Source organism: Bradyrhizobium neotropicale (assembly GCF_001641695.1).
Classification (GTDB): domain Bacteria; phylum Pseudomonadota; class Alphaproteobacteria; order Rhizobiales; family Xanthobacteraceae; genus Bradyrhizobium; species Bradyrhizobium neotropicale.
This window is the reverse complement of sequence record NZ_LSEF01000033.1, coordinates 168706-225510: the sequence shown is the minus strand read 5'-3', so window position 1 is coordinate 225510 and position 56805 is coordinate 168706. Positions and strand designations below refer to the sequence as shown.

Sequence of the window (56805 nt, the reverse complement as noted above, 5' to 3'; positions counted from 1 at the left end):
CCGGATCTGCAAGCACGTTCCAGCCTGGCCCGGACAGATCTCCGGTCTCCCAGACGCCTGCGCTCCCATTGTGGCGCCAGCCGACGTGCCAATGCGGGGCATAGCAGCAGAGACGATAGATCTCCTTGGCGATCGATACGGCGAGGCCACGTACAACGTATTCGCCGGGCCGCCGGCGCATGCCGTCTCCGGCAGGACGCGCGATCTGCGGCAGAATTCGCGGCCTTCCCGACAGGATGGCCGTCACCATGGTCAGGGTCCGCGCCATGACGGTTTCGAGCGCACCACTCAAGCCAGCCGCAATCTCTCCGGAGGGATGGCCGCGATCGAGCACCGAACCGTCGAGCTCGTTGACGATTTCGATGACCGGCAGGTCGCCCGCGAGGATGGCGGTCAGTGCGGCGTTCTCGCCTGCAGCTCCATTGAAGAACGGACGGAGATACAGCCGGGCAGAACAGTCCGGATGCCGCGGGTTGCGTGTAAAATCGACAATCACGTCGGCCGCTCCGGTGCGAGCCTGCGTCGGTTCCGGAATGATCTTCAGTCGATCGGCGCCGCCCTGCTTGCCCCTGCGCAAAACCATGCGTTCGAGTTCGAACAGCGCATCGAGACCTGCAGGCCGCTGCTCTGCCGTTGCGGTCCACACGATCTGAACCGGAACGTCCCGGCCGTCGATCGATAATGTCGCGCGGCACATCCACCGCCGGGCATGTTCACGTTCGCAGCGAAACTCGATGATCATGTCGAGCCACTCTACTCCAACGCGCCGGCTCAAATGGCCCGGCTGAGAATTTGAATGTATTCCTCCACCATGGCATCGACCGAATAGCGCGACTTCAGGCCTTTGGCGTTTTGCCGCAGTTCGTCGCTCAGGGCCTGGTCTGTTAGAATTGTGGAGACGGCCGCCGACAGTTTCGCAGGATCGGAGGCATCGACGAAGAGTGCCGTGGGCCTTCCCTCGAAAGACAGCACCTCGCGCAAGACGGGAAGATCACTGACGACGGAGGGAACACCGGCGTTCGCGGCTTCGACCGCAGCCAGACCGAAGGTTTCGGCTTGCGTCGGAAATACGAACACGTCCAGACAAGCGAGAAAGTCCGCCATTCGCCACGGGGGAATTTCGCCGACCAGATGTAATCGGTCTGATACTTTCAGCTCATCCGCCAACTGCCTTAGCCGCGCTTCGTCGGCCCCCTGGCCGGCCAGCGCAAGGTGCCAGGACGGTTCACCCGGCAAAAGACGTATCGCCGCGTCAAGCCGCTTGTGCGGGTGCAGCCTGGCCGCGCAGCCGAGCAGCACGCGATCGTGCGGCAGATTGAATTGTCCTCGCGCAGCTTCCTTCGGCAGGGCGAGCGACTTGTCGTCGAAGCCGTGCGGGACGTGAATCATGCGCGATCGATAGGCGGCGGGATAGCGCGAGTACTCCCGTTGCATGTCCTGCGAGTTCAGCGTGATGCAGTCGAAAACGCCGAGGCTGCCCATGACAATGTCGGCCGCGCGGACCGGCCAGCTCATCGACAGCGCGGACGAGACCTGATTGGCGACAACCGGTGCGCGGCTGACGAGGCGCGACACGCCGCCGCCGATGACGTTGCCGAAGTGCTGAAAGGTCAGAACCGCGTCGGGCCTGGTGGTCCTGATATAGCGGCCGAGCGTCCACAGCATGCGTAGCAGAGCGAGCGGATTTCCCGGTCGGCTCGAGGCGCAGTAGAACGTGTTGGGCGGCTCGTCGAAGGAGTCCGATTTGCGGAAGAAGAACAGATTGGAGACCCGATAACCGCGTGCGGTCAGGCCCGCACCCAGCAGCCTGGTGATCTCCTGGGCACCTGCGTTCTCGGCCTGAGTCTGCACGAGAAGAACGTGCGGCTTTGGCTTGCTTAAGTCTGGTCGCGCGGCTGGCGCGGTCGACGACCGCATCGGTGCCTCGCGCAATTCTGTGCTTGGCTGATAACGGAGCACGGATTTCTACCCATTGACGGATTTTTTCTCGTGGACGTACCTATCACGCGAGACACATTCGGACATCGATTTGCGCCGAACGGAGTTAATGCGCAGGCTGCACGATCGAGCGTCGCTCATGCGGGAATTCCGTTGGTTTCCCGCACCGGGTGCAGCGAGCTCGTTAACCAATTGGTTACGGTCATTTGGAGAGCGGGTAACTGCCGATTAACCACAGATATTTACGTTGGGGCAGGCCACTGAACAGTGTTCGCCAGTTGAATTCGAGTAAATCCATGACGTTCGGTCGCCGAGCAGACCCGACGAGTTCCGGATCGACCGGTGATTCCGCGTCGTGGCAGGCTAAAAATTTGCCGAACGGCGAGGCGCGCGGAACGATCGCGCTGACCGCCGCGGGTGCGCTCTCCTTCGTTCGGGAAAACCTCCGCCGCATTTTGACGCTCGCGGCCGCCATCTTCGCCGTCGGCGTTATCGTTCTCTTGGTGATCCCGGTTCGATTTGCGGCGACCGCGCTGGTCGTTGTCGATCCCCGCGAGCAACGCGTGACCACGGAGCAGGACGTTCTGCCGGGCATTGGGCAGGATAGCGCCGCGCTGCAGAGCCTGGTTGAAGTCGCCAAGTCCGATGGCTTTCTCCGGCCGCTGATCGAGCAGCTTAAGGTTCGGGATGATGAAGACATTTCCGGGGGGCACACCGACGCCACACGCCTGCTCGAGAGATTTCGCAATCGTCTCGATATTTCCCGTCGCGGGCTGACTTACGTCATCGCTATACGGTTCACCTCGAACCGCCCGGAGCGGGCTGCTTACTATGCCAATGCCATAGCCGAGGCGTTTGTCGCCAGCCAGGGTCGCATCCGCACCGAGGCCACCGACGAGGCGGCCGACTGGCTCAGTGGCCGGCTGAAGACATTGAACGACCGGCTGAGAGCTTCGGAGGATGCCGTTGCCGCATTCAAGCTCGAGCACAGGATCGTCAATGCCGGCAAGGACGCCACGACCCAGCAGTTGCGCGTGACCGAGCTGTCGCAGCAAGTTACCGCGGCTCGCGCCCGTACCGAAGAGGCGAGAGCCCGCTACGAGCAGGCCCAACGCGACCTGAAGGCGAACGTCGAAGGACCCGTCAAGCAGAACCTTCTGAACGTTCTGCGCGCCCAGCGGTCGGCGCTCAATGATCAGATTGCGCAAAAGCGGGCGGTCTTCGGCGACCGCCATCCCGACCTCGTCATTTCGTACAGCCAGCTGAATGATCTCAACCGGCAGATCGAGTTGGAGCGGACGAAAGCCATCGAGACTGCAAAGTCGGAATATGAGGCCCAGCGCGACCAACAGAAGGCTCTGGAAGGCCAGATGAAGGCGGCTGAATCGCAGCTCCTGATCGACGGTCAGGCTCTCGTCCGGCTGCAGGAGCTGCAGCGCGACGCCGAGGCCAACAGAAACATCTACGAGCAGTTTCTCTCGCGGTCCAAGACGACCAATGAGCAGCGCCTTCTGCAGAGCTCCCAGACCAAGGTTGCTTCGCCCGCCATTCCGCCGCTTCGCTCGACCCTTCCACCGCTACCTCTGCTGCTCGCTGCCCTCGCGATCGGCTCGCTGCTGACGTCGACGGCGGTCGTTGCCGCCACGGCGCGCGGACCGGGCAAGTCCGTTCAAGAGGTTCGCGATCCGGAACCGGCCGTGCCCCAGCCCGCCGTGTGGCCGCGTCCGCCCGTATGGGCCCGCATTCCCGACCTGATGCCCGGAGGGGCAACCAGAAACGTCTGGCAAGGCCCGGTGTCCGCGACGGCTGAACTTGATCTCAGCCTCCATCTGCGTCCGCTGCTCGACAGGCTGGAGAAGCTGCCGGGGCCTCGGGGCAAGGTCGCGCTCGTCATGTCGGTCGGGAAGGGGGCCGGCGGCAACACCGTCGCGCGGTCGCTGAACCGGTGGGCGGTGAACCAGGGAAAGTTGAGCGTTCTGATCCAGGTGCAACCGGATCTCGGCGGTGCCGCGGCGGCGCCGAAGGGGCAGGCGGAGGGCGCGTCCATGGCGAGCTTTCGCAGCGTCGACGTGCTTCTGGGCGCGAGCAGGAGTTCCGAGCCGTTGCCCGCAGACGATATTCGCTCCGAGTTCGATCTGATCGTCGTCCATGCGACATCGCTTGCCCTGCAACCCGAGGCGACGGCTCTGGCCGCTCACGCCGATCTGGTCATCCTCGTGGTTCGCGAAGACGCAGTCGATTCGGCTGCCATGCGCAGGGCTACGGCTGCGCTCGCGCGGTTCGGCGGCGTGCCGACCGGACTGGTCGTCAATCGTGTGCCGAATGCTTCGCCGGCTCCTCAACGCCAGGGCGCAGCATTGGGCCTGGTTGGTTGATCGTCATTCGACAACGTGTTGCCGGGCCGGGCAATCATGCCGCCGATTGAGTAGAGGCCTAGTCGCTCGTGTCAGCCACACGGACCGTATAAGAGCCGCGTTTCGATCTCGAGAAGCGCGAAAGCACGAGAATTGAAGGATCAACTCCGGTTCGCCGTCGACAGAGGATGTTGAGGGCGATGGTCGCAAGCGCCAGCGACACGGTGGCCGAAATCGCTGCGCCAAGCACGCCGAGCCAGGGGATGAGGACGAGAAATCCGACCAGCCGCATCGCCACGTTCGCGGCAACCACGGGGACATACTGACGCTCATGGCCGGTCAGCTGCAATATCGCAGCAGCCGGACCGCCCGCCGCTTGAAACGCCGTTCCGATCGCGAGCACGATCAGCACCCAGTGCTGCGCGGCGAAATGCGGCCCGAACAGGTTGAGAAGATAGGGGGCGCCAAGCCAGATGATGACGAGCCCGCTCACCACGCAAAGCGCGGTCACCTCCGCCATGAGCTGCAGCGTTCGCTCGAATTCCCGATGATTCTTGCTGAAGTACAGCGAGGGAAGCCGGCGCGCTCCGAAACTATACAGTGCGGCCGATAGCATGGCGAAGATGTTGGCCAGACGCGACGCGGCAAAATAGATTCCGGCAGTCGTCGGATCCAGCATCCAGTAGACCAGAATGACGTCGAAGTACTGGTTTGCGGCTTCAAGGATGGACGCGACCCAGAAATGAAGCGCGCTCGATCTCCAGCGGGATGTCTCGGAACGCGCGGACACGCCGCGCAAATGCGGCAGAGCCCGCACGATCGCGATGATTTGCGCGATCAGGCCCACCGACATGGCAATTGTCATCACAGCGATCAATTCGGTGGGATCGAGCTGTCGATGACCGAAGAGCACGGCGAGCAGAAACAGCACCACGATGACCCGCCAAAAGAACTCCCTGTTGCCTTCGCCCATGAGAATGCTGACCAGCGAGCGTGCAATCTGACTGCCGAGCATCAGGGCGGCATTCACGGCAGTGTAGGCTGACACTGCGAGCATCAGCAGCCACCAATTGCCTCTCAAGCTCGCCACCATCGCGATTGCGGCAATTGCGATCAGCATCGCGACGGCAGAAATCTTCAGGCTTGATAGGAGCACGCCTTTCGTGAGGTCGTGTTGCTCTCTCACCTGATATTCGTTCAGGAATCGCACCAGAAGCGACTCCTGGCCGACCAGCCCAACGACCGATGCGATCTGGGCAATCGAAAGCCAGGTTGCAAAGATGCCAAATCCGTCCGGCGACATGGCTCGAGCCGCCAGTGAGAACAATGCAAACGCAAGCGCACCGCTGCCGACCTTCAGGAGGATGGTACCGGCAACACCGCGCGTCACATCGCGTCGCATGAACTGGACAATGGATTCGATCATGGAAGTTACAGGGAAATTCTCCCGCGACGATGCGCGTTGCGATAGCAGGGACAGCCTAGCATGCCAACAAACCGCGAGTGTTAATTGCGACCGCCAGGAGCTTGTCCGCCGTGACGGACCTCAGCGCTACGCCAATTGCTTCACTGTGAAACACCATCAGTCCCAGCTGTGCCAGATCGAGCAATGGCCGGCGATTACCGAATGGCAATGTAGCGCCGCGCAGACGCTCCATGAGAACCGATATCGGCTGACCTGCCGCCGTTTGAGCGCGAAATGCCTCGCCAACATTGAATTCGGACCACCTGACACGATAGGAAACAACGGCTGCTCCGCCACGGAGACCGCGTTTCGGCGCATCCTGAGCAAGCTGCGTGCCGGGACATTGTCAGGCCCGGCAGGTCCGCAATTCATTAACCTCGATATCCGGAAATGATCGCGTTTGGTCCTGCGATGGGACATCAGGCGAGAGAATTGCACGTGCAACCACCGCTAACCGTGGGAGCCTGGACCATGACGACGAGCAAGAGCGTGACCGAGCCGATCGTGGCCGATATCGCTATCGTCGGCGGCGGCCTTGCGGGATCGCTCGCGGCGGCTGTCCTTGCACGGGCCGGGCATCGCGTCGCCCTGGTCGACAAGCGCGCGGTCTATCCGGAGGAGTTCCGGGTCGAAAAGATCGGCGGCCCGCAGCTCGATATGATCCGCAGGCTGGGCTTCATCCGCGGTCTCGAGAATGCCGGTTGTTTATATGACCGTGTGCTCAATATCAGGGAAGGCAAGGTGGTCGATGTCAGCGTCGGTCAGGCTTACGGACTTCCCTATGCCAACCTCGTTGCCATGGCGCGCGGTCAGATCCCCGATCCATCCAGTCTGGTTGTCGACGAGGTTACGGCGGTAAGCTGCAGCGATGACGTCCAACATCTCGAACTCGCCTCCGGACAGCGCGTGAGCGCGCGCCTTGTCGTCCTTGCGACGGGCATGGCGGGCGTTCTCGGATACAAGCTGGGAATCAGGCGGCGCGTATTGGCCGAGCGCCACTCGGTCTCGTTCGGCTTCACGATCGCCCGCCGAAATGGTGCGCCGTTCGATTTCAAGGCCCTGACCTGTTACGGCGAGCGGACCTCCGACGGCGTCGATTATCTCAGCCTGTTTCCCGTGCCTGCGGGTATGCGGGCAAATCTCTTCATGTTTCGCGATCCGACCGATCCGGTCATGCGCGACGTGCGTCGCGACACGGAAGCAACCCTTCTGCGCCTGCTGCCGGGATTGCAGCCCTATCTCGGTGATTTCCATGTCATGGACCGGGTCCAGAATTGGGTGATGGATTTGTCCGTCGTCGAGGGACACCTGCAGCCCGGCGTCGTGCTGATCGGCGATGCCTTCCAGACCAACTGTCCCGCTGCTGGAACCGGCGTTGCCCGTCTGCTGGTGGATGTCGAGCGTCTTTGCACCGAGTATGTGCCGCAATGGCTCAACACCGCGGGCATGGGCACGGATAAAATATCGCAGTTCTATTCCGATTCCGACAAGGTCGCGGCAGACCAGCAGTCGCTGAAGATGGCGCACTTCCGCCAGGCGCTGACGTCCCGCAACGATATCAGCTGGGATGTGCGGCGACGGCTGCACTTCCTGCGGCGTAATATCTCCCACCGCGTCGATCAAATGCGGCCCGGCTGGCTCGCGGGCTTCCGCAGCGCGCTGCGCGCCTGAGCGCTGAACCGGGTTGGCGCCTGCCCATCGGTCAGCGCGCGGGAGTTGAGGTGCGGGCCGGGAAGAGCCTGAACTCCGACATTCGCTTTGCCGCCAGTTTGAGCCACGGGGCCTGCCTCAGCGCGAACAGGGTCACGGCACCTGCGGTGCTGCCGGCCTGCACGACCGTCCACATCGGCGAAGGCTGCCCGCCGAACAATTTCTTGTACGGCTCGTCGCCAATCGTGAAATCGAGCATCTGGTCCCCGCGCTCGATGCAGTCCCGCGCGACCTGCTCGAACATCAGCGCGCCAAGCGACTGGCTCTTGTATCCGGCAATGTCGAAGGCGCTCATGATGACGAGGAAACTGCCGCGATGACACAGCCCCAGCACGGCAGCGATCAGATTGCCGTCCATCTTCATGGCATAGAGCCGGACAAGCGAGCCGAGACCGCGTAGCGCTACGTCGGAATAGAAACCGTAGTACTCGGGACGCTGAAGCAGGTCTCCGTCGCCCTGCGCCTGAAACCGCGGGCCGCGGAATTTCCTCATCACGTCCAGCGCAGCGAGGACGGAGGCGCTGTCGTCGCAGCATGAGAAGCTCAACGCGCCCTTCTTCTGGAGTTGGCGATATTTCTTGGCGAGCTCCTTTTGATAGGAGCGATCCAGCGCACTGGCTCGCCATTGCTCGAATGGAGCGACGAGAACGGTCGCGTAGGCATTCGTGTCCATCGATACGCGGCGCGGCGCTGCCAGGAGGTTCTCGATCGGAAGCCGTCGGTCGGGCAGCTTCGTCATGCGAAGCAGATCGAACGGGCGGATGAGGCGCCGGATCTCTCGGCACGCAGTCTCGTCCTCGATCAGTTGGGAAAAGACGTCCGGACTGCAGACCGGCGCCAAATAGTCGGATACGCGAAGGTCGGCGAATTCGACGGTCCGTATCGGGCCGCGCCGAATCCGGAGCAAGGGCAGCACCATCGCAAGCGCGCCGCTCGCGCGGTGGCGGACCACGACGACCATCCGTTTTGCCCCCGCATGGGCCGCGAGCTTGGTATAAAGGCTATCCAGCCAGAGCGGATGCTGGAATGCGGTCGCGGCCGAGCTGTCAAACAGCTCCGCGTATTCCGGAGACAGGAAGTTGAACGCGTGATCGATGGTGACATCGAACGTGTCGCTATTGCTGTTCATACGTGACCAGGGAAACCAGACAATTTGGAAAAGCCGCGAGTGCTTATATAGCAGGGTGCGGCCGGTCCAGACACCGACGGGGTGCGGTTTTCATTAACGCGTTGAGCCGGTGTGCCCATCGTCTCACAGCGGTGCCGAGCCTCGCGATATCTTCCATGCGGGGCCGGACCCGGTTACGGGCTGTTCTGGCAGTCGCTTCGTTCGGGATTGCGCGGCATTTCGTAACGTTAACGAACTCTTAATTCCCGCGGTCGTGTGAGGTTGGTGGGGCCAGGTAGCTTGTCCAACCCGCGATAGCAAATATTTAACCGCGCTTAAGGAAGGTCATTTCATGGCCAGCCTACAGACACAGGTGGATTCCGGGGCACTCGAAAGCGCGATCTGGAAGACGCGCAGCGTTGGCGTGGAGAAGATTGCCAGGTCCGCAATCAGCTGGTCGATCACTATCAATGTCGTTGCATCGATGGGCACCTTCAATGCCGCGATCCTGCCGGCGGAGCTGACCTATCTGCAACAGGCCATTGCGCTCTTGATGTGGGGCGTCGTCATCTATGCAAGCGCCTTCGTGCGCCCGCGCCTGCGGTTGGAGTCCAACCCCGACCTGATCGCGTTGGTCGCATTCTATGGTCTCGCCGCCCTCTCCGTGCTCTGGACCACCTTGAACGCCGCCGCGATCATGAAGGGCGCGGCGCTTGCGATGACGACCTTCGGTGCGTTCTGTCTCATCACGCGTATCGACGTGGACGAGATCGTGAAGTCGACAGCCCTGGGGTTTTCCATACTGGTTGCCGCATCGGCGTTTTGTGCGATCTTCGTACCCGATATCGGGTTGGACCACAGCTGGATGCATGGTGGCCAGTGGCAAGGCGTCTACGAATCGAAGCAGACGCTCGGTTTTATCAGTGCGTATCTGATGTTCTTTGCCTGTTATCGAAAGATGACGGGCCAGGGGTGGGCAGCCTTCCTCGTTACATTCTTGCTCGCCTCGACCTGCGTCATCGGGTCGGAATCGCGAGGCGCCGGTGCTGTTGCCTTGGCTGCCGGTGCACTTCTTGCCACGTCGCTGTGGTCGATTAACTGCATGCGGATCTATGCGGTGTTGCCGTCCATCATGTGCATTCTGGCCGGCCTCCTGATCCTGTATTTTTATACGACGGGATATGATTCCATCCATCTCGGCGACTCGACGATCGATTTTACCGAGAGGACCTTCATCTGGCAGTACGCGATCAGCCATTTTGACGATGCACCGCTGCTGGGCTTTGGAATCAACGGTTTTTGGACGGTTCCATCGATTTATGATTATTTCGAACAGAACCACGGCTGGGTGCTCGACAACTATCACAGCGGCTACATCGCCATCCTGATGGAGACGGGATTTCTGGGGTACTTGCTTTTCGTTGCCAGCGTCTTTCTGTTCTCGAACAAGGTTCTCCATCTGATTGCCACGAGGTCGATCAATCGATCTCATTGCGCGCTCATCATCGGATTTGTCGTCCTCAGCTTTCAGACCAATTTCACCGAGACGATGTTTCTTCGTTCGACGATGTTCACGTCGTTGCTCCTGGTGGCGTTTTTCTTCGCGACGTGCAGGCCGGTGTCGCAGGAAAATCTGCCGCCATCATGATTGGAAGCAAGATGACTGTCATCCGCGCTCGTTGGTCGAGAAGCCCCACTCTCGCAGCGACGGCAATTTTCCTCGCAGCACTTGTCTCCGGGGCCCATGGGGTCGAGCAGGGTGCTTCCCGGGACGCCGCGGGGTTGGGGCGCGGCATCAATATCCTCGGCTACGACGGACTCTGGGAAGGCGGCGAGAACGCGCCGTTTCGCCTGGACAACCTGACGGAAATCCGCATAGCCGGATTCTCGCACGTCAGGATCAATTTCTTCGGCTTCAAGTACATGGATTCCGGCAACGTTCTGGATGAGACCGTCTTGAAGCGGCTTGATGCCGTCATCGAGGAAGTTCTCGCCAGGCACCTCATCCCCATCGTTGACGAGCACGATACCCATCTTTGTCAACGCGACGTTTCCGGATGCGCTGAGAAGCTCAAGGCATTCTGGAGGCAGGTCGCCGCGCGCTATGCCGGGAAATATCCCTCGCTTGTCTTTGAGGTCTTGAATGAGCCTGGCGGGCAGATGACGTCCACCAGCTGGAATTCCCTCCTCAACGAATGTCTTGGCATCATCCGCCTCACCAATCCCGAGCGGAAGGTCATTGCCGCAGTTCTCAATACCGATGATATGCCCGTCGACGACTTGGCTCTGCCGGCGGGCGACGGAAACCTCATCGTCACGTTTCATTACTACGCGCCGATACGCTTCACGCATCAGGGCGCGCCATGGTCTCGAACGTTTTCGGGGATCGGGCCCCTGGACTGGGGCGCCCCGGACGATGAAGCGAAGGTCGTCGCTGATTTCGGGAAGATGAGTCTTTGGGCCGAGAGAGAGAAGCGCCCGATCTATCTCGGCGAGTTCGGGGTGTACGAGCGTGCTCCATCCGACAGCCGCGAGAGATACCTGTCGTTCGTGGCGAGAACCGCCGACCGGTTTGGCTGGGCATGGGCCTACTGGCAGTTCGACCATGATTTCGCTGCCTTCGATAGTGCCAGTCAAACCTGGAAGCCGGACATCCTGCGTGCCCTGATCCCGTCTGCGCGTTGAACCAGGGACTTTGCACAACGGGCATTTGGAAGCGTGCGTCCGCCCCCGAATTCGCATATGTAGGCAGCCCTAGGCGTAGCTCCCGCAGCAGAGCCCGCCTTTGCAAGGTAAACACTGCCTCCAGCTTTCGCTGGTCGCGAATCAGCGATGGGTTCCCATTGGGCCGTTCCAGTAAAGCGCGCGTTGCCAGAACGGCAACGACGCGAAAGAAGTCATCACCTCGGACTGCGATCTCCTCGTCATCTCCCCTCGGGATGCTGAGCCTCCATCTGCTTGGTCAGTGGGAGAAGTCGGGGCGCAAAGGCGTCGTGTTCTTGGCTGAAAACGAGAGCAAGGCGGAGCGGCTTGGGGCAATCATTCATGCCCTCGACGCCTCGTGCGGTGTCCTGGTTCTTCCGAGACTGGACACGCTGCCGTTCGATCAAATGGAGCCGTCGCACGAAATCGCAGGTCGACGAAGCTCGGTCTTGAGGCGGCTTGCGAAGCCCGAGGAACCCATCCTGCTCGTAGCCACGGCAGAGGCCGTGATGGAGCGTCTGCCGGCGCCGGCGAGTTGGTCTCGGCTGAATCTCCGTCTGAAGGTGGGCGCCGAGTTTTCCGAGAAGGATCTCCGGGCGCGGCTCGAAGCGCTCGGATACGAGCTTGATGACGATGTCCGCTATGCCGGCGACGTGCTGTTTCACGGCCAGACATTCGAGATATTTCCCGCCGGAGCCCTCGGTCCATTCAGAGTAGAGCATTCCGGCCGGACGATACGTCGGATTGTGGCATTCGACCCGGTCGAGCATCACATCGTTTTCGAGACCAAGGAGCTGCTCGTCGACCCGATGTCGGAGCGGATCACGCTCGGAAACGGACGCGGAAAACGTTCGACCCTGTTCGACTATTGCGGCCCAGCCAAGTGGATTGCGGATGCCGGCGTTCCTGCTCACGCCGACAATTGGCTGAGCACGATCGAAGAGGCGGCTGGTCGCGCGGACAGGGAGCGCGCCTATCTTGGACGGCGCGAATGGAAGGATGCGACCAAGCGCATGGACGTTCTGCCTCGACAGGCTCCGTTCCGTACCGTTCCGGACTTTTCCAAAGCCGCATCGCCGAGAAAGGCGCTCCGCGCATTCGTCGACGAGGTGCAAAGCGCCGGCTCGCGGCTGGTATTTGTCGCGGCGCAGGAGGATGACCTGCGCGCGATCGAACGAATGAGCGGGGTCAAGGCGGAGCGCTTTGCGGGTTGGCGTGAGGCGACGGCCGGACGCAATCGAGAAGCCGCGCTTCTTGCCGGCTTCGACTCCGGCTTTGTCGTGCCTGACGGTAAACCTCTTGTCGTCGTTACGGCTTCGGACGCGCTCGGCAGCAAGGCGCATCACGCGCAGCCTTTGGCGAGAACCTGGAGCGCGGCTTTCGACCACGCAGATGTACCGGAGCAGGGGACAGTGGTCGTTCATCTGCAGCGGGGACTGGCCTTGCTCGATGGATTGCAGACCGTGGCGACCGGAGGCGGATCATCGCGAGAAATGGTCAGGCTCCTGTTTGCGGGCGACAATGCCGTCCTGGTCCCACCCGCGGACCTGGCATTGATCTGGCCATACGCATCGGAGCGCGGCGATCTGACGCTGGACAAGGCGGACGGCAGTACATGGTTTGCGCGCCGTACGGAGGCGGGGCACGAAATTCAGATTGCGGGCAGGCAACTCTCCAAACATATCAGCCAGCGTCGCCGCCGGCGGGCTCCGAAACTCGTCCCGCCGGGCCATCTTTATGAGAGGTTCGTCGCACGCTTTCCGTTCTTCACGACGGTCGATCAGGCGAAAGCCATTCGCGATGTCCTGGATGATCTTGCGTCCGGTCATCCGATGGATCGGGTCATTTGCGGCGACGTCGGATTCGGCAAGACCGAGGTGGCTTTGCGGGCGGCGGCTGCCGTCGTGCTGTCGGGAAAGCAGGTCGCGATCGCGGTGCCGACGACGGTTCTGGCACGGCAGCATGTGGCGACGTTCCGCAAGCGGTTTGCTTCCATCGATATCGAAGTGGGGAGCTTGTCACGCGCCACATCGAGCGCGGAAGTCAGGGTGGCAAAGGAGGGGCTGAAGAGCGGAAGATTGAAGGTCGTGGTCGGGACCCAGGCTCTTGCCTCGAAGGACGTGAAGTTCCGCGATCTCGGCCTGGTCATCATCGACGAGGAGCAGCATTTTGGCGCGGCTGAGAAGGCAAAGCTTTCCGGTCTCGCCAAGGGTGTCCATACCCTTTGGATGAGTGCCACGCCGATACCGCGGACTCTCGCGGCGGGTCTTGCGGGCTTCAGGGATCTCAGCGTCATTGCCTCTCCGCCCGCTCACCGGCTTCCGGTCGCCACGAGAATTGCGCCGCTCTCCGATGCTGCCATCGCCGCGGCGTTGCTGCGCGAACAAAGACGCCACGGGCAAAGTTTCCTGATCTGCCCGCGGATTCAGGATCTCGATCCGATGCTGGCGCGCGTGCAGTCGCTGGCCCCGGATCTGCGCATTGTCTGTCTCCATGGCAGGTTGAGCGCGGACGAAATGGACGACCGGATGATGAGCTTCGTCGAAGGCGAGGCGGACGTTCTGCTCGCGACCAATATCGTGGAGAGCGGTCTGGATATCCCGCGCGCAAATACGATCGTGGTGTGCTGGCCCGAAAGGTTCGGCCTTGCGCAGCTCCATCAACTGAGGGGAAGGGTGGGGCGCGGCGGCATACGCGCGTTTGCGTATTTGCTCACCGAGTCGGATGCGGCGCGATCCGAGAAGCGGCTCGCGGTTCTGGAGGAGTTCAGCAGGCCTGGTGCGGGTTTTGCGATCAGCGCACGCGACCTGGACCTCAGAGGCGCGGGAGATCTGCTCTCGGAGCGGCAGTCCGGCCATGTGCAGGTGTTCGGACCCGTGCTCTACAGCCATCTCCTGAAATTGGCCTCGGAGAAGGCCGACGACAGGACGGCCGACCTGTGGGTACCCGATCTCAATCTTCCAATCGCCGACATGTTGCCGGCAGACTACGTGCAATCGGAGGCGGTCCGGCTGGAAATCTACGCCCGCGCCTCGCGGTGCCGAAGCGAGGATGAGCTGGACGACCTTGAGGAGGAGACCCTCCGTCGCTTCGGAAAATTGCCGCCGGCGGCGCTCGATTTCTTCGCGGCGGCAAAGCTCAGGATCGATTGCAGGCGAAGAGGGGTCATAAGGCTGGATGTCGGATCGGAAGCGGTCGCTGCGACATTCCTTCCGGGACGGCTGCGAAAGCCCAAGGCGAAGTCAAAGGCGCGGCCGCTGCATCGTGACGGCGATCGGGTCGTTTATGCCGACAATGGATCCGATGGACCGCTTGCAAAAGTCGAGAGCCTTTTCGATGTCCTGGACGAATGAGAGCAATCAGGAGAGCGCCAACACCAGCTGAATCGTGTGCGGGTCCAGCCTCGCCGCGGGCCTGAAGCCGAGCTTGGCGAACACGCGGCGCATCGCGGCATTCTCCGACAGCACTTCCGCCGTCAATTCCGTCAGCCCGGCCTCGCGCGCGAGGGCGATGAGGTGACGCGCGAGCATCGCGCCGATGCCGCGCCCCTGCCAGGCGTCGATCACGACGAAAGCCATTTCGGCCTCGCCGGGCGCGGAGACGATATAGCGGCCGCCGCCGACGATGAGGCTCCGGCCTGCATCCTCCACGCAGGCGACCAGCGCCACGTGGTTCTCGAAGTCGACCTTCATGAAAAAGGCGCGTTCGTTCTCGGAGAAATGGCGCTTTTGCACGAAGAAGCGGCGCTGGAGCGATTGCGCGCTGGTGTGGTCGAGTGCGGTCAGCATGTCGCCCTCGTCTTCGGGATGGAGTGCCCGGATCTCGACCGACCTCCCGTCGCGCAGCTGCTCCTGTCGCGTGTAGCTCGCCAAGTCCTGCATGCGGTGGCCTCGCTGCGATCCTTCGATGGGCGAAACACCATGATCTGTGCCCGCATTGGCCGATCAGGCCTTTAGGCCGCAACGCCCAGCTTGATCTGGATCAAGCCTTCCGCGCCAGATGAGCGGCTACGCTTGGCGAGAGCGGCCACACCTCGAGAGACAGGCACCAAGCTTGAAGACACTGCGCCAGCTCCTGTCCACGGACGAGATCATTCAGCTCGTGATCCGGCTTGGATTGCTGGCGCTGCTGGTCCTTTGGAGCTTCCTGATCATCAAGCCCTTCGTGACGATCCTGACCTGGAGCGCGATCCTGGCGGTGGCCTTCTATCCGGTGTTCAGCTGGCTCGCCAAATGCCTCGGCGGCCGTCCCCGGATCGCTGCGGCCATCCTCACCCTGGTCACGCTCGGCATCGTCATTGGTCCTGCAACCTGGCTCGGCCTCAGCGCCGTCGAAGGCATCAAGGATCTTGCAAGCCAGATCGGAGCCGGCGATCTCAGGCTCCGGACCGCGCCTGAGCAGATCAAGGGCTGGCCGCTGATCGGACCATGGCTCTACGATTTCTGGAATCAGGCCTACACCAACATCCGCGCGGCGCTGCGCGAGGTGGCGCCGTACCTGAAGCCGCTCGCCGGGATGATGCTGTCGTTCGCCGGCGATGCCGGCATCGGCACGCTCCAGTTCCTGCTGTCGGTGCTCGTTGCCGGTTTCCTGTTCCCGTACGGGCCGCAGCTGGTCGACGCGATCCGCGGCTTCCTGATCCGTATCGTGCCGGAGCAGAGCGAGCATTTTCTGGAGCTTGCGGGCGCGACCATCCGTGCGGTGTCACAGGGCATAATCGGCGTCGCCATCGTGCAGGCGCTCCTGGCCGGGATCGGCTTCAAGCTCGCAGGCATCCCGAGCGCGGGCCTGCTCGCCATCATCGTGCTGTTGCTGTCGATCGTCCAGATCGGAGCCACCATCGTCATTCTTCCCGTGGTGATCTGGATCTGGATGGACAAGGACGTCGGTACGGCGTTGCTACTGACCGTGTTCCTAGTCTTCGTCGGTCTCCTCGACAACATCCTGAAACCGCTCGTCATGGGCCGCGGCCTGACCACGCCGACGCTGGTCATCCTGATCGGGGTGATCGGCGGAACACTTGCACATGGGATCATCGGTCTTTTCATTGGGCCAATCATCCTGTCGGTCGCCTGGGAACTGGCGGCAGCCTGGATCCGCATCGATCGCGCCGCGCCGGCCTCGAACGTCGTCGCCGACCGTTGACCTATGTCAACGTCGGCGACCGCCGGGCTCCTTGAATAGGCGTGCGGGCGACGGCGAGGTCGGACATGTCGATGGAAAATATGAAACTGCCGGGCGGCCCAATGTCGGGTCTGGTCTCCTCCGCCGTGGAATACATGGTCGATGCGGGACAGCGCAGCGTCCTGTTCCTGGACATCATGCGCCAGCGCGGCGACCAGTACCGCGAGCACGTCGCGCAGACTGCGCCGCATGTGCTGCAATATGCCGCCGAATTGATCATGGACGGCCGCAAGCTGGACGAGCCGGTCAATTACGCGCTGGTACGCATCGTTCCACCCAAGGGCGTCGAGATCGACATGAGCCGGCGGCCATTCGTCGTGGTCGATCCGCGCGCCGGTCACGGACCGGGCATCGGCGGCTTCAAGGCGGACAGCGAGATCGGCGTCGCGATGCAGGCGGGCCATCCCTGCTATTTCATCGGCTTCCTGCCCGAGCCCATGCCCGGCCAGACCATCGAGCGCGTCGCGCGCGCGGAAGCCAAGTTCATCGAGACGGTCGTCAGCCGCCACCCCGATGCCGACGGCAAGCCCTGCGTGATCGGCAATTGCCAGGCCGGCTGGGCCATCATGATCCTGGCCTCACTGCGGCCAGAACTGTTCGGCCCCCTGATCATCGCCGGTGCGCCGCTCGCATATTGGGCAGGCGTGCACGGCAAATATCCGATGCGCTATTCGGGCGGGCTTCTGGGCGGAAGCTGGCTCACGGCCCTCGCGAGCGACCTCGGCGCCGGCAAGTTCGACGGCGCCTGGCTGGTGCAGAATTTTGAAAACCAGAACCCGTCCAACACGCTCTGGAGCAAGCAATATAACGTCTATTCCAAGGTCGACACCGAGGCCGAGCGCTACCTCGACTTCGAGCGCTGGTGGGGCGGGCACGTCAATCTCAACGCCGAGGAGATCCAGTTCATCGTCGACGAGCTCTTCGTCGGCAACAACCTCGCCGCCGGCAAGATCGAGATGTCCGACGGGCAGAAGGTTGACCTGCGCAACATCCGCTCACCGATCGTGGTGTTCTGTTCCAAGGGCGACAACATCACCCCGCCGCAGCAGGCATTGCATTGGATCCTCGACTGCTACGCCGACGTCGACGAGATCAGGGCCTATGGCCAGACCATCGTCTACACCGTTCACGAAAGCGTCGGCCATCTCGGCATCTTCGTCTCCGGCGGAGTGGCAAAGAAGGAGCATGCGGAATTCTCAGGCAATATCGACCTGATCGACGTGCTGCCGCCGGGGCTCTATGAAGCCATGTTCGAAGCTCGCGGCGCGGAGACGCTCAATGCAGATCTCGCGGCCGGCCAGTGGGTGATGCGCTGCGAGGCCCGGACGCTGGATGATATCCGCGCAATGGGTGGCAACTCGCCCGAGGATGAGCGGCGCTTTGCCGCCGCCAAGCGCATCTCCGAGCTCAATCTCGCCGCCTACCGGAAGTTCATGCAGCCCTGGGTCAAGGGCATGGTGACGCCGCAGATGGCGGAATTGGCGCGCCACATGCACCCGCTGCGGCTGCAATATGAGGCCTTCAGCAGCCAGAATCCCTGGATGGCCACCGTCAAGTCTGCCGCCGATGCCGTCGAGGACAACCGCAGGCCCGTCTCAAAGGACAATCCGTTCCTGGCGTTCCAGGAGCAGATATCCAAGCAGATCGTCCACGCGCTTGATAGCTGGCGCGATGCGCAGGAAGCGCTGAGCGAGACCATCTTCCTCAACGTCTACGGCTCGCCGGCGCTCCAGGCCGCCGTCGGGATCGACCCGAACTCGGTGCCGTCGCACGTCCGCGAGATGTCGGCGGAGCACCGCGCCATGCTCGCGAGGCGGATTGCCGAGCTGAAGTCCCGCATCGGCGAGGGCGGGCTTCGCGAAGCGGCGCTTCGGGCGCTGCTCTATGTCGGCTCCGCCCGCGGCATGGTCGACGAGCGAAGCATCGAGGCGCTCCGTCAGGTTCGGCGCGACTATTCCGGTGCCCGGCTGACGCTGTCCGAATTCAAGATGCTGGTGCGCGAGCAGTTCTTCATGCTGCTGCTGGATAAGGAGGGCGCGCTCGCTGCCATTCCCAAACTGCTGCCCGACGACATGAACCAGAGGCGCGCGGCCTTCGCAGCGATGCGGGAGGTGCTTTCGGCGAGCGCAGACATCACCGGCGAGCGCGCCAGGCGTCTGAAGCGCATGGCCGAGCTGTTCGGTCTGGACGGGGAAGGGGAGTTGACGTCGAACGTCGCCCCTTTCGACACCAAGACCGACACCAAGGCAAGGGCGTCGTAACGCGGATTGGCAGGATCGGGAGTCACATCATGTCGGCCGACACGACGCAAGCGCAGCCCGGCAGCAAGTACGACCGTCTGATCGCGGCAGCGAGGGCTGCCCCGCCGATTCCGACCATCGTCGTGCATCCCTGCGACGAGACCTCGCTGCGCGGCGCCGTCGATAGCGCGAGCGCGGGGATCATCCGGCCGGTGCTGGTCGGACCCGAGAGGAAGATCAGAGACGTCGCCGCCAAATTCGATATCGACGTGGCGGGCTTCGACATCGTCGACGCCGCGCATAGCGACGATTCCGCCGCCAAAGGCGTCGAGCTCATTCATGCCGCCAGGGGCGAGCTGCTGATGAAGGGCAGTTTGCACACCGACGAGTTGATGCGCGCCGTGACTGCGAAGGTCGGCGGTCTGCGCACCGACCGGCGCATCAGCCACGTCTTTGTCATGGACGTGCCGGCCTATGCCGAGACCATCTTCGTGACCGACGCCGCCATCAACATCTTCCCGGATCTAGACGCCAAGCGCGACATCATCCAGAACGCGATCGATCTCTACAACCTGGCCGGCTTCGGCAAGGCGCCCCGCGTCGCGATTCTGTCGGCGGTCGAGACTGTGACCACGAAAATTCCATCCACGATCGAAGCCGCTGCCTTGTGCAAGATGGCCGATCGCGGCCAGATCACCGGCGGTATGCTCGATGGGCCCCTGGCGTTCGACAACGCCATCGACCCGGAAGCGGCGCGGATCAAGGGCATCACCTCCGAGGTCGCCGGCCGCGCGCAGATCCTGGTCGTTCCGGACCTCGAGTCCGGCAACATGCTGGCCAAGAACCTCGCCTATTTCGCCAAGGCGGACGGCGCCGGCATCGTGCTCGGTGCAAGGGTGCCGGTCGTCCTGACGTCGCGCGCGGATTCGCCGCGCGCGCGCATGGCTTCCTGCGCGGTTGCTGTGCTCTATGCCCGCGCCCGGCGCCAGAAGGCGCCGACAGTTGCCGCGTGACTGCCATGGACACGATCCTGGTCATCAATGCTGGCTCCTCCAGCGTCAAGTTCCAGGTCTATTCGGTTGAAGGCGACGGGGCGCTTCGCCGGCAGATCAAAGGACAGATGGACGGTATCGGCAGCCGGCCGCGCCTGCGGGCGAGCGACGCGACGGGCGATCCGCTGGCCGATCGCGCCTACCCGATCGAAGCCGTGCCGGACGTTCCGGCCGCGATGGCCGTTGCCGGCGACTGGTTGCGGGACGAACTTCGGGTCATCCCGATCGCGGTCGGCCACCGCGTCGTGCATGGCGGTCCGGACCATGCCCGGCCGGTCCTGATCGACCACGGCGTGGTGTCCCGTCTCGAACGCTTCGTCCCGCTCGCGCCGCTGCATCAGCCGCACAACCTCGCGCCGATCCGCTCGCTGCTGGCGAACTTCCCGACGCTCCCTCAGGTGGCGTGCTTCGACACCGCGTTCCATCGCACGCATGATGCCGTCGCCGATCACTACGCCATCCCGCATCAGCTTCATGCCGAGGGCGTGCGGCGCTACGGCTTCCACGGCCTGTCTTACGAGTATATCGCCAGAACCTTGCCGAGCGTGGCGCCCGACATCGCCAGGCGACGCGTGATCGTCGCTCATCTCGGCAGCGGCGCCTCGATGTGCGCGATAAAGGACGGGCGCAGTATCGAAAGCACCATGGGCTTCACCGCGCTCGACGGCTTGCCGATGGGGACGCGTCCCGGTCAGATCGATCCCGGCGTGGTGCTCTATCTCATGTCGGAAAAGGGAATGTCGGCGGCGAAGGTGCAGGACTTCCTCTACCGCGACTGCGGATTGAAGGGGCTCTCCGGCCTCAGCAACGACATGCGGGAGCTGGAGGCGAGCACGGATCCGCATGCAAAGCTCGCGATTGACTATTTCGTCTACCGGATCGGCCTTAACGCCGGCATGCTGGCGGCTGCCCTGCAGGGCCTGGACGCCTTCGTGTTCACGGCCGGGATCGGCGAGAACTCGGCCTCGATCCGCGCGCGCATCGCGGAGCAGCTCGGATGGCTTGGCGTAGCGCTCGATACTGCCGAGAACGCGCGCCATGCGCGGCTGATCTCCCGGCCCGCCAGCCTCCTCCCCGTCTATGTCGTTCCGACCGACGAGGAGCTGATGATCGCGCAGCACACGCTGTCGCTGCTGATGAACGGCCGATCGACCAACCCAAGACCTGAGAGGGTGTCATGATTCCTGTGTTTCCGGACAGCAAGGTGGCCCTCAAGGGTAAGAAGGGTCTGGTCGTCGGTATCGCCAATGATCAGTCGATCGCCTGGGGCTGCGCCCGGGCATTTCGCGCGCTTGGTGCCGATCTCGCCGTCACCTATCTGAATGACCGCGCCAGGAAGCATGTCGAGCCGCTGGCGCAGGCGCTGGAGGCGCCGATCTTCATGCCGCTGGACGTGATGGTCGAGGGACAGACCGAGGCGGTGTTCGAGCGCATTGCGAAGGAGTGGGGGCAGCTGGACTTCCTGCTTCATTCCATCGCGTTCTCGCCCAAGGATGCACTGCATGGCCGCGTCGTCGATGTCGGCCGCGACGGCTTCCTCAAGACCATGGACGTGTCGTGCTGGTCGTTTCTGCGCATGGCCCATCTGGCCGAGCCGCTGATGAAGAATGGCGGCGCCATGTTCACCATGACCTATTACGGCAGTCAGATGGTCGTGGAGAACTACAACATCATGGGCGTGGCGAAGGCGGCGCTCGAATCGGCCGTCCGTTACGCCGCAGCGGAGCTCGGCCCGAAGGGCATCCGCGTCCACGCGATCTCGCCTGGACCGCTGGCGACTCGCGCGGCGTCAGGCATTCCCGAGTTCGACGAGCTCATGGACAAGGCGCAGTCGAAGGCGCCGGCACGCAGCCTCGTCAGCATCGACGACGTCGGCAATGCCACCGCGTTCCTGGCGCTCGACGGCGCCAAGCTGATGACCGGCGGCGTTCTTTACATCGATGGCGGCTATCACATCATCGATTGAGCGCGAGGCGGCGCATTATCGCGCCGTTGCTGGCAAACTGCGCGGCTTGCTCGGCAGCATTAGAGCGATGGCAGCCTACTCTTGGCCAGTGAGCTCATAGCACACGCTTCGTCCCCACGATCACGTTTGAATCGCAGCTTGGCGGGCAGGCTCAACTTGGCTCGCCAAGGAGAGGCTTTCTGCCTGAAAGCAGACCTATTATGCTCACTCGGAGTTTTGGCGTTGAAGACCCGCAAACGGACATTGCGTTTTGCCCGGTTACATCGTTGGCTTGGCCGTGCTCTAATGCGGTCGGCAGGTCAGCCAAAATCGGCGAGGCGATCGAATGAGACGCCGCGAATTCATGACGCTTCTCGGCGGCACCGCTGCGGCATGGCCGCTTTCCTCGCGTGCGCAACGACGCAAGCCAAACCCGCGCGTCGGCGTTCTCTGGCACGCCGCCAACGCCAAGCAAGAAGAGGAATATCTGGTCGTCCTGACCAAAGCGTTTCACGAGCTTGGTTACGTCGAAGGCAAGAATATCGAGATCGACCACCGTTTTCCTGCCGAGCAACCGGAACGGTTTCGCACGCTTGCGCAGGAACTTGCAGAAAGCAAAGTCGATGTGATCGTCGCGGTGACCGGACTTGGCGCCATGGAAGCCAAACGAGCCACCAACACCATTCCGATCGTACTTGTCGCCGATCCGGATCCGGTCGGTAAGGGGCTTGTCGAGAGTCTCGCGCGCCCTGGTGGCAATGTCACCGGATTTTCACTGATGACCGTTGACCTCACCAGCAAGCGGCTCGAGCTTTTGAAGGAAATCGTTCCGAAGCTAGCCCGCTTGGCCCTCGTGCTCGATCCCCGGGAGCCATCTTCCAAGCCTACCATTATCGCTAACGAAAAAGCGGGCAAAGCTGCGGGATGCTCGACACAAATATTCGAAGTGACCACGGCAGCTGAAATCGACCCGACGTTTTCGGCGATTGCGCGTGAGGGCTTTGACGGCGCATTAGTCATTGGAGCGCCGATGTACAATGAACGGGTGCAAGTGGGCGCATCAGCCACGGCGCACAAGGTGCCGACAATTACAGCCAACGCTGAAGAGGTACCTTACGGCCTGCTGCTATCCTATGGACCGGATTTCCCCGATTATTTTCGTCGGGCGGTCGGCTATGTCGACAGGATCCTGAAAGGCGCAAAGCCCGGCGATCTGCCCATAGAGCAGCCCACGCGTTTCAAACTAGTCGTCAATCTGAAGACGGCCAAGGCCCTCGGTCTCACCGTTCCGCCTTCGCTGCTGGCCACGGCCGACGAAGTCATCGAGTGACGCGGCGGGGGATTCTCCCCTCCCGACATGGCGGATCAAGTCAGCGCTGCCGGCTCGGCGAGACGAGGCGGACATTGCGTTGGCGAGTGCGGAGACCCGGAAGTGGCGTGGGGCTCGCAATCCGCGAGCCCCGCTGTGCACTCGGCAATGTCAGGCCTTGTGATGGACAGTCTGCAGGCCATAGACCGGCGCCGGGATGCTCTCGTAGCGTGCCTTCAACTGCAGGGACAGGAATTGCGAGTAATGTCGCGACTGATGCAGATTGCCGCCGTGGAACCATAGGCCTTCCTGCTGCGTCGGCTTCCACATGTTGCGCTGCTCACCTTCCCATGGGCCAGGGTCCTTTGTCGTATTCGAGCCGAGGCCCCAGACCTTGCCGACCTTGTCGGCCATTTCCCGATTGACGAGATCGGCGACAAAGCCGTTCATCGAGCTGTAGCCGGTGGCATAGACGATCACGTCCGCTGGCAATTCCTCGCCGTTGTCGAGCCTGACGCCGTTGGGCGTGATTTCCTCGACCTGTCCAGCGAACAGTTTGATCTTGCCGTCAATGATAAGCTGCGAGGCGCCGACGTCGATGTAATAGCCCGAGCCGCGGCGCAGATATTTCATGAATAGCCCGGAATCGTCGTCGCCGAAGTCGAGCCTGAAGCCGGCCTTCTCCAGCCCGGCATAGAAAGCGGCGTCATCCTGGCGGATCTTGTCGTAGACCGGCTTCTGAAACTGATTCAATATCCGGTAAGGCAGTGAAGCGAAGATCAGATCGGCCTTTGCCGTCGTCATTCCGCCGCGGACGGCGCGTTCGGAATAAAGATCGCCGATACTCTCCATCAGCGAATCCGAGCGCACAATGTGGGTCGTCGAGCGCTGCACCATCGTCACGTCGATGCCGGCCTCGTACAGCGCAGCGCAGATGTCATGGGCCGAATTGTTCGAGCCGATCACCACCACCTTCTTGCCTTTGTAGCCGCCGGAGCCGGGATGGCGTGAGGAATGGTGTTGCTCGCCCTTGAACGTTTCCATGCCCTTGATGTCCGGCATGTTCGGCTTGGCCGACATGCCGGTCGCGAACACGAGCTGCTTGGGCCGCAGAGTAATCTCCTTGCCATCGCGTTCGACGATGACGGTCCATTCCTTCCTGGAGTCGTCCCAACTGGCGCGTTTGGCCGTGGTGTTGGTCCAGTAGTTCAGCTCCATGACCTTGGTGTACATTTCCAGCCAATCGCCGATCTTGTCCTTGGGCGAGAACACAGGCCAGTTCTTGGGGAAATCGATGTAGGGCAAGTGATCGTACCAGACGGGATCGTGCAGGCAGAGCGACTTGTAGCGATTGCGCCAGGAATCGCCGGCGCGTGCGTTCTTCTCGGCGATGATCGTCGGTACACCGAGCTGGCGCAGCCGCGCCCCGAGCGCAATGCCGCCCTGTCCGCCGCCGATGACAAGCACGTAGGGCTGGGTCTTGAAGCCGAGTTGCTCGACTTCCTCGTCACGCAGTTCCTTCCAGGTCTTGGCGCCCGGATTGACGCCGTGCCTGGCGCCGAGCGGTCGGCTGAAGCCAGCCTTTTCCTCATGGGCCTTCAGTTCGGCCATGGTCGTCAAGAGAGTCCAGATCTGACCATCCTGCAGGCGGATGAGCCCATAACCGCGCGCGACATCGGTCTCGAACGTGATCCAGGATTCGGTCACGCCGCCGGCCTCGGTTGGCGTCTCACCCTCGGCGATTTTCCAATTGTGCGGCTTCACATGCGCGAGGCATTGCGCGAGCATGTCGCGGATCTGATCGCGGCCTTCCATGGTCTTGATGTTCCAGGTGAAGGCAACGAGATCGCGCCAGTAGCATTCCGGAGCGAACATTCCTACGGCGGCGTCGAGATCGCCCGCCGCAAGCGCGGCTTCAAACTTGTCGAGGAAAACCTGGACGCGCGCGCTAAGCGTGGTGTCGAGCATCACTTCCTCCCGGATGTCGTTTGCAATTGTTCTGCGCAGGCGGCGTAACCTTACCCCAACCATCGCGGGAATCCAGACTCGCACGGCAGGGTTCCCGGTCGGCTTCGGCGCCTCTCAGCGCTCGCCTGCAGCAAGGCCACCTTTTTGAGCCGAAGGAGACGCTAGGCAACCCGATCTATGGGCACACGGCCTAGGACACCGGTCAGGACACTTTGGGCTGATCATGGCATCGTGCCGGTGTTTTGCCCGACGTGTCAAACGGTTTGGCTGACTGAAGGCAGCATGCCGACAACCCACGCTACTTTGCATGGGGTTGTTTTCCATATTTTGTGTTCAGCGGTAGTGCAGGGCGATCAGCTCAGCGACACAGGCGGGTTTCTTGCCGCCTTCGATCTCGATGACGAGATGGTAGTTCACGCGCAGGCCGTCCGGTGGCACGTCCTCGGCTTCGGCGACCGTGACGCGGCCGCGCAGCTTCGAGCCCGCCGGCACCGGCGCGAGATATCTGATCCGGTCGGCGCCGTAGTTCAGCGTGTTGCGCAGGCCTTTCAGGCCGATCACCGAGCGGATGAAGAGAGGCGCGAGTGCAAGCGACAGCAGGCCGTGGGCAATGGTCTTGCCGCCCGGCATCTCCTTGCTGGCGCGCTCCTGGTCGACGTGGATCCACTGCCCATCGCAGGTCGCTTCTGCAAACTGGTTGATGCGGTCCTGCGCCACTTCCACCCAATCGCTGACGCCGATCTCGGTGCCAATGGCGGCTTTTATCTCGTCGAAATCGCTGAAGACTCGCATGACGACCTCGTCAGATCCTCATTTCCGGCACGGTGTCGGGAACGTCAAGTTCGGCCTCCGTCACCGCCATGACCTCGCCGACGCTGATGCCGGGCGCAGTTTCCAGCAGCGTCGCCTTGCCATCGGGAAAGCCGATCACGGCCATGTCGGTGACGACCAGGTTCACCGGCCGCGCCGAGGTCAGGGGCAGCGTGCATTTGGCGACGATCTTCGATTTGCCCTTGGCGGCGTGCTGCATGGCGACGATGACGCGCTTGGCGCCGGTGACGAGGTCCATCGCACCGCCCATGCCCGGGACCATCTTGCCGGGGATCATCCAGTTGGCGAGAAGGCCGTGCGCGTCGACCTGGAGGCCGCCGAGCACGGTGATGTCGACATGGCCGCCACGGATCAGGCCGAACGACATCGCGCTGTCGAAGGTGCTGGCGCCAGGAAGCGCGCTGATCGGGCGCCCGCCGGCATCGGTGAGCGTCGGATGAGCCATGCCTTGCTCGGGAATCGGCCCGGTGCCGATCAATCCGTTCTCCGATTGAAAGAACACCTTCAGATCGGACGGAACGTAGTTCGCGACCAGCGTTGGAATGCCAATGCCGAGATTGACGAGATTGCCGTTCTTCAGCTCCTTGGCAACACGTCGGGCGATGATGATCTGCGGATCCATGATCTCACCCGTTCGTAATGAGGTAGTCGACGAGTGGCGCCGGCGTCACGACGTGATCGGGCGCAATGACGCCGACCGGCACGATGTTCTCCGCGGTGACGATGACGGTGTCGGCGGCCATCGCCATGATCGGGTTGAAGTTGCGGGAGGTCAGTGCGTAAGCGAGGTTGCCGAGGTAGTCGGCGAGAAAGGCATGCACCAGCGCGAACTGGGCGCGCAGCGCGGTCTCGAGCAGAAACGGCTTGCCGTCGACCTCGATCTGGCGCTTGCCTTCGGCAACCAGGGTGCCGACACCGGTTGGTGTCAGCACGCCGCCGAGCCCGCAGCCGCCAGCGCGAATACGTTCGACGAAGGTGCCCTGCGGCACGAGATCGACATTGATCTGGTTCGCCAGCATCTGCTGCTGCGCCTTCGGATTGAGCCCGATATGCGTCGCCGTCAGCCGCGACACGAGCGCCGCATCGAACAGCTTGCCGACGCCTTTGCCCGGTATCGCGGCATCGTTGCAGATCAGCGACAGACCGGTCTTCTGCTGCCGCACCACTTCATCGACCAGGCGCTCCGGCGTGCCGACGCCCATGAAGCCGCCGACCATGATGCTCGCGCCGGCCGGGATCATCGCAACGGCTTCTTCGACGGAAACGGCCTTCATGGTCGGAACTCCGGTCGGCGGACGCAGGAATGGCGGTGGATGCAGGTTGGCAGGGTGCAGTCGCGCACCCTTGATCTGCGTCAAGGCTCGACGTCACTCGTCAAAGGCGACACCGACGCTCTGGAGCGTCTCGCGCCAAAGCTTGCGCACCTCGGCGTGGCGCCGCTCCAGGGCGGAATTGACGGCGTCGCGAAATGGGACGAGGTCGGGACCCTTCAGCGACAGGATTTGTGCCTCGAGCAGGCGGCCGCTTTCGAACTCGATGCGGCGCAGCGCCATTGCGAACGGATCCTCGGGATTTGCTTCCGCCGGCAACAATGCTGCCGGCCGGATACCCGCGTGAACGGCGTGGGCGAGCGTTGCAAGACCGATCGCTACCGCGAGAGGCCAGTCCGAAATCTCGTAGACCGGTTGCGGAAACCAGGCGCTTTCCCAGGTCGCGACCATGTAGCCCAGGCCGGGATCAGGCGCCCAGCTCGTCGCGCGCATCAGCAGCGAGACGATTTCGGTCTCGCGGAAGAGCTGCGCGTTCAGCTCGGTCTGCCAGGCGGATTCGAGCCTTGTGGGCAAGGTGAATGCCGACTGCCGCGCTAGGGCACCGTGTGCGGAGATGAGGAATGTGGCGACACGCGTCTGCTGCAACGGCGGCACGCGGCCCTCGGAATCGAGGGGTCCGAAGAACTCGCTCATGTCACCTCCCTCTGGACGGGGATCTCGACCCGCAAGGTCTCGTGCAGCGCGCGCGGCGTCAGGAAGTCGAACTCGCCGTTCAGGATCATGGTCGGCACGGTGATTGACGAGAGCGGCGGCGTCAATGGCTTGAAGTCGAGGAAGGACTCCATCAGGTTAGGCAAACATGGTGATGGCCAATCCTCAACGCAGAGGCTTCCATTGAGCTAAATCAAACGTCCGGAAGGTGCGCCCCCTAGCGTTCGCGCAAAACACCGCCAGGAGGAGTCTGCAATGGTGCTGTGGGGCGAATGGGACGGCTGGATTCCGCCGGCTGATCTTCGCGCCATGGCCGAGGCGATGCCGGACTGCCGCCTCGTCGTCGTGCCCCGCATCGGGCATTCGATGAATCTGGAACCGCCGGCGCTCTATGTCGGTTATTTCGGCGCCTGGTTCGGAGGACTTCCCGCGTAACCGCCAACCCCTGAAGGGAGAGATGTAATGGCAGATATCAATCCGTCCGCAGAGAATGTTCGCGCGATGCTGACCGAGGCGCTCGGCCGCCTGCGCAAGGCCAATGCGGACTATTTCGAGCTGCTGGAGAAGGGCCTCGCCTCTTCGCCGCTGCCGATCGCGGGTCAGGCCAGGGAGCTCTGCAGCTTGATGCAGCGCAATGTCACGGCCAGTTTTGATCTCGGCGAGAAGCTCATTCAAGCCAAGGACGTGCCGGACGCGCTCAAGCTTCAGGCCGAGTTCTTCCAGGACCAGATGCGAGCGATGACCGATCAGGCCAGGACCGTGGGCGAATCGGCGATGAAGGCGGCAGGCGGCATGTTCAGCCCGAAAACCTGAAGGGCTGGCGTGCGGTTGCATGACACCTACGGCAATTGCCCGCAGGACTTTCGCAATTCGCGATCGCAGCAATGCAAGGAGGGTGTGTCATGGCTGAGACGAACAAGCTTTCGGTCGAGAAGGCGCTCAAGAAGCTGCAACGCGATGAACTGCGGGAGTCGGGGACGGAGCAGCGAGACGAGAAGATGGAGGCTATGAAGAGCGAGATCAGGCGCATGAGGGCACAGCGATCGCGCCTTGGGCCACCCTCCGCCAAGCGCGATTGAAGTTCAGGCCAGCCCTTATGCTGCTTCAGTTCCTTGTCGGTACGCTGGTCAGTGTGATCAATATCGGGATCCACGCGCTGGTGACGGTCGTTGCCGTCTGGATCGCTCGCAGCGCCGGCCTGCAGAAAACCGCACGACCCAGATTGCACCTGATGGGCGTGATGGTCGCAACTGCCGCGGTGTTGAAGGTCGCGCACACGCTGGAAATCCTGGTGTGGGCCTCGACGTACGCCATCATCGACGCCGCCGAGCCCGGGAGTGATCTGCTCTATTTTGCCTTCGTCAACTACACCACCCTCGGCTACGGCGATATCGTACCGGTGCGCCAATGGCGGCTCATCGGCCCGCTGACTGCGATGAATGGTGTGCTGCTGTTCGGCTGGTCGGCTGCCATCCTGTTCGAGGTCCTGCGCAAGACACTCGAGCACCTGGGGCTGGCCGAACCGCCGGGCACCAGATCATCCTCGACCTGATGCAACCAACCGTGACTCACTTGTTCAAGGCTGCAGGTCGAGGCTCGCGAGCTGGCGCCGGTCCAAGAGCACGATCTGGCGCTGGGTATTGCCGACGAAGCCGAGGATGCCGAGTTCGTGCAGCCGTGACAGGGCGCGCGAGACAGTCTCCAGCGTCAGGCCGAGATAGTCTGCGATGTCGCGCCGCGACATCGGCAGCGCTATGACCCCGGCCGCGGTCAGCCGCTTGTCCATCTCGAGCAGGAAGGCCGCAACCCGCTCCAGCGAGGTCTTGCGGCCGAGCAGCAGCATGTGATCCTCGGCGTGCTGGAGATTGGTCGTGGTCATGCTGAGCAGGTTCCTGGCGACCATGGCATCGCTCTCCGCCACCAGCTCGAGGCTTTGCCGCCTGACCAGGCGCACCGTGGTATCGACGATCGCCTCCGTCGTGAAGCGGTGCTCGCCGCCGTTCTCGAGTCCGAAGATGTCGCCGACGAGGTGAAATGCGCCGATCTGCCTGCGGCCGTCCGATAGCAGCTTGTAGCTGCGTACCGCGCCGGACCTGACCTGGTAGATATACTCGGCGGGCTCCTTCTCGCCGTAGATCTCGCTGCCTTTCTTGTAGGAAAATTCGCTTAAACTGACGAGCGTATTTGAATCGCTGGTCATGCCGAGATCACGAAGCGAATTGGGGCGCGGTGTGGAATCCGTTGTGATGCGTACGAACATAGCCAACTCCTCAGCTCACCGCCGAATTGGTCCGTCAGACGAAAAATTCTCACAGCTGGGAATGCGCCGCGCCTTCCCACTCCCGCCGGAGGCGATTTACGACTAAGGCGGTATTCTCATCCATTGTCCCAAGGTTCATTGTCCTAAGGGACAGCGGACGTTCCTTCGGGCGTTTGTTGCGCGAAATGAGAAGGTTACCTATGCCGGAATGCAGGCCATTGCTAAGCAGACGTCTTGATTGTCGGATTATCTTGCAAGTATTTTCAGAGTGAGACTTCGATGGTTCTCGGTGGATCCGGCGGGAGGCGAAGCGCGCTAGGCCTCGTTCACGTGGTCGACGACGACGACTCCTTTCGGACGGCGATCGAGCGCCGGCTGAAGCTCGCCGGCTATGACGTTGCGACCTACGCGTCAGCGCAGGACCTGCTGGATGCCGCTCCTGACGACGAGCAGCCGGGATGCATCCTGCTCGACGTGCGGATACCGGGACTCAGCGGTCCCGACCTGCAGAGCCGTCTGATTGAATCGGGCTCGACCCTGCCGATCATCTTCCTGACCGGACACGCCGACACGCCGACCACCGTGCGGGCGATCAAGGCCGGCGCCGAGGATTTCCTGACCAAGCCGATCTCCTCGGAGCAGTTGATCGATGCGATCGAGCGCGCGCTGGCGCGCCAGCATGCGGCGCGCGCGCAGCGCGGCAGGCTCGAATCGTTCCGCGGTCACCTCGCCACGCTGACGCAGCGCGAGCGGCAGGTGTTCGATCTCATCGTGCGCGGTAGAATCAACAAGCAGATCGCGCATGAACTCGGAACGACCGAGCGCACTGTAAAAGCGCACCGCCATCAGGTGATGGAAAAGATGCAGGTTCATTCACTCGCGGAGCTTGTTTCGATCGCGGAGCGGCTCGGAATGCTCGATACGAACGGCCGTTAATTGCTTCGTCGTTGCGATGCAGTTTCCGTGATGTCACTTCCCCAAGGGACAATATGAAAGCGTGTTGACAGTGCACCGCGCGCTGTGCGCAATGCTGTGACAGATATTTTGTCGATGAAAGCAGGACACGGGTATTGCGTATTCCACTGCGGTCACCGGCTTGCAGTTTCGCTCATCTTTCGGGAAGGCCAACAGTCTTGCCGACGCGTGAATCCGTTTTCATCGTCGATGACGATCCGTCCATGCGGACCAGCATGAACAGGCTGCTGCGCGAGCACGGTTTCGCGACCACTCTGTTCGACTCCCCGGGCGCTCTGCTCGATCACGCCAACTTCGAGAAGGCGATCTGCATCGTGCTTGATATCAATCTGGACGGAAGCTCGGGCCTCGATTTGCGGAAAAAGCTGACGGATGCAGGCGTCACCGCGCCGGTCATCTACGTCACCGGCAATGACAGCACGGCAAACCGAGCCGCGGCAATTGCATCCGGCTGTATCGCCTACCTGGTCAAGCCATTCACAGCACAGTCGCTGATCGAGTCAGTCGAGCGCGCAGGCGTCATGTAGCGCTGCAAGGGTCGTTCATTCATCGACATATTGCTCCAGCGTCTTCGCCGGCGCGCCCTTGTGGACGGACGCAAACTGCGACAGGGGGATCGACGTCGTCAGGGCGAGCAGATTGGAATCGACGACCTCGAGGGCCAGCGTCTTCCCGGATTCCATCTCCTTGATGACCTTTGGATCAGCGACGTCCGCCGCAATGCAGGCGTTGGTGGCGCACCAAGTATAAGGCACCCGATGGGACTGCCCTTGATCGACGGTCAGCTTGGCCGGCTGTTGCAGGTACATGCCGACAGGCAGGAACAATTGCAGCCGCGCCGTTGGCGCATCCTCGCGCTCGATCAGGTCCACGCGCACGGCCGTCTGGCCAGTCGGAAACTTGCCGGTGATCGACGTCCGACACAGCGTCGGCGCGCCGCCGGCCTTGAAGCAGAGTTTTTGCCAATCGCCGTAGGTGATGTCCTTGGCCTCGCGCTGGCCGCGCGTTGCGACCTCGGCCGATTTATTGGCTTGTGCGGCCTTTTGCGCGGCAGTACCGGGAGATGCTGCGACAGCGGCAATTGCGAGGACCAGAAGGCCTCCGAGACAATCACGGGTGCTTGGCATGGTTGCGCCTCCGAAGTCGGGCTCTATTTCTGCGCATCAAGAAATTTCGTCACCAGCGGTGACCAGAGCGGGATCGCATCCGGCGAGCCGATGAAGAAATGGCCGTCGTTGCCGAACGGCGGCATCAGGTGGTACTCGGCGCGGCCGCCGGCGGCGGTGAAAGCCGCATGCATGCGCTGCGACAGATCGGGACCGAAAAACGTGTCGTTCTCGATGTAGATCCACAGCATCGGGACGCGCGAGGTGCGGCCGAAATCCGCGGTTGCTTCGACAAGCTTGTCGGGTGCGCAGTTGTTGTTCGGCTTGCCGCCGACCCGGCCCCCGCGGCCGGCGGCAAAGGTGATGATGGCCTTCACCTGCGGCGGGTTCACGCTCGACAATGCGATCGAGGCCCAGCCGCCGGCTGACTGTCCGACCACGATCACGTCCTTCGGGATGATCCGCTTCTCTGCGGTCATGTAATCGATGATCCAGAGATCGACCTGCGCGACCGCAAGGCCTGCGTCGTGGAAGTTGGGATTGGTGCACTTGCCGACCTTGGAGAAGAACGGCCCATAGATTGCGCGCTCGGGAATGTCGATGGCGGCCGCGCCATAGCCCGTGCCGACCGGCGCCACCACGAGATAGCCGCGCTTTGCGAACCATTTGGCGGCGTCGCGGAATTCGACCAGCGGAAAGAAGCTGCGGTCGGTCGGATTCATCGAGACGCCGTGGTTCATGATCACGAGCGGGAAGGGGCCGTCGCCGACCGGGCGCACCAGATAGGCGAACATCGGCAGTGGCAAGGGCAGGGCCCAGATCTCTTCCTGAATGCGGATATTCTCATCGGCGCGCGCCGGCGCAGCGAGAGCGGCAATAAGCAGAATGGCGGTTGCCAGTGACCGGAGGATTGCCGTTAGCGGCGCGCGCATCGCGATCTCCCTCGAGCCGTGAACTGTGACAGGAAAATCTCCGCTGCGGTGGAGAGGGTCCGCCTGATGGTGCCCATGGTCGCAATTCCCCCGGCGCTTTGCGCCGATATGATTTGCGGGAGGCGTAGATTACTTGATCCAGATCAAGCATCGCCGGTGGCGAGGCGCCGCCTATGAGCACATGCAAAATCTGCGACAGCCCCGCATCGCCAACACGAGCATTTCAATCCTTGCCTTGATTGTCGCGTTGCTACACCGTGCGGTCCCGCGCGAGGAGTCGCAATGAGTACGCCGTCCGAGCCCGGGTGGACGCGGTTCTTTCCGCCATCCGGCTGGCTCCCCGGCTACCGGCGCGAGTGGCTGCCCTCCGATGCGGTCGCTGGCATCACGCTCGCCGCTTACGCCATCCCGGTCTCGCTCGCCTATGCCGCGCTCGCCGGCCTGCCGCCGCAGGTCGGCGTGTACGGCTACATGCTCGGCGGCATCGGCTATGCCCTGCTCGGGGCATCGCGGCAGCTTGCGATCGGCCCGACCTCGGCGATCTCCTTGATGATCGCCGGGACCGTCGGCGCGCTGGCCGGCGGAGATACGGTCCGCTATGCGCAGATCGCGAGCTTGGCTGCGTTCGCGGTGGCGGTGCTGTGTTTCATCGCCTGGCTGTTCAAGCTAAGCGTGCTCGTGCGCCTCGTCAGCGACAGCATATTGGTCGGCTTCAAGGCCGGTGCCGGGCTCACCATCATCATGAGCCAGTTGCCGAGCCTCCTGGGCGTCGCCGGCGGCGGCCACAATTTCTTCGATCGCGCGATCAAGCTCGCAGGGCAGCTCGGGCATATCGACCCGCTCGTGCTGACGATTGGTGCGGTCGCGCTGCTGCTGCTCCTGCTTGGCGAGCGCCTCCTGCCGGGAAAGCCGGTCGGGATCACCATTGTGGCGCTGGCGATTGTGGTGGCAACGCTCCTCGGCTTTCCCTCGCTCGGTGTGCCCGTCACCGGCAAGATACCGGAAGGATTGCCGGCGCTGGGGATGCCGACATTTGGGCTGCTGGAATTCGACGATCTCTTTCCGCTCGCCGCCGGATGCGTGCTGCTGGCCTACATCGAAGGCGTCTCGGCGGCGCGCAGCTTCGCCGCCAAGCACGGCTACGCGCTCGACGTCCGGCAGGAGTTCTTGGGGCTGGGGGCTGCGAACCTCGCCGCCGCCTTCGGCCATGGCTACCCCGTCGCCGGCGGCCTGTCGCAATCGGCCGTCAACGACAACGCCGGTGCGCGGACGCCGTTGGCGCTGGTGATCTGCTCGGTGACGCTCGGGCTGTGCCTTTTATTCTTCACGGGGCTGTTGACCAACCTGCCCAAGGCCGTGCTCGCGGCCATCGTCTTCGCCGCAGTCTACAGGCTGGTGGATGTGCGCGCGCTCTTGCGGATGTGGCAGGTCAGCCGGATCGACTTCACCGCGGCGGCGATTGCGCTGGCGTCGGTGCTGCTGCTCGGCATCCTCCAGGGCGTGCTGCTGGCATCGATCGCATCGATCTTCCTGCTCCTGGCGCGCGCCTCCCGGCCGAACGTCGCGTTCCTCGGCCGCTTGCCCGAGAGCGGCCGCTATTCGGACAGCGCGAGGCATGAGGGCATCGAGCCGCTGGTCGGTGTCATCGCGTTTCGCCCCGAAGCCTCGCTGCTCTACATCAATGCCGAGACGATCCTGGACACGGTGCTGGTCGCGCTCAGGAGATCGCCCGGTATCCGGCTGGTGGCCTGCGACCTCTCCGCCTCGCCCTATATCGACCTCGCCGGCGCGCGCATGCTGCATGACCTCCATGATGAGCTTGCCTCCCGTCAGGTCACGTTCTGCATCGTCGGCGCGCATGCGCAGTTGCGCGACCTGCTGCGCGCCGTAGGGCTGGCGGAGAAGACGGACAGCGGCCAATGGCTGCGATCGCTCGACAGTGTTCTCGGAGGGGAGCAACCCGATACGGCTCAGAGGAGGTCCTGACGACGGTGTGCTGCGATACGATGGGCATCGCGGTGATCGTCGGCGCCACCAGAATAGGCGCCCGTTGACTTGGATCAACGGAGCTGCCGGCATCCAACCCACGATCAAGGGATCGAGAGTGCCGCATGTCCAAGCGCGCTTTCGCGGTGATCCTCGCTCAATAAGCCGCCGCTCTAACCAAAGGAGAAAGTCCGTCATGAGGAAATTTGCCATCGGTGCCGTCCTGGTTGCCTCGCTCGCAGCCGTCGCCGGGTTCAGCACGCCGTCGCGTGCCGAGACCGGCCAGGTTGCCGTCGTCTTCACCAAGGGCGGCTTCATCGTTGGCGTCGGTGGTGGCGAGGGCGTGCTGCTGTTCCGAGGCAAGAAATACCCCTTCACCGTGTCCGGCATGAGCGTCGGCTTCACGGTCGGGGCCTCGACCTCGAAGTTTGTCGGCCGGGCGCTCAATCTGAGAGGACCGCAATCTATCGAAGGCTCCTACGCGGTGGGCGGGGCAGGCGGCGCCGTCGCGGCAGGCGCCGGAGCCGTTCAACTGCAAAATGCCAACGGCGTGATCCTGCAGCTCAGCGGTCCGAGGGTCGGCGCGGAAGTGTCGGCTGCGGTCGGTGGCGTCACGATCCGCCTGAAGTAGAGCGCATTGAACGGGCCACGCGGGCGTGGCCCGTTCACCTGCGCGCTGCAAGGGCACGGCTCAAAAGGCCTCCGTCTTGTTGATTTAAGTCAAGCTTGAACGCGATAGACACCCGACGTTATCCTCGGGTGCCAATCGCAGTCGTGCGGCGGCATCACCGAAGAGCGAGTGACGGCACCCTGATCAATGGAGGGAGATGCCATGCTTCGTTATCTTCTTGCTGCTCTTGCGGTCTTCACTCTTCTCACCATCAGCCTTGTTCCCGACGAGGCTTTAGCTCGCCGCGGTGGCGGCGGTGGAGGCTTCCGCGGTGGCGGTGGCTTCCATGGCGGTGGGATGCGCGCAGGTGGTTTTCATGGTGGCTTCCGTGGCGGCGCGGTTCATGCTGGCCGTGTCCACGGCGGTTATCGCGTCGCCGGAGGTCCGCGTCCGAGTCATCCGATCGCCGGCCGTCCCGGCCGCTATCCCGTCGCAGGTCGGCCAGGTCGTCCGATCGCCGGCTATCCAGGCCGGCCGGTCGCAGGTTATCCCGGATACCGCCCCGGCTACGGTTGGGGTGCCGCCGCCGTTGGAGCAGCCGCAGCAGCGGGTGCTTATGGCGCTTACGGCTACTACAACAATAACAACGGCTGCTATCAGGACACCTACGGCAATTGGGTCTGCCCGCAGCAATACCCCTATAATTATTGAGCGGATGACAGATCAGGCCGCCATTGAGCGGCCTGGTCTGCTCAATATCGCTCAGCGACGAAATTCATCCCCTTCAGGCTGGCCTGGTCGTCGTAGCGTCCCTTTTTGGAGCGCTTCGGCAGCTTGATCTTGTCCTTCTTGATGCGCTTGTAGGAGATCGCGCCCAACAGATGCGCGATGCAGTTCAGCCGCGCCCGGCGCTTGTCGTCGGAGCGGATGATGTACCAGGGGGCCACCTCCGTGCTCGTTGCTTTGAGCATCAGATCGCGTGCTCGCGAATAATCGTACCAGCGTCGATATGACCCGATATCCATCGGGCTCAATTTCCATTGCCGCACGGGATCGTCGATGCGGGCATTGAAGCGGCGTTCCTGCTCCTCCATCCCGACCTCGAGCCAGATCTTGATCAGGATGATGCCGCCATCGATGAGGTATGTTTCCATCTGAGGGCACAGGTTCAGAAACCGCTCGTGCTCGGCGGGTGTGCAGAAGCCCATCACATATTCGACGCCGGCGCGGTTGTACCAGCTCCGGTCGAAGATCACGATCTCGCCGCCCGCTGGAAACTTCTCCATGTAGCGCTGGAAAAAGAGCTGCGTCTTTTCGCGGTCCGACGGCGCCGGCAGCGCGACCACGCGAAACACGCGCGGTGAGACCTTCTCGGTGATCGCCTTGATCGTGCCGCCCTTGCCGGCGGCGTCCCGGCCCTCGAACAGGACGATGACCCGGAGCTTGTTCTCCCTGACATAGTCCTGGAGATGGCAGAGCTCGACCTGGAGCTTCCCCAGCTCCTTCTCATAGTCCTTCCGCTTCATCCGCTCCGCGGGCGCATCCTTGGCCATGCCTGTCCTTTCGCTGGTTCTTGCGGCTACTAGTCGTCGCCCCAGGAAATGGTCACGCCGACATCACCCGGCACGCCGCCCGGAAAATCGATGATCTGGTAGGCGATCCGATAGCCGCGAGGCTTCAAATAATCGGTCCAGAGCTGGAAGATCTCCTTCGGGATTCCGGTCAGTGTGTTCTCCCAGCCCTTCTCCTGCTGGTTGATGGCGCGCCCCTTGTCCGTGCACAGCGTGTTGGGGAACCGATAGACCTGGACCTGGGTCTGGCCGTTTCGCACCGCACGCTGGATGATGGTCGAGGCGAGCTGGATCTTCTCCTCCTCGGTCTTGCCCGACGGCTTGGTCAGCCGTTCGATCAGCGCGCGCTTCTCGCCCTCGGCGGCGGCCGCGAGGCGGGCATATTCCTCGGCCTTCTCGGCTTCCTTGAGTGCGGCTTCCTTCCGGATCTGTGCGGCATTTGGTATGAGTTCGTCGAGGCCGGGCATGGCTGCGGCTCCTCAATTGGCTGTTTGCAGTTCGGCGTTCGCGAAAGGCTAGGTCGGGCAGGGGGCACTCCCTTGATTCAAATCAAGCAAACCCCACGCCCGTCTGCTCACAGTGCCGCACGTGCTTCGCGTGAGGCGGGGTCCTGACGGGGAGAGACATTTGAGCGATCAGCTTCATCCGATGGCGCCGCACCATCTGCCCTTCTTTCTCGCGCCCGGAAGTGGGGTCGATCCTCTCATGGTGGTGATGGGCATCTTCCTCGTCGGCACCTTGCTCTGGGTCGGAACGCTCTATTGGAAGCTGCACAGCCTGCCGGAGCGGATGGCGCATAAGTCGCAAAAGCTGCAGTTCGAATTTGTCGCAGTGCTCGGCATTATCTCGCTCTTCACGCACATGCACATCTTCTGGATTGCAGGCCTGTTGCTTGCGCTGATCGACATCCCCGATTTCGGCACGCCGCTGCGCAGCATCGCCGATTCCGTCGAGAAGATCGCCGACGCGACGCCTGGAGAGGAGGGCGAGCCGGCGCAACCAAGTCCTGCTCCTGCGGGTAAACCGGACGCGGCCAGGGAGAAGGAGCACAGTCATGCTTGAGCTCATGATTTGCTCCCTCGTGACGATCCTGCCCGACTACCTCTACCGGCGTTACGTCCAGGGCAAGCGCTTCGGCAAGGAGATCACCTTCTTCTCGGTGTGGTACGAGCTGCGCTGGGGCATTACTGGCTGCCTGATGCTCACGGTGTCGCTGATCACCATGATCTTCTACTTCCACCCGTCGACGACGTCGGCGACGCTGTATTTCCGCACCGTGCCGATCCTGCCCGAAGGCTCGGGCCGCGTGGCGGACGTCAAGGTCGGCTTCAGCGCGCCGGTGAGGAAGGGCGACGTGCTGTTCACGCTCGACAGTTCCAGGCAGCAGGCGGCGCTCGAAACCGCCAAGCGAAAGGTTGCCGAGGTCGATGCCGCCATGCAGTCGGCGCAGGCCGACGTGGCCAAGGCGGAAGCGCAGATCGGCGAGGCGAAAGCCAACCTTCAGCAGGCCAAGGACGAACTCGACGTCAAAACGGAGCTCCAGCGCCGCAATCCCGGCATCGTTCCGCAGCGCGACATCGAGAAGCTGCAGGTGCTGGTTAATCAGCGCCAAGCCGGCGTCGATGCCGCGACCGCCGTCAGACAGGCCGCGGGCCTGCAGGTGTCGACGCTGCTGCCGGCGCAGAAGGCCAGCGCCGAGGCGGCGCTCGATCAGGCCCAGGTCGATCTCGACAAGACCATCGTCCGCGCCGGCGTCGACGGGCGCGTCGAGCAATTCCTGGTTCGCACCGGAGACGTCGTCAACCAGCTCATGCGCCCCGCCGGCGTGCTCATTCCGGAAGGCGCGGGCCGCAAGGTGCTTCAGGCTGGCTTTGGCCAGATCGAGGCGCAGGTGATGCAGCCGGGCATGGTGGCCGAGGCGACCTGCATCTCGAGGCCATGGGTCATCATCCCGATGGTGATCACGACGGTGCAGGACTACATCGCCGCGGGACAGTTTCGCACCGGCGAGCAATTGCTCGAAGCCCAGAACGCCGTGCGTCCCGGCACGATCCTGGTGTTCATGGAGCCGCTCTACAAGGGCGGGCTCGACGGCGTGACGCCCGGCAGCAGTTGCATCGTCAATGCCTATACCAGCAACCACGAGGAGATCTCGGCCAAGGACACCCCGACCAGCCGGAGGATCGCTCTGCACGTCGTCGACGGCGTCGGCCTCGTCCATGCGCTGCTGCTGCGTATCCAGGCGCTGCTGCTGCCAATCCAGACTCTGGTGCTGAGCGGTCATTGAACGGCGAGGGAAGGGCGACAAAAATGAACTTATGGAAGGTGATCGCGCTGGGTGCACCGCTGCTTGTCACGGTGAACGCAGCCGGCGCGATCGATCTCAACGGCGCCTGGGCGAGCGATACCGACAATTGCGGCAAGGTCTTCGTGCGCCAGGGCGCGCAGCTCGGCTTCGCGGATATGTCGGACGTCTATGGCGGCGGCTTCATCATCGATGGCGACCAGATCATCGGCAAGTTCGCGCGCTGCCGGATCAAGGCCAGGAAGGACAGCGGTCCGAACGTTAATCTGATCGCCGCCTGCGCGACCGACATGATGCTTTCCAGTGTCCAGTTCAGCCTGAAGGAGCTGGATGCCGACAGTCTCGTCCGGCTGTTCCCGGGCATGGAGGACATGGAAATCCGCTATCATCGCTGTCCTAAATAGTGACAAGTCCTCGGGTTGTCGGCGCGCGGCGATCCCCGCTAGAATTGTCCCCGAGAGCGGCCGTGGGAAGCTGCCGGGGAAGAGGATGAGCGGGCGCTGCACCATTGCGTTGATCAAGCCGTGGCCAGCGGCAGCGTTGCTGCTGTGTCTCAGTCTCCTGTTCGCCGTATGCATCCTGCCCGAGCTCGCGGACGCCTCGCCAAACGTCTCCATGCGAACCGAGCCCAAGCGCGTGCTGCTGCTACATTCCTTCGGCCGCGAGTTTCGGCCCTGGAGCGAATATGCGCGCAGCATCAAGACGGAGCTGGAGCGGCAATCGCCGTGGCCGCTCGACATCCAGGAGCACACCCTGCTCACGGCGCGCTTCAACGGTCCGGGCCCCGAGGCGCCCTTCGTCGACTATCTTGGATCGCTGTACCACGATGCGCTGCCCGACATCGTGCTGAGCATCGGCGCGCCAGCGGCGCGGTTCGTGCAGAAATACCGGGGAAAGCTGTTTCCCGATACGCCGATGGTGCTGTCGGTGGTCGAGCAGCGGCTGGTGAACAAGTCCGACCTTACCGACAAGGACGTCGTCGTCGCGGTGCGCAACGATTTCCTGGCGGTCTTCGAAAACATTCTGAAGGTCTTGCCGGATACCAAAGCGGTCGCCGTCGTGGTCGGTGCATCCCCGCTCGAGAAATTCTGGATCGACGAGGTGAAGCGGGAACTGAAGCCGCTGGACGGTCGCCTCGACCTCGTCTGGTACTCCGACCTGTCATTCGACGAGATTCTCAAACGCGCATCGAACCTTCCGCCGCACACGGCGCTGTTCTGGGGCCTGATGTCGGTCGATGCCGCAGGCGTTGTCCATGAGGGCGACGTCGCCTTGCGCACCCTTCATTCGGTCGCGAACGCGCCGATCTTTTCGTACCAGGAGCCATTCTTCGGCGGCAGCACCGTCGGCGGCCCGATGCATTCGGTCAGAGAAACCAGTGCGAAGACCGTCAGCGCCGCAATCCGAATCCTCGGCGGCGAGAAGCCTGCCAATATCACCTACGAGCCGATCGGATTCGGATCGCCGAAATACGATTGGCGGGAGCTGCGGCGCTGGGGCATCGCCGAGAGCAGTTTGCCGCCGGACAGCGAAATCCTGTTTCGCGAGCCGCCCCTCTGGGAAGGCTACCGCTGGCAGATGTTGTTGATCATGGCGGTCATCCTGGTGCAGGCCGGTCTCATCAGCGGGCTGCTCCACGAGCGCCACGGCCGCCAGCTCGCCGAGGTCGAATCGCGTCAACGCCTCGCCGAGCTCGCTCACGTCAATCGCTACTCGGCCGTCGGCGAGTTGACGACCTCAATCGCGCATGAGCTGAACCAGCCGCTCGGATCGATCCTGACCAACACGGAGACGGCGGAGCTCATGCTCAAAGACAGCTCGCCGGACCTCGACGAGATCCGGCAGATACTCGCCGACATCCGGCGCGATGATCAGCGCGCAAGCGAAGTGATCCGCAGGTTGCGCAGCGTGCTGAAGAAGGCGCCGTTCGAGGTCCGGAGTATCGAGCTCAACGACACCGTGCGGGACGCTATCGGCCTCGTGCGTGCGCTCGCCGACGGACGCCGGATTGCGCTGACGTTCGTGCCCGCCTCCGCCGGCCTTCACGTCAAGGGCGATCCGGTGCAGCTCCAGCAGGTTATTCTCAACCTGATCATCAACGCGATGGACGCGGTCTCGGACGCGGACATGAAGAAGCGTGAGGTCAGCGTGTCGACCCTGCGCGCCGGCAGCCAAGCCGAGATCAGGGTCAGCGATACCGGGCCTGGAATTGCGGCCGCCGATCTCGCAAGCGTGTTCGATCCGTTCTTCACCACCAAGCCGCAGGGGATGGGCATGGGCCTTGCGATCGCCAGGACCATCGTCGAGGCCCATCACGGCACGATCGTCGCCACGAACCAGCCGTCGGGCGGCGCGCTGTTCGCGATCAGGCTGCCGATCATCCGCTGATCGCTGGTATCTTGATCTTGATCAAGGCCTCCGGTCTGACTGGCTGTTCCTTCGCAGATGCGTCATAACCGGGACGGGCGCGGGGGCAGGGTTGGGAGTGGTGGGTGGCCATGAGACGCCGTGAGTTCATGTCGCTGGTTGGCGCGGCGGCTGCATTCCCGGTCTTCGCGAGAGCCCAGGACAGGATGCCGTCCGTGGGCGTGCTGACCGGCAACGTCGCGGGCGATCCCGGCGCGCAGATGCGCGTCGATGCTTTTCAGCAGGGGCTCGCCGATCGGGGCTGGATCGCGAACCAGAACTACCGGCTGGAGGTCCGCTGGCCCGGCCCCAATCCGGCGCGGCAGCAATTGGAGGCGCTTGAGCTCGTCGCTGCGGCGCCGGACGTGCTGCTGTCGACCAGCACGGGGACAACTCGTGCGCTGCGCGATGCGACCTCGAGGATCCCGATCGTCTTCGTGGGCCTCTCCGATCCCGTCGGCACCGGCCTCGTCGCCAATCTGGCGCGACCGACCAGCAACCTCACCGGCTTTTCGCTCTATGAGCACTCGATGAGCGGGAAGTGGCTCAGCCTCTTGAAGGACATGGTGCCCGGCATCAGCCAGGCGGCTCTTCTGTTCAATCCGGAATCGGCGCCCTATGCTCCGTCTTACGTTCAGGCTGCGCATCAGATGGAAGGCCGCCTCGGCCTGAAGATCACCGGTGCCGCTGTCCGCAGCGGAGCCGAGATCGCCGCGGCCATCGAGGCGGCGGTGCGAACCGGTGCCGGCGTTGTCGTGCTGCCCGACGGCGGCTTCTTCGGGACACAAAGCGCGATGACGATCCCGTTGCTCGCGCAACGCCGCGTGCCCGCGATCTTCGCGGTCCGCTTCTACGCGCTGAACGGCGGGCTGATGTCCTATGGCGCCGATCTGACCCAGCAGTTTCGTGACGGCGCCGGCTATGTCGACCGCATCCTGCGCGGCGTCGATGTCCGCACACTTCCGGTGCAGTTTGCCACCAGGTTCGAGCTCGTCATCAACACGAAGGCTGCCAATGCGCTCGGGCTGACCGTGCCCGGCCGACTCTTGATGGAAGCCGAGTTGATCGAATGACGTATCGCTCTCGCGTTGCAACAGCGTGAGGGTGTCCTTTCGTTGATCTTGATCAACAAACACGTGTGCCCCGGCAACGATCTTCCCGGACTGGAGTCCAAGGGAGATTGTAATGTTTCGCTGCTGCAAGACCCTGATGGCGCTTGCCTTGGTGATGGCGATCCCAGTCGCTGCACCCGCGCAGACCACCGACAAGCCGGCGGCCCCCACTACGCAGGCGCAGCCGGCAAGCCCGCCGGCTCCTAGCGCCGAGCTCCTGAAGCCGGAGCAACTCGAGGCCCTGGTCGCGCCGATCGCGCTTTATCCGGACGAGCTGCTGGCCAACGTGCTGGCCGCCTCGACTTATCCGCTGGAGGTGGTGCAGGCCGACCGCTGGCTGAAGGAGCGCAAGAACCTCAAGGGTGATGCACTGAAGACCGCGGTCGACAAGCAGGGCTGGGACGACAGCGTCAAGGCACTGGCCAGCACCGCCGATGTTCTCGCGATGATGAGCGACCAGCTCGAATGGACCAAGAATCTCGGCGATGCCTTCCTCGCGCAGCAGCCCGACGTGATGGATGCGATCCAGCGCCTGCGCAACAAGGCCTATGACAACAAAAAGCTGGTCACCACCAAGCAGCAGAAGGTCAGCGTCCAAACTCAGGAGGGCAAGCAGGTCGTCGTGATCCAGCAGGCCGATCCCGCCGAGATGTACGTGCCCTATTACGATCCGGCGACGGTCTATGGCACGTGGCCCTATGCGGAGTATCCGCCATATTATTGGGGCTATCCGTCCTATATCGGCGCCGGTGTAATTGCCGCGGGCTTAGCCTTCGGCACGGCCTGGGCGATCGGGCGCTGGGGCAATTATTGGGGCGGCGGCTGCAACTGGGGCAACCGCAACGTCTATGTGAACCATCGCAACGTCAACATCAACAATGGCTGGCAGCACAATGCGGCGCATCGCCAGGGTGTGCGCTACAATAATGCCAATGTTGCGCAGCGTTTCGGCAACAACAATCTGAAGGCCGGCGCGTCGGACCGGATGGATTTCCGCGGCCGTGAGGGAAACCAGGTGCTGCGCCCCAACCAAGGTGCCGGAGATCGGGCAGGCGATCGCGCCGGTGACCGGGCCGGAGATCGGGCGGGTGATCGCGGTGGAGATCGTGCAGGAGCCGGCGATCGCGCCAAGGGCGGCGGTGATCGTGCCAAGGGCGGAGGTGATCGCGCAAAGGGTGGCGGCGATCGCGCCAAGGGCGGTGGCGATCGCGCAAAGGCTGCCAACCGCGCGGGCGGCGGCGCAGGTAACCGCGCCGGCGGAGGCAATCGCGGCGGGGCCATGAACGTCTCGTCCGGTCGCGCCGCCGCCGCGGCATCGGCGCGCGGCCGCGCGAGCATGGCCAGCATGCCGCGTGGTGGCGGAGGCGCCCCGAGCTTCGCCGGGCGCGGCGGCGGAGGGGGCATGGCCATGCGCGGCGGTGGTGGTGGCGGCGGATTCCGGGGCGGAGGTGGAGGAGGCGGTTTCCGCGGAGGAGGTGGCGGTGGTCGGCGCTCCGACATCGCGCTGAAGCACGATATCATTCTGCTCGGCCATCTTGCCAATGGGCTCGGCTATTACCGCTTCAGCTACATCGGCAGCCACAAGGCCTATGTCGGCGTGATGGCGCAGGAGGTCGAGCAGGTGATGCCGGACGCGGTGACCCGCGGCAGCGATGGCTATCTGCGAGTTGACTACGAAAAGCTCGGGCTGACATTCCGCACCTACAGCGATTGGCTCGCCGGCGGCGCGAGGATCCCTGCGGAGGTGTTGCCATGATCAGCCTGAAATCGCTTCGACGTGTGGCCCTCCTGAGCCTGGTGGTGCTGGCGCTGCCTGGGGCGTCACAAGCACAGGAGTCCTACAAGACACCGGAGGACGCTGCCGCGGCGCTCGCGGCCGCGGTCAAGAGCGGCCCGAGCGATATCCTGAAGGTGCTGGGCAGGGCCGCCGAGGACATCGTCTCCTCCGGTGACGAGGTCGCCGATACCGACATCCGCCAACGCTTCGCGTCGATGTACGATGCCAAGCACGCGATCAAGACGGAGGGCAACAAGACGGCGACGCTGCTGCTGGGCCCGGACGACTTCCCGTTCCCGATTCCAATGGTCAACACCAAAGCCGGCTGGGAATTCGACACCGTCGAGGGGCGCAAGGAGGTGCTGTATCGACGGATCGGCCGTAACGAGCTCGATGCGATCCAGACCATGCTCGCCTATGTCGACGCGCAGAACGAATACGCCGAGAAGGATCGCGGCGAAGGCGCGGGCGTCTACGCGCAGCGTATCGTCTCCTCGCCCGGCAAGAAGGATGGTCTGTTCTGGCGCGACGACAACGACCCGAGCCCGCTCGGGGCGTTGGCGGCCGAGGCGTCAAAGGAGGGCTACAGAGCGGGCGACGTGGGGCCGGCGCCGTATCACGGCTACTACTTCCGCATCCTGAAGGGACAGGGGCCCGACGCGCCCGGCGGCGCGCTCAACTATGTCGTCAAGGGCAAGATGATCGGCGGCTACGGATTGATTGCGTGGCCTGCCGAATACGGTAACTCCGGCGTCATGACCTTCCTGGTCAATCATGCCGGCACCGTCTACCAGAAGGACCTGGGCAACCGGACCGAGTTCATTGCCGAGCGCACCACGCTGTTCGATCCGGATCAGACCTGGAAGAAAGTCGATGCCGCAAAACCCTGACCTGCGGAGGGCATCACGCACTTCCCGCCTGATTGCGATCGCTCTCCTGGCACTGGCGCCCGCCGCGCCGGCGACGCCATCCTTCGCGCAGGCCGCCGGCCATGTCCGTGCCAAGATCGTCAAGGCCGGCCTCCTCGTCGGCGGCGGTGCCGGCAGCGGCGTGCTGACCTACCGCGGGAAGACCTATCCCTTCAAAATCTCCGGCATGAGCTTTGGCATCACGGTCGGTGCCACGGTCGGCCGGCTCGATGGCTGGGCCTCGGGCATCCGCGAGGTCAGCGACTTCGCCGGCACCTACAGCTCCGTCGGCGGCGGCTTCGCCCTGGTCGGCGGCGTCAACGGCGTCCACTTGCGCAACGAGAAGGGCGTCACGATGGTGCTGCAGGGGGCAAAGGCGGGACTGGAGCTCGCGGCGAATATCAGCCAGATCACGATCTCGCTGAGGTGATGCCGCGAATCTCAAATGTATTCTCACGAGAAGAATGCCGGCGTGCGGCGGTGCGAAAGCGCCACCGGGATAGCTCACAGATCACCGGAGCCAAGGGCAGGGCGGCGAATAGACACACGCTGTGGTAGCAAACCCTCTTGCTGCCGAAGTGATGGCGGGCTAAATTCCGTCCAGTAATTGCGGCTGGGGCCTTGCATCGTGCGCGGAGCGCGAGCGTTTGCTCCTTCTCCTGCCGGAAGACTCGATCGATTTCTTTTTCGAAAGTGAATTGCTTCACACGCGGCGGCGAATGCCGGGGCTTATGAACCGATCAATGCGAGTGCGGTGACGACGCGACGCTGAAGATATTTTCAGATCAACCTAATCATATCGCTGAGGAAGCCAGATATGACGCAGGTTACGGATCGATCATTTTTACACCAAGACAACGCCGCGCTGATCTTCTCGCCGCTGCAGTTTCGACATCTCGACGTCAAGAACCGCCTGTTCCGGTCAAACCTCTCGGGCATGTTCGACGAGTACAACGGCTATGGCGGGCACACCCGGATCAACTGGGAAGAGAAATTCGCCAAGGGCGGCGTCGGCTGCATCATCTCGTCCTACACTCCCGTCGCGGTGCGCGGACGGATCCTGATCCGCTACGCCATGATCGACCATGACGACAAGATTCCATTCTGGCGCGAGGTCGGTCAACGGGTCCACGCGCATGATTGCCGTTTCATCATGCAGCTCAGTCATTCCGGGCGGCAGCAGGACATGGGCGGCGTCGAGAACCTGTTCAAGAAGGCGCTGAGTTCGACCAGCCAGAAGGACTTCTTCCACGGCATATTGGCGCAGGCCATGACCGTCGCCGAGATCCGCGAGACCGTCGAGCTCTTCGCGCAAGGCGCCCGACGCGCCAAAGAGGCCGGTCTTGACGGTGTCGAGCTGCATGGCGCCAACGGCTATCTGATCACCCAGTTCCTGAGTTCGGGGATCAACGACCGGACCGACGATTATGGCGGCGCGGTTGAGAACAGGGCGCGGTTCGTTCTGGAGATCGTGCGCGCCATCCGCCGCGAGGTTGGGCCGGATTTTCATCTCCAGATGAAGATCAACGGCGTCGACCATAACAACTGGCTCTATCCCTGGAAGAAAAAGGGCAACACGCTCGACGACACGCTGACGATCTGCAAGATGCTGCTCGATGACGGCAAGGGCGTGGACGCCTTTCACATCTCCAGCGGTTCGACGTTTCCGCATCCGCGCAATCCGCCGGGCGACATCTCGCTTCAGAATCTGCTGCGGTGGTATTGCGGCATGCTTCCCTCCGGCGTCCGCACCCGCTTCAACTACGCGATCTTCAACAATCTGATCGCCGGGCCGCTGTTCCGGTGGCTTTGGCATCTGCGGCGCGGCAAGGTCATCGAAGGAATCAACGCCGGCTACAGCAAATATTTGCGCGACGAGATCACGAAGATCGATCCGAGCATCAAATTCATCTGCACCGGCGGCTTTCAGCACGCCGCCAACATCGCCGGCGTCATCAGGGACGGCTCCTGCGACGGCGTCAGCATCGCCCGGCCGCTGATCGCGAACGTGGATCTGCCCCAAATCCTGCGGACCGCCAACGGACCGGTCAAGCAGAAGGAATGCACTTACTGCAACAAGTGCCTGCTCAACGATCTCGCCAATCCGCTCGGATGCTACGAGGTGTCCCGCTACGACGGCGATACCTTCGATGAGAAGTGGGACAACATGATCAAGTGCGTCATGTCGGTGTTCCAGCCGCCGCTGTTCCGCTGACGGGAGCCGAAACACAGAGAGGGGGTGTTGTCATGAATTATGATCCGCCTACCCCGGTCGAGCGCGTTCTGGCCCGCACTCGGTGGATTCGTTTCCTGGTCGTTCTGCTGTTGCTGCTGCTCGCCGTCTACTATCTGGTGTTCGTGAGGCAGTACGTCGTCGCCTATGCGGATGACAGGGAGCATTTCAAGTACGGGTCGATCGGCAGCGAACCGAACAACGGGATTCCCATCCTGGTGTTCAAGGCGCTCGCGGTCATGTACCGCGACGAGCTCGGGCCGACGGGTTACCGCCGGTTCGGATTGCTCTACGAAACCGAGCAGTCCGAGCTGCCCGTCGGCATGTCCAGGCGGATCGTTACCGGTATCGAGCGGGTCTGGCTGAATTGTGCCGTTTGTCATGTCGGTACCTACAGGATCAACACTGCGGACAAGCCAACTCTCATTCTTGGCGCACCCTCGAACAATCTTCGTCTCTATGACCTCCTGAGATTCTTTCTCAAGGTCGGCGCCGATCCGAAGTTCAATGCCGACAACCTGATCGCGGCCATCAACGGTCCCGAGGTCGGCGGACACCTCAATTTCATCGACCGCGCGATCTACCGGTACATCGTGTTTCCGCGCGTGCAGGCGGCATTCCTGCACCTGTCCCAGCAGTTCGCGTTCCTCGGCAGGCAGGGAGACGGTGGGGGCAATGGGCGCCCGGCATACCATCCCTATTACGACTGGGGGCCGGGCCGGGTCGACACGTTCAATCCCTACAAGGCGATGCAGTTCAACTTCCCGATGGACGCCTCGCACATCTCATTGATCGAGCTGAACGGCTCATCCGACTTCCCCTCGATCTGGGCACAGCATCCGCGCGACGGCATGCATCTGCATTGGGACGGCAACAATACATCCGTGGACGAGCGCAATCTGAGCGCGGCGCTCGGCGCCGGCGTCACGCCAGTCAGCGTCGACATTGATGCAATCAAGCGGGTGCGCGCCTGGATCTGGGAGCTGCCACCGCCAGAAATTCCGACGGCCGCGATCGATCGGTCCGATCGCGATTATGAGCGCAGGCTGAACCGCGGTCGTGAGCTCTTCGCGGAATACTGCGCGGGCTGCCACGGGATGAAAGATCAAACGGGAGCCTACAGCTACGACACCAACCGCTTTCCGCGTCTCGGTCAGGTCGAGAGCCTGAAGCAGATCGGCACGGATTCCGGGCGCTGGCGGTCCTACACGCAGGATTTCGCGGCCGCGCAGAACACGCTCTACGCCGGCTATCCCTGGCGCTTCAGCCATTTCACCAAGACGGCCGGCTACGCCAACCAGCCGCTCGATGGCATCTGGGCGCGTTCGCCTTATCTGCACAACGGTTCAGTGCCGACGCTGCGCGACCTGTTAGACCCGGCCCGCTGCACGGACCCATTGAAGCCGGTCGATTGTCGACCGCCGAAGTGGTCTCGGGGAAGCGACATCCTTGATCTCAAGAAGGTCGGCTACCGCTCCGACGGATACGGGGCGGCACCCGAACGCTTGTTTCTCTACGACACCAGCATGCCCGGAAATTCGAACAGCGGACACGACGGCGAGGCCTACGGCACCGCACTCGGTCGCGAGGATAAGGATGCTCTAGTGGAGTACATGAAGACGCTATGAAAAACTCCGTCGACGACACGGTGAGCGCGTGGATCCTCCGTCACACGATCCTGGTGTGGTTCGGCATCCTCCTGAATGCGCTGTTCGTCATCCCGCTGCTGTTTTGTCCGCGATGGTTCCTCGATCTGTTCCACATTCCGCTCGAGGAGTTGATCTGGGCGCGCGCGTCTGCCGGCCTCCTGATGATCATCTCGGTCTTCTACATACCGGCCGCGGTCGATTTCGTGCGCTATCGTGCCAATGCCTGCATCGCCGTGTTTCCATCGCGGACGTTCGGCGCCACGTTCTTCTTCCTCGCCGTGGTGTTGTTCGGGCAACCTCCGGGCTTCCTGTCGATCTCGTTCGTCGATGCGCTGATCGGCTCGACCACGCTGTATTGCCTGATCCGCATCAGGAAGCTCGAGCAGCAGAACCGCGAGACGGGGCTGATCAAATGACCAGGATCATCTCCATCATCCTGGCGATCGTGCTCGCGCTCATTGCGGTCGTGGTCCCGCTCGCCTGGTTCGTGCTGCTGCGTCCGGTCCCGCAGCCCGCCACCAACGATCCGCTCCGGGTGTTCGACCACGGCTCCATCGGCAATGAAAGCGCGCAAGGGATTCCCTATTGGATCTGGCGGGTGCTGCCGACGCTGTTTCCCGAATATCTGCCGGGCAACCAGGACGGCTATGGATCGATCGGCGTCTATTGGATCGCCGGCGAGGAGCTGCCCGTCGGCTTTTCCAAGAAGACGCTCGGCGTGATCCCGCGCGTGGCGCCGAACTGCGCATTCTGCCATCAGGGCACCTATCGCCTGCACGCCGATGATCCCGCCACCTTCGTTCCGGCAGGAGCGGGCACGCGCGTGAATGTCCAGGGCTTCCTGCGCTTCCTGACTGCGATCGGCCGCGACAAGGATCGCTTCACTGCCGACAGGGTCATGACGGCGATCACGGCGATCTACGACATGCCGCTCGGCGAGCGCCTGCTGTATCGCTACTTGCTGATTCCGGCGGTCCGCGAGGGATTTGCGGAGCAGGCGACGCGTTTCGCCTGGATGGATGCGCGGCTCGATTGTTCGCTCGCGGGCCGCACGGCTGATACCCCCTCGCGGACATCGCTGCGGCCGGATTGGGGGCCAGGGCGGATCGATCCGTTCAATCCGGCCAAGTACTTCAACCTGAAGCTGCCCGATGATTGCACGATCGGCAATTCCGACATCATGCCGCTCTGGCACCTGGACAGGCTGACTGATCCCGGCCGCGAATATTCGCTGCACTGGGACGGGCTCAGCACCAGCCTGAGAGAGACCGCAATCTCGGGCGCGATCGGCGACGGCATGGACTATCAGGGCTATACCGGCGCAAAGGCGACGCTGGACACCATCATGGACTTCGTGCGGCTGCAGAAGCCGCCGCCTTCGCCCTTCTCCGCCGAGCGTGCTGATGACGATCCCTATCACGTCGACGCCGCACAGTTGAAAAAGGGCAAGGCGGTCTATGCGGATCGCTGCGCGGCCTGTCACGACCCAACAGGGGCACGCTTCCGCACCGTCATTTCGGCAACGGAGCTCGGCACCGACCGCCACCGCATCGACATGTGGACCGAAGCCGCGAAGCAGCGCTACACCCAATACCGTGAGGGCGGCTACGATTGGGGCTTTCGCGCCTTCCACAAGACAAATGGCTATAACGCGACCGGACTGAGCGGATTGTGGTTGCGCGGCCCCTATCTGCACAACGGCTCGGTGCCGACGCTGCGCGATCTTCTGTCGCCGCCGTCCGAACGGCCCAAACTATTCTATCGCGGTTATGACCTGGTCGATCCAGCGAATGGCGGATTCGTTAGTCAGCTGGGCACGGTGGCCGAGCGCTTCGGCACGCTCTACGACACGTCGCTTCCCGGCAACGCCAACGAGGGACACGCCTACGGTACGGACCTGCCTGCGAACGACAAGGAAGCGCTCCTAGCTTTTCTGAAGACGTTGTGATCTTGCCAATTGACGAGAGCCAGCCATGAAGAGCATCGCGATACGCATTCTCAAATGGGCGATTGTCTCGCTGGCGGTGCTGTCGGTGCTGCTCGTCGTTGGCGGTGTCGTCCTGTTCCGGGCCATCGTCGAACCGGAGAGCGACAAATTCGGCACCGTTCCAGACGAAGCGAAGCTGGCCAACCGGCCGCGGCAGTCGCTGTCGGCGGTCGCGAAGCCATGCAGCGAAGTGCCGGCTGATTGCAGCTATTTTGCTCACATGGACAAAGGCCTTCTGTTGAAGCCGGCCGATGGCGCCTCTTACCCGCAGGAGGTGATGGAGGTCGCCGAGCTGACAAAGCTCAGTCCGGAGCAGGTGCATGAAAACGCCGCACTCGCAAAGCTGACCCCGGAGCAGGTGCGCGAGAGCGCGAGCCTCGGCCAGACCGCCTGGATGATCTGGACCGGCGGCAATGATCGGTTCTGGAATTTTGCCGCGAGTAACACCGCGGGCGCATTCGATCTCCTGAAGACGGTCTCGTCCTACAAGGGCGGGCCCTATGGACGGCGCAATCGCTGGTCCTGGCTCGGTCTCGTCAATGAGCCGTGTTTCAGCGAGCCCACGGAAGGCGACGCGTCGCGGTTCGGGCTGTGGCTCGACCGGCGCGATCCGAATTGCGCGCCCGATCCATTTGCCGATCCGGACAAATATCCGGGAGTGCGGGTCGGCGCCCGCGGCAAGACCGTCCCTGTCGGCTCCTATTACGGAGAGCCGACCGGCGTCATCGGCCTGCGGCTGTTTCCAAATCCGGATTTCGACGAAAAGGCGAAAGCGGACTGGAACGCGGAACGCTACTACACCGATCCGTCCTACTACAACAACGCCAAGCTGATCCGCCCTTACCGGGTCGGCATGTCCTGCGCGTTCTGTCACGTCGGCCCCAGCGCGATCAATCCGCCCGCTGACCCGGAAAATCCAAAATGGGAAAACCTCGCCTCGAATCCCGGCGCTCAATATTACTGGGTCAACCGGATCTTCTTCTGGAACACCAGGCCGCGCGACGAGGATAACGCGCCCGCGCCCAATGAAGGCAACTTCCTCTACCAGCTCTTCCACACCAACCCGCCCGGAAGCCTGGACACCTCGCTGGTGTCCACGGACTACATGAACAATCCGCGGACGATGAACGCGGTCTACAGCGTCATCCCGCGTCTGAAATTGAGCCTGGAGCACGGCGCCGAGCAGTTGACGGGCGGCGAGCTCGATAACAAGCAGCTCCAGGACTATCCGCAGACAGCTGCGCTTCCCCAGTTCTGGGATCCCGCCAGCGGCACGTCGCACACCATGCGGGTGCTGAAGGACGGCGCTGACGCGGTGGGCACCCTCGGCGCGCTCAACCGCGTCTATCTGAACATCGGCACTTTCAGCGAGGAATGGCTGCTGCATTTCCGCCCGTTCCTTGGCGGACGCAAGATCACGCCGATCAGGATCAGCGATGCGGAGAAGCAATCGGTCTACTGGCAGGCGACCGAAGATCGAACCGCGGACATGGCAGTCTTCTTCCTGGTCACCGCGCGTCCCGACCGTCTGGAGGACGTTCGCGAGGGCGAGCCGTTTCTCGAAGACTTCACTTCCGAGAAGGTCAATCGCGGCAAGATCGTCTTCGCCGAAAATTGTGCCGCCTGCCATTCGAGCAAGATCCCGGAGATCCCGGCGAATTCAGGGATCAACGACGGCATCTGCGCCGGCGGCGGCAACGGACCAAATTATCGCCAGTGCTGGGACCGCTATTGGGAATGGACGCAGTCCAAGGCGTTCAAGGAGGCGATGGTCAAGTTGGTCGTGGAGGGCAAGCCCTTTCTGGAGGGCAATTATCTGTCGTCCGAGCGCCGCGTCCCTGTCGACCTCCTGCAGACCAACGCCTGCACGCCGCTCGCCACCAATGGTCTGGCCGGTGACATCTGGGATAATTTCACCTCGTCGTCGTACAAGACCTTGCCTCCGGTCAAGGAGCTCACCGTCCAGCATCCGGTCTCCGGCGCGTCGATGCCCTTGCAGCCGCTTGGCAACGGGCGCGGCTATCTCCGGCCGCCCTCGCTGATCAGCCTGTGGTCGACCGCCCCGTTCCTGTCGAACAACTCGCTCGGGCACGAAGATGACGCGACTTACTACGCGCGCGATTACGCCGCGGCCTCTCGCGGCGGCAGCTACGGAAACTACGCCGCCGCCGAACACTGCCCCGCGGCGAGCGACGACAATCCTTATCTGCCGTGCGTGGCCAACCGGGTGAAGGTCTTCGATCGGTCGATCCGGCAGATGCTGAATCCATCGACGCGGCGTATGGACAAGCACACGCAGATTCCGGTGCCCGGTTACATCTATCGCACCACCGCGCCGGCCTGCCTGATGATCGCATCGGGTTACATGCCGTCATGGGAGCAGCGTCTGTCGCGGCCGTTGCATTGGCTGGCGCCATGGGCGATCGACGAGAAAGGCGGAATTGCGCTCGGACCCTTGCCCAAGGACTTCCCCATCAATGCGATGACGAATACGAAGCTGTTGCCGGACAATGACGAGCCCGGCGGGATCAGCCATTACTGGCGGCTCGCCACGGCGATGCCGACGCTGGTCGGCGCCTTCAAGAAGATGGGCGGCAAATGCTCGCCCGGTGAACTCGCCGATCCGCAAACCCAGGCCAATTCCGAAGCCGCCGTGCGCGACACCGGACTGATCGACACGCTGGTCGGGCTGAGCAAATGCCCGGACTACGTCGTCAATCGCGGCCACTACTTCGGGTCTGATCTCTCCGCCGGCGATAAGGAAGCGCTCATAGCCTATCTCAAGCATTTCTGAGGTGTGCCGTGACGGCAGTGGAAACTTATGACTACGTCGTGGTCGGAGCGGGCGCCGGCGGCGGCGTGCTGGCCGCGCGGTTGGCCGAGGCAGGCCGGCGCGTGCTGTTGCTCGACGCCGGCGATGATCCCGTTGGATCGGTGGACGACGTCCCACCGGGAAGCCGGTCTGTCGGGCCGGACTATCAGGTCCCTGCATTCCATCCGTTCGCCTCCGAAAACCCTGGGCTCAGATGGAATTTCTGGGTCCGCCATTATGCGAACACGGTGCAACAGCGGAAGGATTGGCGCTACCACGAGTACTGGGACGGCGAAGCAGTCGATGGCGTGCTTTATCCGCGCGCCAGCGGCCTCGGCGGTTGTACTGGCCACAATGCGATGATCATCGTGCGGCCGAACAATGCCGACTGGAATCACATCTGGCAGATCACCGGCGACGCCTCGTGGCGGGCGTCCAACATGCAGCAATATTTTCACCGCCTCGAGCGCTGCCGCTACCGCTCGTTCGTCCTCAGATGGCTCGACCGGCTCTTCGGCTGGAATCCGACCGGACATGGCTGGCGCGGCTGGCTGACGACCGAACGCGCATTGCCGCTAAGGGCTGTTCTCGATTGGCGGCTGCGCCGCACGATGTGGCGGGCTGTGCTCGCCGCCGCCAGCCTGCTGCCGGACGCGGCCGAAGGCTGGGGCTGGCTGATGCGCAGCCTCGGCGATCCCAATGATGAGAGGCTTTTGGATGCCGAGGCCTCGACTGTCTGCCTGACGCCGATGTCGTCGGCGCGGCACGCGCGGACCGGGCCTCGCGAATTCCTGCGCGAGGTGCAAAGGCGATTTCCGAACAACCTGACGATACGGCTGAACGCATTCGTCACCCGCATCAAGATCGATGACGTCTCGGCCACCGCATCCGGCGTCTTCTATCGCGAAGGCAAGCGGATCTATCGGGTCGCGGCGCAGCCTCGCGGGGAGGCCGGGCCGGAGAGATTCGTCGGCGCGAGCCGCGAGGTGATCCTGGCCGGCGGCGCTTTCAACACACCGCAATTGCTGATGCTGTCGGGCATCGGTGATTGGGAGCACCTGAAGGCTCGCGGGATCGCCAAGGTAAAGCACTTGCCGGGTGTCGGCCAAAACCTCCAGGATCGATATGAAATCGGCGTGGTCAATCGGGTCAAGAAACCGTGGGAGGCCCTGCGCGGAGTGACGTACACGACCAAGGACCGCCTGTATCGTCAATGGCGCCGGTGGGGCACCGGCGCTTACACCAGCAACGGGGTTCTGTTCTCAGCGAAGTTTCGGTCGCGGACCGACCAGGAGCGTCCCGACCTCTTCTGCTTCTGTCTCCTCGCAGATTTCCGCGGCTACTATCCCAACTATTCCGAGCGCGTCAGGAAGCTCAACTATCTCTCCTGGGCCGTCCTCAAGGCCTACACAAACAACACGAGGGGTACGGTGCGATTGCGATCCGACAATCCATTCGCGCAGCCGCTGATCAATTTTCACTATTTTTCTGAAGGCAATTGCGACCCCGGCCCTGATCTCGACGCAATGGTCACCGGCATCCGCGTTGGGCGCAAAGTGGCCGATGCACTGGGGAAGATGGTCGTCGAAGAGGAGGCCCCCGGACGCCATCTCTACACCGATGATCAGTTGCGCCGCCATGTCGAGGATAACGCCTGGGGCCATCACGCCTGCGGCACCTGTGCCATGAAGCCGGAAGATCAAGGTGGCGTGGTCGACAGCAAATTCCGCGTCCACGGCATCCCCAATCTCCGCATCGTCGATGCATCGATCTTTCCGCGTATCCCCGGCTATTTCATCGTGACGGCCGTGTACATGATCGCGGAAAAGGCCGCCGACGATCTTCTGAGCAAGTGAGAGTGCGACGGGCTGAGATGAGTGATCGCCCTTTGGGGGCACAGTAGCGAAGGGAGACGCGCCGTGAACAAGAACGAGCGTTTGTCGACGGAAACAGGTCGGGACCAAACGGTGGAGCCGCCCAGCGCGCCGCCGATACCCCCGTGGTGGCAATGCGTGCTCAGCGTCGCACTCATCCTGTGGGTTCTCCGCGTGCCCGTAACAACAACGCTGCTCGGATGGCTCCTGCTCTGCTTCGCGCCGCAGGCGCAGGACCTGTTTACCGAATATCTGGATGTTGTCATGTGGTTGCGGATGCTGCTGTTCGTGGTTGTTCTGACTGTGTTCTGGGCTTTGCCGACCCACTATGCCGCCCGCATGCTGGTCAACAGCGATTCCAGGCTGCCCGCGAATGGCGGGCCGTGCCTTGCTGGAGCAGCCCTCTGGCTGCCCCGTCTGCTTGGACTTCTGACATTCGTGGCCGTCGAAGCTGCGATCCTGCGCTCCTACATGAACATTCCGACGCTGGATCAACAACGGGAAGTCGTGCGG

The 56805-nt window shown here is 62.8% G+C and carries 51 protein-coding genes and 1 pseudogene (2 of these 52 cut by a window edge); 36 read left to right on the top strand and 16 right to left on the bottom strand.

Annotated elements, in window-relative coordinates; all coding sequences use genetic code 11:
* Together AXW67_RS09155 and AXW67_RS09150 are read right to left on the bottom strand one after the other, a co-directional pair.
* A protein-coding gene (locus AXW67_RS09155) for a glucosamine inositolphosphorylceramide transferase family protein (RefSeq protein ID WP_063677600.1) crosses the window boundary here: on the bottom strand, positions 1 to 742 show its beginning. It extends 833 nt beyond the left edge of the window; the window shows 742 of its 1575 coding nt (coding positions 1–742); the start codon lies at positions 740 to 742; its stop codon lies beyond the left edge, outside the window.
* 29 nt (positions 743 to 771) lie between these two features.
* Positions 772 to 1959, bottom strand: coding sequence for a glycosyltransferase family 4 protein (locus AXW67_RS09150; RefSeq protein ID WP_063677599.1), 1188 nt, complete (start codon positions 1957 to 1959; stop codon positions 772 to 774).
* A 275-nt stretch (positions 1960 to 2234) separates the two neighbouring features.
* Between AXW67_RS09150 and AXW67_RS09145 the strand changes: the two genes are divergently transcribed.
* Positions 2235 to 4313 (top strand): exopolysaccharide transport family protein, encoded by a 2079-nt coding sequence (locus tag AXW67_RS09145; RefSeq protein WP_063677598.1) that lies wholly within the window; start codon positions 2235 to 2237, stop codon positions 4311 to 4313.
* A 58-nt stretch (positions 4314 to 4371) separates the two neighbouring features.
* On the opposite strand, the gene AXW67_RS09140 is transcribed toward AXW67_RS09145, so the two are convergent.
* Entirely contained in the window at positions 4372 to 5718 is a 1347-nt protein-coding gene (locus AXW67_RS09140) for a lipopolysaccharide biosynthesis protein (protein ID WP_063677597.1), read from the bottom strand.
* On the opposite strand from AXW67_RS09140, the gene AXW67_RS41715 reads away from it, so the two are divergent.
* Both AXW67_RS41715 and AXW67_RS09135 read left to right on the top strand, forming a co-directional pair.
* Positions 5705 to 6151: a hypothetical protein gene (locus tag AXW67_RS41715; protein WP_145927503.1), complete on the top strand. Its 447-nt coding sequence runs from the start codon at positions 5705 to 5707 to the stop codon at positions 6149 to 6151. The genes AXW67_RS09140 and AXW67_RS41715 overlap by 14 nt on opposite strands.
* Positions 6152 to 6228: 77 nt before the next feature.
* The gene (locus tag AXW67_RS09135) at positions 6229 to 7428 is read left to right on the top strand and encodes an FAD-dependent oxidoreductase (RefSeq protein ID WP_063677596.1); all 1200 of its coding nucleotides are present in this window, start codon (positions 6229 to 6231) and stop codon (positions 7426 to 7428) included.
* 31 nt (positions 7429 to 7459) lie between these two features.
* Here the strand turns inward: AXW67_RS09135 and AXW67_RS09130 are convergent, their stop codons facing one another.
* Positions 7460 to 8596 (bottom strand): GNAT family N-acetyltransferase, encoded by a 1137-nt coding sequence (locus AXW67_RS09130; protein ID WP_063677595.1) that lies wholly within the window; start codon positions 8594 to 8596, stop codon positions 7460 to 7462.
* 331 nt (positions 8597 to 8927) lie between these two features.
* Between AXW67_RS09130 and AXW67_RS09125 the strand changes: the two genes are divergently transcribed.
* From AXW67_RS09125 to AXW67_RS09115, 3 genes are all read left to right on the top strand, one after another.
* On the top strand, positions 8928 to 10223 hold the full coding sequence (locus AXW67_RS09125) for an O-antigen ligase family protein (RefSeq protein WP_063677594.1): 1296 nt from the start codon (positions 8928 to 8930) through the stop codon (positions 10221 to 10223).
* 11 nt (positions 10224 to 10234) lie between these two features.
* Positions 10235 to 11260 (top strand): glycoside hydrolase family 5 protein, encoded by a 1026-nt coding sequence (locus AXW67_RS09120; protein WP_082907845.1) that lies wholly within the window; start codon positions 10235 to 10237, stop codon positions 11258 to 11260.
* A gap of 254 nt (positions 11261 to 11514) precedes the next feature.
* Complete coding sequence (locus AXW67_RS09115; protein ID WP_063677593.1) at positions 11515 to 14631, top strand: DEAD/DEAH box helicase; 3117 nt, start codon at positions 11515 to 11517, stop codon at positions 14629 to 14631.
* 6 nt (positions 14632 to 14637) lie between these two features.
* Here the strand turns inward: AXW67_RS09115 and AXW67_RS09110 are convergent, their stop codons facing one another.
* Positions 14638 to 15159 (bottom strand): GNAT family N-acetyltransferase, encoded by a 522-nt coding sequence (locus AXW67_RS09110; RefSeq protein WP_063677592.1) that lies wholly within the window; start codon positions 15157 to 15159, stop codon positions 14638 to 14640.
* Positions 15160 to 15379: 220 nt separating this feature from the next.
* Between AXW67_RS09110 and AXW67_RS09105 the strand changes: the two genes are divergently transcribed.
* The 6 genes from AXW67_RS09105 to AXW67_RS09080 all read left to right on the top strand — a co-directional run bounded on the left by AXW67_RS09105 (position 15380) and on the right by AXW67_RS09080 (position 23029).
* Positions 15380 to 16423, top strand: coding sequence for an AI-2E family transporter (locus AXW67_RS09105; protein ID WP_347336748.1), 1044 nt, complete (start codon positions 15380 to 15382; stop codon positions 16421 to 16423).
* Positions 16424 to 16488: 65 nt separating this feature from the next.
* Positions 16489 to 18723: a DUF3141 domain-containing protein gene (locus AXW67_RS09100; protein WP_063677590.1), complete on the top strand. Its 2235-nt coding sequence runs from the start codon at positions 16489 to 16491 to the stop codon at positions 18721 to 18723.
* Positions 18724 to 18752: 29 nt separating this feature from the next.
* Positions 18753 to 19715, top strand: a complete 963-nt coding sequence (locus AXW67_RS09095) for a phosphate acetyltransferase (protein WP_063677589.1) — start codon at positions 18753 to 18755, stop codon at positions 19713 to 19715.
* 5 nt (positions 19716 to 19720) lie between these two features.
* Positions 19721 to 20935, top strand: coding sequence for an acetate/propionate family kinase (locus tag AXW67_RS09090; RefSeq protein WP_063677588.1), 1215 nt, complete (start codon positions 19721 to 19723; stop codon positions 20933 to 20935).
* Complete coding sequence (fabI, locus tag AXW67_RS09085) at positions 20932 to 21720, top strand: enoyl-ACP reductase FabI (protein ID WP_063677587.1); 789 nt, start codon at positions 20932 to 20934, stop codon at positions 21718 to 21720. Before AXW67_RS09090 ends, fabI begins: the two co-directional genes overlap by 4 nt.
* A gap of 325 nt (positions 21721 to 22045) precedes the next feature.
* On the top strand, positions 22046 to 23029 hold the full coding sequence (locus AXW67_RS09080; protein ID WP_063677586.1) for an ABC transporter substrate-binding protein: 984 nt from the start codon (positions 22046 to 22048) through the stop codon (positions 23027 to 23029).
* 150 nt (positions 23030 to 23179) lie between these two features.
* Here the strand turns inward: AXW67_RS09080 and AXW67_RS09075 are convergent, their stop codons facing one another.
* The 6 genes from AXW67_RS09075 to AXW67_RS41710 form a co-directional block, all read right to left on the bottom strand.
* Positions 23180 to 24976 (bottom strand): flavin-containing monooxygenase, encoded by a 1797-nt coding sequence (locus tag AXW67_RS09075; RefSeq protein ID WP_063677585.1) that lies wholly within the window; start codon positions 24974 to 24976, stop codon positions 23180 to 23182.
* Positions 24977 to 25309: 333 nt separating this feature from the next.
* Entirely contained in the window at positions 25310 to 25768 is a 459-nt protein-coding gene (locus AXW67_RS09070; protein ID WP_063677584.1) for a MaoC family dehydratase, read from the bottom strand.
* A gap of 10 nt (positions 25769 to 25778) precedes the next feature.
* Complete coding sequence (locus AXW67_RS09065) at positions 25779 to 26429, bottom strand: 3-oxoacid CoA-transferase subunit B (RefSeq protein WP_027551203.1); 651 nt, start codon at positions 26427 to 26429, stop codon at positions 25779 to 25781.
* Between the two features lie 4 nt (positions 26430 to 26433).
* Positions 26434 to 27081 (bottom strand): CoA transferase subunit A, encoded by a 648-nt coding sequence (locus tag AXW67_RS09060; RefSeq protein WP_063677640.1) that lies wholly within the window; start codon positions 27079 to 27081, stop codon positions 26434 to 26436.
* Positions 27082 to 27174: 93 nt separating this feature from the next.
* Positions 27175 to 27771, bottom strand: a complete 597-nt coding sequence (locus AXW67_RS09055; protein WP_063677583.1) for a hypothetical protein — start codon at positions 27769 to 27771, stop codon at positions 27175 to 27177.
* Positions 27768 to 27935 carry a hypothetical protein gene (locus AXW67_RS41710; protein ID WP_245315497.1) on the bottom strand — a complete coding sequence of 56 codons (168 nt, stop codon included), beginning with the start codon at positions 27933 to 27935 and terminating at the stop codon, positions 27768 to 27770. Before AXW67_RS41710 ends, AXW67_RS09055 begins: the two co-directional genes overlap by 4 nt.
* 109 nt (positions 27936 to 28044) lie before the next feature.
* On the opposite strand from AXW67_RS41710, the pseudogene AXW67_RS09050 reads away from it, so the two are divergent.
* From AXW67_RS09050 to AXW67_RS09040, 4 genes and pseudogenes are all read left to right on the top strand, one after another.
* A pseudogene (locus AXW67_RS09050) lies at positions 28045 to 28224 on the top strand (alpha/beta fold hydrolase); the annotation flags it as partial.
* 27 nt (positions 28225 to 28251) lie between these two features.
* A complete protein-coding gene (locus AXW67_RS09045; protein WP_063677581.1) occupies positions 28252 to 28602 on the top strand; it encodes a phasin in 351 nt (116 codons plus the stop codon).
* Between the two features lie 89 nt (positions 28603 to 28691).
* A complete protein-coding gene (locus AXW67_RS43100; protein WP_198024675.1) occupies positions 28692 to 28868 on the top strand; it encodes a hypothetical protein in 177 nt (58 codons plus the stop codon).
* Between the two features lie 17 nt (positions 28869 to 28885).
* Complete coding sequence (locus tag AXW67_RS09040) at positions 28886 to 29341, top strand: potassium channel family protein (RefSeq protein ID WP_063677580.1); 456 nt, start codon at positions 28886 to 28888, stop codon at positions 29339 to 29341.
* Between the two features lie 24 nt (positions 29342 to 29365).
* Here AXW67_RS09040 and AXW67_RS09035 read toward each other — a convergent pair whose 3' ends face one another.
* Positions 29366 to 30049, bottom strand: a complete 684-nt coding sequence (locus AXW67_RS09035; protein WP_063677579.1) for a helix-turn-helix domain-containing protein — start codon at positions 30047 to 30049, stop codon at positions 29366 to 29368.
* 279 nt (positions 30050 to 30328) lie between these two features.
* Here AXW67_RS09035 and AXW67_RS09030 point away from each other — a divergent pair, with 279 nt between their 5' ends.
* A complete protein-coding gene (locus tag AXW67_RS09030) occupies positions 30329 to 30985 on the top strand; it encodes a response regulator transcription factor (protein WP_082907838.1) in 657 nt (218 codons plus the stop codon).
* A gap of 197 nt (positions 30986 to 31182) precedes the next feature.
* Positions 31183 to 31551 carry a response regulator transcription factor gene (locus AXW67_RS09025; protein WP_082907837.1) on the top strand — a complete coding sequence of 123 codons (369 nt, stop codon included), beginning with the start codon at positions 31183 to 31185 and terminating at the stop codon, positions 31549 to 31551.
* A gap of 15 nt (positions 31552 to 31566) precedes the next feature.
* On the opposite strand, the gene AXW67_RS09020 is transcribed toward AXW67_RS09025, so the two are convergent.
* Both AXW67_RS09020 and AXW67_RS09015 read right to left on the bottom strand, forming a co-directional pair.
* Positions 31567 to 32151, bottom strand: coding sequence for an invasion associated locus B family protein (locus AXW67_RS09020; RefSeq protein WP_063677578.1), 585 nt, complete (start codon positions 32149 to 32151; stop codon positions 31567 to 31569).
* A gap of 23 nt (positions 32152 to 32174) precedes the next feature.
* Positions 32175 to 33062: an alpha/beta hydrolase family protein gene (locus tag AXW67_RS09015; protein ID WP_063677577.1), complete on the bottom strand. Its 888-nt coding sequence runs from the start codon at positions 33060 to 33062 to the stop codon at positions 32175 to 32177.
* 282 nt (positions 33063 to 33344) lie between these two features.
* Between AXW67_RS09015 and AXW67_RS09010 the strand changes: the two genes are divergently transcribed.
* The 3 genes from AXW67_RS09010 to AXW67_RS40345 all read left to right on the top strand — a co-directional run bounded on the left by AXW67_RS09010 (position 33345) and on the right by AXW67_RS40345 (position 36369).
* Entirely contained in the window at positions 33345 to 35048 is a 1704-nt protein-coding gene (locus AXW67_RS09010) for a SulP family inorganic anion transporter (protein WP_063677576.1), read from the top strand.
* Between the two features lie 196 nt (positions 35049 to 35244).
* Complete coding sequence (locus AXW67_RS09005; RefSeq protein WP_027551191.1) at positions 35245 to 35679, top strand: hypothetical protein; 435 nt, start codon at positions 35245 to 35247, stop codon at positions 35677 to 35679.
* Positions 35680 to 35880: 201 nt separating this feature from the next.
* A complete protein-coding gene (locus tag AXW67_RS40345; protein WP_082907844.1) occupies positions 35881 to 36369 on the top strand; it encodes a hypothetical protein in 489 nt (162 codons plus the stop codon).
* A 41-nt stretch (positions 36370 to 36410) separates the two neighbouring features.
* Here AXW67_RS40345 and ppk2 read toward each other — a convergent pair whose 3' ends face one another.
* The gene (gene ppk2 / locus AXW67_RS09000; protein WP_063677575.1) at positions 36411 to 37211 is read right to left on the bottom strand and encodes a polyphosphate kinase 2; all 801 of its coding nucleotides are present in this window, start codon (positions 37209 to 37211) and stop codon (positions 36411 to 36413) included.
* 29 nt (positions 37212 to 37240) lie between these two features.
* Positions 37241 to 37696: a hypothetical protein gene (locus AXW67_RS08995; RefSeq protein ID WP_063677574.1), complete on the bottom strand. Its 456-nt coding sequence runs from the start codon at positions 37694 to 37696 to the stop codon at positions 37241 to 37243.
* A gap of 181 nt (positions 37697 to 37877) precedes the next feature.
* On the opposite strand from AXW67_RS08995, the gene AXW67_RS08990 reads away from it, so the two are divergent.
* From AXW67_RS08990 to AXW67_RS08920, 15 genes are all read left to right on the top strand, one after another.
* Complete coding sequence (locus AXW67_RS08990) at positions 37878 to 38291, top strand: hypothetical protein (protein WP_035684299.1); 414 nt, start codon at positions 37878 to 37880, stop codon at positions 38289 to 38291.
* Positions 38284 to 39516, top strand: coding sequence for an HlyD family secretion protein (locus AXW67_RS08985; RefSeq protein ID WP_063677573.1), 1233 nt, complete (start codon positions 38284 to 38286; stop codon positions 39514 to 39516). Before AXW67_RS08990 ends, AXW67_RS08985 begins: the two co-directional genes overlap by 8 nt.
* A 23-nt stretch (positions 39517 to 39539) precedes the next feature.
* The gene (locus AXW67_RS08980) at positions 39540 to 39938 is read left to right on the top strand and encodes a hypothetical protein (protein WP_063677572.1); all 399 of its coding nucleotides are present in this window, start codon (positions 39540 to 39542) and stop codon (positions 39936 to 39938) included.
* A gap of 85 nt (positions 39939 to 40023) precedes the next feature.
* On the top strand, positions 40024 to 41922 hold the full coding sequence (locus AXW67_RS08975) for a sensor histidine kinase (RefSeq protein ID WP_063677571.1): 1899 nt from the start codon (positions 40024 to 40026) through the stop codon (positions 41920 to 41922).
* 110 nt (positions 41923 to 42032) lie between these two features.
* The gene (locus tag AXW67_RS08970; protein WP_063677570.1) at positions 42033 to 43013 is read left to right on the top strand and encodes an ABC transporter substrate-binding protein; all 981 of its coding nucleotides are present in this window, start codon (positions 42033 to 42035) and stop codon (positions 43011 to 43013) included.
* Between the two features lie 112 nt (positions 43014 to 43125).
* The gene (locus AXW67_RS08965; RefSeq protein WP_063677569.1) at positions 43126 to 44808 is read left to right on the top strand and encodes a DUF3300 domain-containing protein; all 1683 of its coding nucleotides are present in this window, start codon (positions 43126 to 43128) and stop codon (positions 44806 to 44808) included.
* On the top strand, positions 44805 to 45719 hold the full coding sequence (locus AXW67_RS08960) for a DUF2950 domain-containing protein (RefSeq protein ID WP_063677568.1): 915 nt from the start codon (positions 44805 to 44807) through the stop codon (positions 45717 to 45719). Before AXW67_RS08965 ends, AXW67_RS08960 begins: the two co-directional genes overlap by 4 nt.
* The gene (locus AXW67_RS08955) at positions 45703 to 46167 is read left to right on the top strand and encodes a hypothetical protein (protein WP_063677567.1); all 465 of its coding nucleotides are present in this window, start codon (positions 45703 to 45705) and stop codon (positions 46165 to 46167) included. The genes AXW67_RS08960 and AXW67_RS08955 overlap by 17 nt, the downstream gene beginning before the upstream one ends.
* 387 nt (positions 46168 to 46554) lie before the next feature.
* Entirely contained in the window at positions 46555 to 47952 is a 1398-nt protein-coding gene (locus tag AXW67_RS08950; protein ID WP_063677566.1) for an NADH:flavin oxidoreductase, read from the top strand.
* 32 nt (positions 47953 to 47984) lie between these two features.
* On the top strand, positions 47985 to 49598 hold the full coding sequence (locus AXW67_RS08945) for a c-type cytochrome (protein ID WP_063677565.1): 1614 nt from the start codon (positions 47985 to 47987) through the stop codon (positions 49596 to 49598).
* Positions 49595 to 50035, top strand: a complete 441-nt coding sequence (locus AXW67_RS08940) for a hypothetical protein (RefSeq protein WP_035684295.1) — start codon at positions 49595 to 49597, stop codon at positions 50033 to 50035. Before AXW67_RS08945 ends, AXW67_RS08940 begins: the two co-directional genes overlap by 4 nt.
* Positions 50032 to 51567: a c-type cytochrome gene (locus AXW67_RS08935; protein ID WP_063677564.1), complete on the top strand. Its 1536-nt coding sequence runs from the start codon at positions 50032 to 50034 to the stop codon at positions 51565 to 51567. Before AXW67_RS08940 ends, AXW67_RS08935 begins: the two co-directional genes overlap by 4 nt.
* A 25-nt stretch (positions 51568 to 51592) precedes the next feature.
* Positions 51593 to 54400 carry a hypothetical protein gene (locus AXW67_RS08930; RefSeq protein WP_063677563.1) on the top strand — a complete coding sequence of 936 codons (2808 nt, stop codon included), beginning with the start codon at positions 51593 to 51595 and terminating at the stop codon, positions 54398 to 54400.
* A gap of 8 nt (positions 54401 to 54408) precedes the next feature.
* On the top strand, positions 54409 to 56274 hold the full coding sequence (locus AXW67_RS08925) for a GMC family oxidoreductase (RefSeq protein ID WP_063677562.1): 1866 nt from the start codon (positions 54409 to 54411) through the stop codon (positions 56272 to 56274).
* Positions 56275 to 56466: 192 nt separating this feature from the next.
* Positions 56467 to 56805: the start of a hypothetical protein gene (locus tag AXW67_RS08920; RefSeq protein ID WP_145927500.1), read on the top strand. It continues 1947 nt past the right edge of the window; 339 of the gene's 2286 nt are visible here — the first part of the coding sequence; the start codon lies at positions 56467 to 56469; its stop codon lies beyond the right edge, outside the window.

Coding starts and splice junctions, on each gene's coding strand:
- AXW67_RS09060 (WP_063677640.1), bottom strand. CDS start 27,081: ATGAAGGCCGTTTCCGTCGAAGAAGCCGTTGCGATGATCCCGGCCGGC.
- AXW67_RS09055 (WP_063677583.1), bottom strand. CDS start 27,771: ATGAGCGAGTTCTTCGGACCCCTCGATTCCGAGGGCCGCGTGCCGCCG.
- fabI (WP_063677587.1), top strand. CDS start 20,932: ATGATTCCTGTGTTTCCGGACAGCAAGGTGGCCCTCAAGGGTAAGAAG.
- AXW67_RS09045 (WP_063677581.1), top strand. CDS start 28,252: ATGGCAGATATCAATCCGTCCGCAGAGAATGTTCGCGCGATGCTGACC.
- AXW67_RS09140 (WP_063677597.1), bottom strand. CDS start 5,718: ATGATCGAATCCATTGTCCAGTTCATGCGACGCGATGTGACGCGCGGT.
- AXW67_RS09110 (WP_063677592.1), bottom strand. CDS start 15,159: ATGCAGGACTTGGCGAGCTACACGCGACAGGAGCAGCTGCGCGACGGG.
- AXW67_RS08990 (WP_035684299.1), top strand. CDS start 37,878: ATGGCGCCGCACCATCTGCCCTTCTTTCTCGCGCCCGGAAGTGGGGTC.
- AXW67_RS41715 (WP_145927503.1), top strand. CDS start 5,705: ATGGATTCGATCATGGAAGTTACAGGGAAATTCTCCCGCGACGATGCG.
- AXW67_RS09130 (WP_063677595.1), bottom strand. CDS start 8,596: ATGAACAGCAATAGCGACACGTTCGATGTCACCATCGATCACGCGTTC.
- AXW67_RS09035 (WP_063677579.1), bottom strand. CDS start 30,049: ATGTTCGTACGCATCACAACGGATTCCACACCGCGCCCCAATTCGCTT.
- AXW67_RS08985 (WP_063677573.1), top strand. CDS start 38,284: ATGCTTGAGCTCATGATTTGCTCCCTCGTGACGATCCTGCCCGACTAC.
- AXW67_RS09040 (WP_063677580.1), top strand. CDS start 28,886: ATGCTGCTTCAGTTCCTTGTCGGTACGCTGGTCAGTGTGATCAATATC.
- AXW67_RS09115 (WP_063677593.1), top strand. CDS start 11,515: ATGCTGAGCCTCCATCTGCTTGGTCAGTGGGAGAAGTCGGGGCGCAAA.
- AXW67_RS08930 (WP_063677563.1), top strand. CDS start 51,593: ATGAAGAGCATCGCGATACGCATTCTCAAATGGGCGATTGTCTCGCTG.
- AXW67_RS40345 (WP_082907844.1), top strand. CDS start 35,881: ATGCTTCGTTATCTTCTTGCTGCTCTTGCGGTCTTCACTCTTCTCACC.
- AXW67_RS09015 (WP_063677577.1), bottom strand. CDS start 33,062: ATGCGCGCGCCGCTAACGGCAATCCTCCGGTCACTGGCAACCGCCATT.
- AXW67_RS08945 (WP_063677565.1), top strand. CDS start 47,985: ATGAATTATGATCCGCCTACCCCGGTCGAGCGCGTTCTGGCCCGCACT.
- AXW67_RS09065 (WP_027551203.1), bottom strand. CDS start 26,429: ATGGATCCGCAGATCATCATCGCCCGACGTGTTGCCAAGGAGCTGAAG.
- AXW67_RS08935 (WP_063677564.1), top strand. CDS start 50,032: ATGACCAGGATCATCTCCATCATCCTGGCGATCGTGCTCGCGCTCATT.
- AXW67_RS09100 (WP_063677590.1), top strand. CDS start 16,489: ATGTCGATGGAAAATATGAAACTGCCGGGCGGCCCAATGTCGGGTCTG.
- AXW67_RS08955 (WP_063677567.1), top strand. CDS start 45,703: ATGCCGCAAAACCCTGACCTGCGGAGGGCATCACGCACTTCCCGCCTG.
- AXW67_RS08995 (WP_063677574.1), bottom strand. CDS start 37,696: ATGCCCGGCCTCGACGAACTCATACCAAATGCCGCACAGATCCGGAAG.
- AXW67_RS09135 (WP_063677596.1), top strand. CDS start 6,229: ATGACGACGAGCAAGAGCGTGACCGAGCCGATCGTGGCCGATATCGCT.
- AXW67_RS09005 (WP_027551191.1), top strand. CDS start 35,245: ATGAGGAAATTTGCCATCGGTGCCGTCCTGGTTGCCTCGCTCGCAGCC.
- AXW67_RS08980 (WP_063677572.1), top strand. CDS start 39,540: ATGAACTTATGGAAGGTGATCGCGCTGGGTGCACCGCTGCTTGTCACG.
- AXW67_RS08950 (WP_063677566.1), top strand. CDS start 46,555: ATGACGCAGGTTACGGATCGATCATTTTTACACCAAGACAACGCCGCG.
- AXW67_RS09120 (WP_082907845.1), top strand. CDS start 10,235: ATGACTGTCATCCGCGCTCGTTGGTCGAGAAGCCCCACTCTCGCAGCG.
- AXW67_RS08975 (WP_063677571.1), top strand. CDS start 40,024: ATGAGCGGGCGCTGCACCATTGCGTTGATCAAGCCGTGGCCAGCGGCA.
- AXW67_RS09010 (WP_063677576.1), top strand. CDS start 33,345: ATGAGTACGCCGTCCGAGCCCGGGTGGACGCGGTTCTTTCCGCCATCC.
- AXW67_RS08960 (WP_063677568.1), top strand. CDS start 44,805: ATGATCAGCCTGAAATCGCTTCGACGTGTGGCCCTCCTGAGCCTGGTG.
- AXW67_RS08970 (WP_063677570.1), top strand. CDS start 42,033: ATGAGACGCCGTGAGTTCATGTCGCTGGTTGGCGCGGCGGCTGCATTC.
- ppk2 (WP_063677575.1), bottom strand. CDS start 37,211: ATGGCCAAGGATGCGCCCGCGGAGCGGATGAAGCGGAAGGACTATGAG.
- AXW67_RS09075 (WP_063677585.1), bottom strand. CDS start 24,976: ATGCTCGACACCACGCTTAGCGCGCGCGTCCAGGTTTTCCTCGACAAG.
- AXW67_RS09125 (WP_063677594.1), top strand. CDS start 8,928: ATGGCCAGCCTACAGACACAGGTGGATTCCGGGGCACTCGAAAGCGCG.
- AXW67_RS09095 (WP_063677589.1), top strand. CDS start 18,753: ATGTCGGCCGACACGACGCAAGCGCAGCCCGGCAGCAAGTACGACCGT.
- AXW67_RS08965 (WP_063677569.1), top strand. CDS start 43,126: ATGTTTCGCTGCTGCAAGACCCTGATGGCGCTTGCCTTGGTGATGGCG.
- AXW67_RS09020 (WP_063677578.1), bottom strand. CDS start 32,151: ATGCCAAGCACCCGTGATTGTCTCGGAGGCCTTCTGGTCCTCGCAATT.
- AXW67_RS09090 (WP_063677588.1), top strand. CDS start 19,721: ATGGACACGATCCTGGTCATCAATGCTGGCTCCTCCAGCGTCAAGTTC.
- AXW67_RS09145 (WP_063677598.1), top strand. CDS start 2,235: ATGACGTTCGGTCGCCGAGCAGACCCGACGAGTTCCGGATCGACCGGT.
- AXW67_RS09030 (WP_082907838.1), top strand. CDS start 30,329: ATGGTTCTCGGTGGATCCGGCGGGAGGCGAAGCGCGCTAGGCCTCGTT.
- AXW67_RS43100 (WP_198024675.1), top strand. CDS start 28,692: ATGGCTGAGACGAACAAGCTTTCGGTCGAGAAGGCGCTCAAGAAGCTG.
- AXW67_RS08940 (WP_035684295.1), top strand. CDS start 49,595: ATGAAAAACTCCGTCGACGACACGGTGAGCGCGTGGATCCTCCGTCAC.
- AXW67_RS09080 (WP_063677586.1), top strand. CDS start 22,046: ATGAGACGCCGCGAATTCATGACGCTTCTCGGCGGCACCGCTGCGGCA.
- AXW67_RS09070 (WP_063677584.1), bottom strand. CDS start 25,768: ATGCGAGTCTTCAGCGATTTCGACGAGATAAAAGCCGCCATTGGCACC.